This is a genomic window from Kocuria sp. (genome assembly GCF_030530945.1).
GTDB lineage: Bacteria > Actinomycetota > Actinomycetes > Actinomycetales > Micrococcaceae > Kocuria.
The window spans coordinates 10,888-68,558 of the sequence record NZ_JAUMTZ010000010.1; the positions used below are offsets into that span (position 1 = coordinate 10,888).

General features: G+C 71.2%; 51 protein-coding genes and 1 tRNA gene (1 of these 52 running past the window's edge). 22 read left to right on the forward strand and 30 right to left on the reverse strand.

What is annotated here, in order from left to right; all coding sequences use genetic code 11:
- Nucleotides 1-83 precede the first annotated feature (83 nt).
- The 8 genes from Q4A22_RS09190 to fabG all read right to left on the reverse strand — a co-directional run bounded on the left by Q4A22_RS09190 (nt 84) and on the right by fabG (nt 8,064).
- Entirely contained in the window at nt 84-905 is an 822-nt protein-coding gene (locus tag Q4A22_RS09190) for an RNA methyltransferase (RefSeq protein WP_303178814.1), read from the reverse strand.
- Between the two features lie 67 nt (nt 906-972).
- Nucleotides 973-1,887 carry a sulfite exporter TauE/SafE family protein gene (locus tag Q4A22_RS09195; RefSeq protein ID WP_303178930.1) on the reverse strand — a complete coding sequence of 305 codons (915 nt, stop codon included), beginning with the start codon at nt 1,885-1,887 and terminating at the stop codon, nt 973-975.
- Between the two features lie 62 nt (nt 1,888-1,949).
- Nucleotides 1,950-2,732: an ABC transporter ATP-binding protein gene (locus Q4A22_RS09200; protein ID WP_303178815.1), complete on the reverse strand. Its 783-nt coding sequence runs from the start codon at nt 2,730-2,732 to the stop codon at nt 1,950-1,952.
- Between the two features lie 70 nt (nt 2,733-2,802).
- On the reverse strand, nt 2,803-3,732 hold the full coding sequence (serB, locus tag Q4A22_RS09205) for a phosphoserine phosphatase SerB (protein WP_303178817.1): 930 nt from the start codon (nt 3,730-3,732) through the stop codon (nt 2,803-2,805).
- A gap of 55 nt (nt 3,733-3,787) precedes the next feature.
- The gene (locus Q4A22_RS09210) at nt 3,788-6,052 is read right to left on the reverse strand and encodes an MMPL family transporter (protein WP_303178819.1); all 2,265 of its coding nucleotides are present in this window, start codon (nt 6,050-6,052) and stop codon (nt 3,788-3,790) included.
- A 222-nt stretch (nt 6,053-6,274) separates the two neighbouring features.
- Nucleotides 6,275-6,360, reverse strand: a tRNA-Leu gene (locus Q4A22_RS09215).
- A gap of 176 nt (nt 6,361-6,536) precedes the next feature.
- Nucleotides 6,537-7,292 carry an SDR family oxidoreductase gene (locus Q4A22_RS09220; RefSeq protein ID WP_303178821.1) on the reverse strand — a complete coding sequence of 252 codons (756 nt, stop codon included), beginning with the start codon at nt 7,290-7,292 and terminating at the stop codon, nt 6,537-6,539.
- A 46-nt stretch (nt 7,293-7,338) separates the two neighbouring features.
- Nucleotides 7,339-8,064: a 3-oxoacyl-ACP reductase FabG gene (gene fabG, locus Q4A22_RS09225; protein WP_303178823.1), complete on the reverse strand. Its 726-nt coding sequence runs from the start codon at nt 8,062-8,064 to the stop codon at nt 7,339-7,341.
- A gap of 278 nt (nt 8,065-8,342) precedes the next feature.
- Here fabG and Q4A22_RS09230 point away from each other — a divergent pair, with 278 nt between their 5' ends.
- From Q4A22_RS09230 to Q4A22_RS09245, 4 genes are read left to right on the forward strand one after another with little or no spacing between them, the layout of a single operon-like run.
- Nucleotides 8,343-8,717, forward strand: a complete 375-nt coding sequence (locus Q4A22_RS09230; RefSeq protein WP_303178931.1) for a DUF3099 domain-containing protein — start codon at nt 8,343-8,345, stop codon at nt 8,715-8,717.
- 57 nt (nt 8,718-8,774) lie between these two features.
- A complete protein-coding gene (locus Q4A22_RS09235; RefSeq protein ID WP_303178825.1) occupies nt 8,775-9,113 on the forward strand; it encodes a hypothetical protein in 339 nt (112 codons plus the stop codon).
- Nucleotides 9,113-10,087: an SURF1 family protein gene (locus Q4A22_RS09240; protein ID WP_303178827.1), complete on the forward strand. Its 975-nt coding sequence runs from the start codon at nt 9,113-9,115 to the stop codon at nt 10,085-10,087. The genes Q4A22_RS09235 and Q4A22_RS09240 overlap by 1 nt, the downstream gene beginning before the upstream one ends.
- Nucleotides 10,088-10,135: 48 nt before the next feature.
- Nucleotides 10,136-11,245 carry an alcohol dehydrogenase catalytic domain-containing protein gene (locus Q4A22_RS09245; protein ID WP_303178829.1) on the forward strand — a complete coding sequence of 370 codons (1,110 nt, stop codon included), beginning with the start codon at nt 10,136-10,138 and terminating at the stop codon, nt 11,243-11,245.
- A gap of 140 nt (nt 11,246-11,385) precedes the next feature.
- On the opposite strand, the gene abc-f is transcribed toward Q4A22_RS09245, so the two are convergent.
- Nucleotides 11,386-12,984: a ribosomal protection-like ABC-F family protein gene (gene abc-f, locus Q4A22_RS09250; protein ID WP_303178831.1), complete on the reverse strand. Its 1,599-nt coding sequence runs from the start codon at nt 12,982-12,984 to the stop codon at nt 11,386-11,388.
- A 188-nt stretch (nt 12,985-13,172) separates the two neighbouring features.
- Between abc-f and Q4A22_RS09255 the strand changes: the two genes are divergently transcribed.
- From Q4A22_RS09255 to Q4A22_RS09270, 4 genes are read left to right on the forward strand one after another with little or no spacing between them, the layout of a single operon-like run.
- A complete protein-coding gene (locus Q4A22_RS09255) occupies nt 13,173-13,802 on the forward strand; it encodes a biotin transporter BioY (RefSeq protein ID WP_303178833.1) in 630 nt (209 codons plus the stop codon).
- Entirely contained in the window at nt 13,803-14,546 is a 744-nt protein-coding gene (locus Q4A22_RS09260; RefSeq protein ID WP_303178835.1) for an energy-coupling factor ABC transporter ATP-binding protein, read from the forward strand.
- Nucleotides 14,543-15,256: an energy-coupling factor transporter transmembrane protein EcfT gene (locus Q4A22_RS09265; RefSeq protein ID WP_303178837.1), complete on the forward strand. Its 714-nt coding sequence runs from the start codon at nt 14,543-14,545 to the stop codon at nt 15,254-15,256. The genes Q4A22_RS09260 and Q4A22_RS09265 overlap by 4 nt, the downstream gene beginning before the upstream one ends.
- Before the next feature lie 43 nt (nt 15,257-15,299).
- A complete protein-coding gene (locus Q4A22_RS09270; RefSeq protein ID WP_303178840.1) occupies nt 15,300-16,205 on the forward strand; it encodes a neutral zinc metallopeptidase in 906 nt (301 codons plus the stop codon).
- 130 nt (nt 16,206-16,335) lie between these two features.
- Here the strand turns inward: Q4A22_RS09270 and Q4A22_RS09275 are convergent, their stop codons facing one another.
- From Q4A22_RS09275 to Q4A22_RS09295, 5 genes are all read right to left on the reverse strand, one after another.
- A complete protein-coding gene (locus tag Q4A22_RS09275) occupies nt 16,336-16,689 on the reverse strand; it encodes a metal-sulfur cluster assembly factor (protein WP_303178842.1) in 354 nt (117 codons plus the stop codon).
- 35 nt (nt 16,690-16,724) lie between these two features.
- Nucleotides 16,725-17,489 (reverse strand): Fe-S cluster assembly ATPase SufC, encoded by a 765-nt coding sequence (gene sufC, locus Q4A22_RS09280; RefSeq protein WP_303178843.1) that lies wholly within the window; start codon nt 17,487-17,489, stop codon nt 16,725-16,727.
- A gap of 92 nt (nt 17,490-17,581) precedes the next feature.
- On the reverse strand, nt 17,582-18,883 hold the full coding sequence (gene sufD / locus Q4A22_RS09285) for a Fe-S cluster assembly protein SufD (RefSeq protein ID WP_303178845.1): 1,302 nt from the start codon (nt 18,881-18,883) through the stop codon (nt 17,582-17,584).
- A 1-nt stretch (nt 18,884) separates the two neighbouring features.
- A complete protein-coding gene (gene sufB / locus Q4A22_RS09290; RefSeq protein ID WP_303178846.1) occupies nt 18,885-20,360 on the reverse strand; it encodes a Fe-S cluster assembly protein SufB in 1,476 nt (491 codons plus the stop codon).
- Nucleotides 20,357-21,121 carry a metalloregulator ArsR/SmtB family transcription factor gene (locus Q4A22_RS09295; protein WP_303178848.1) on the reverse strand — a complete coding sequence of 255 codons (765 nt, stop codon included), beginning with the start codon at nt 21,119-21,121 and terminating at the stop codon, nt 20,357-20,359. Before Q4A22_RS09295 ends, sufB begins: the two co-directional genes overlap by 4 nt.
- A 296-nt stretch (nt 21,122-21,417) precedes the next feature.
- Between Q4A22_RS09295 and Q4A22_RS09300 the strand changes: the two genes are divergently transcribed.
- From Q4A22_RS09300 to Q4A22_RS09310, 3 genes are all read left to right on the forward strand, one after another.
- A complete protein-coding gene (locus Q4A22_RS09300; protein WP_303178851.1) occupies nt 21,418-22,416 on the forward strand; it encodes an ABC transporter ATP-binding protein in 999 nt (332 codons plus the stop codon).
- On the forward strand, nt 22,413-23,213 hold the full coding sequence (locus tag Q4A22_RS09305) for an ABC transporter permease (protein ID WP_303178853.1): 801 nt from the start codon (nt 22,413-22,415) through the stop codon (nt 23,211-23,213). The genes Q4A22_RS09300 and Q4A22_RS09305 overlap by 4 nt, the downstream gene beginning before the upstream one ends.
- 93 nt (nt 23,214-23,306) lie before the next feature.
- Complete coding sequence (locus Q4A22_RS09310; RefSeq protein ID WP_303178855.1) at nt 23,307-24,326, forward strand: heme A synthase; 1,020 nt, start codon at nt 23,307-23,309, stop codon at nt 24,324-24,326.
- A 31-nt stretch (nt 24,327-24,357) separates the two neighbouring features.
- Here the strand turns inward: Q4A22_RS09310 and Q4A22_RS09315 are convergent, their stop codons facing one another.
- On the reverse strand, nt 24,358-25,278 hold the full coding sequence (locus Q4A22_RS09315) for a dihydrodipicolinate synthase family protein (RefSeq protein WP_303178857.1): 921 nt from the start codon (nt 25,276-25,278) through the stop codon (nt 24,358-24,360).
- 121 nt (nt 25,279-25,399) lie between these two features.
- Nucleotides 25,400-26,296 (reverse strand): heme o synthase, encoded by an 897-nt coding sequence (locus Q4A22_RS09320; RefSeq protein WP_303178932.1) that lies wholly within the window; start codon nt 26,294-26,296, stop codon nt 25,400-25,402.
- 415 nt (nt 26,297-26,711) lie between these two features.
- Here Q4A22_RS09320 and tkt point away from each other — a divergent pair, with 415 nt between their 5' ends.
- From tkt to pgl, 6 genes are all read left to right on the forward strand, one after another.
- Nucleotides 26,712-28,823 (forward strand): transketolase, encoded by a 2,112-nt coding sequence (tkt, locus tag Q4A22_RS09325; RefSeq protein WP_303178860.1) that lies wholly within the window; start codon nt 26,712-26,714, stop codon nt 28,821-28,823.
- A gap of 92 nt (nt 28,824-28,915) precedes the next feature.
- Nucleotides 28,916-30,022 (forward strand): transaldolase, encoded by a 1,107-nt coding sequence (gene tal, locus Q4A22_RS09330; protein ID WP_303178862.1) that lies wholly within the window; start codon nt 28,916-28,918, stop codon nt 30,020-30,022.
- 112 nt (nt 30,023-30,134) lie between these two features.
- Complete coding sequence (locus Q4A22_RS09335; RefSeq protein WP_303178865.1) at nt 30,135-31,739, forward strand: glucose-6-phosphate isomerase; 1,605 nt, start codon at nt 30,135-30,137, stop codon at nt 31,737-31,739.
- A gap of 36 nt (nt 31,740-31,775) precedes the next feature.
- Nucleotides 31,776-33,314: a glucose-6-phosphate dehydrogenase gene (gene zwf, locus Q4A22_RS09340; RefSeq protein WP_303178867.1), complete on the forward strand. Its 1,539-nt coding sequence runs from the start codon at nt 31,776-31,778 to the stop codon at nt 33,312-33,314.
- Entirely contained in the window at nt 33,311-34,324 is a 1,014-nt protein-coding gene (locus Q4A22_RS09345; RefSeq protein WP_303178869.1) for a glucose-6-phosphate dehydrogenase assembly protein OpcA, read from the forward strand. The genes zwf and Q4A22_RS09345 overlap by 4 nt, the downstream gene beginning before the upstream one ends.
- Entirely contained in the window at nt 34,321-35,103 is a 783-nt protein-coding gene (gene pgl, locus Q4A22_RS09350; RefSeq protein WP_303178872.1) for a 6-phosphogluconolactonase, read from the forward strand. Before Q4A22_RS09345 ends, pgl begins: the two co-directional genes overlap by 4 nt.
- Nucleotides 35,104-35,197: 94 nt before the next feature.
- On the opposite strand, the gene secG is transcribed toward pgl, so the two are convergent.
- From secG to uvrA, 11 genes are all read right to left on the reverse strand, one after another.
- Nucleotides 35,198-35,452 (reverse strand): preprotein translocase subunit SecG, encoded by a 255-nt coding sequence (secG, locus tag Q4A22_RS09355; protein ID WP_303178875.1) that lies wholly within the window; start codon nt 35,450-35,452, stop codon nt 35,198-35,200.
- Between the two features lie 174 nt (nt 35,453-35,626).
- The gene (gene tpiA / locus Q4A22_RS09360) at nt 35,627-36,442 is read right to left on the reverse strand and encodes a triose-phosphate isomerase (RefSeq protein WP_303178878.1); all 816 of its coding nucleotides are present in this window, start codon (nt 36,440-36,442) and stop codon (nt 35,627-35,629) included.
- A gap of 42 nt (nt 36,443-36,484) precedes the next feature.
- Nucleotides 36,485-37,717, reverse strand: coding sequence for a phosphoglycerate kinase (gene pgk, locus Q4A22_RS09365; protein WP_303178881.1), 1,233 nt, complete (start codon nt 37,715-37,717; stop codon nt 36,485-36,487).
- 79 nt (nt 37,718-37,796) lie between these two features.
- A complete protein-coding gene (gene gap / locus Q4A22_RS09370; protein WP_303178882.1) occupies nt 37,797-38,804 on the reverse strand; it encodes a type I glyceraldehyde-3-phosphate dehydrogenase in 1,008 nt (335 codons plus the stop codon).
- Between the two features lie 232 nt (nt 38,805-39,036).
- A complete protein-coding gene (gene whiA / locus Q4A22_RS09375) occupies nt 39,037-40,026 on the reverse strand; it encodes a DNA-binding protein WhiA (protein ID WP_303178884.1) in 990 nt (329 codons plus the stop codon).
- Between the two features lie 52 nt (nt 40,027-40,078).
- On the reverse strand, nt 40,079-41,152 hold the full coding sequence (gene yvcK / locus Q4A22_RS09380; protein ID WP_303178885.1) for a uridine diphosphate-N-acetylglucosamine-binding protein YvcK: 1,074 nt from the start codon (nt 41,150-41,152) through the stop codon (nt 40,079-40,081).
- Between the two features lie 27 nt (nt 41,153-41,179).
- Complete coding sequence (gene rapZ, locus Q4A22_RS09385; protein WP_303178886.1) at nt 41,180-42,097, reverse strand: RNase adapter RapZ; 918 nt, start codon at nt 42,095-42,097, stop codon at nt 41,180-41,182.
- 58 nt (nt 42,098-42,155) lie between these two features.
- Complete coding sequence (gene uvrC, locus Q4A22_RS09390) at nt 42,156-44,225, reverse strand: excinuclease ABC subunit UvrC (RefSeq protein WP_303178887.1); 2,070 nt, start codon at nt 44,223-44,225, stop codon at nt 42,156-42,158.
- On the reverse strand, nt 44,218-44,907 hold the full coding sequence (locus tag Q4A22_RS09395; protein WP_303178889.1) for a 1-acyl-sn-glycerol-3-phosphate acyltransferase: 690 nt from the start codon (nt 44,905-44,907) through the stop codon (nt 44,218-44,220). The genes uvrC and Q4A22_RS09395 overlap by 8 nt, the downstream gene beginning before the upstream one ends.
- Nucleotides 44,908-44,920: 13 nt before the next feature.
- Nucleotides 44,921-45,610 carry an HAD hydrolase-like protein gene (locus tag Q4A22_RS09400; RefSeq protein WP_303178890.1) on the reverse strand — a complete coding sequence of 230 codons (690 nt, stop codon included), beginning with the start codon at nt 45,608-45,610 and terminating at the stop codon, nt 44,921-44,923.
- Nucleotides 45,607-48,585 (reverse strand): excinuclease ABC subunit UvrA, encoded by a 2,979-nt coding sequence (gene uvrA, locus Q4A22_RS09405; protein WP_303178933.1) that lies wholly within the window; start codon nt 48,583-48,585, stop codon nt 45,607-45,609. Before uvrA ends, Q4A22_RS09400 begins: the two co-directional genes overlap by 4 nt.
- Nucleotides 48,586-48,857: 272 nt before the next feature.
- On the opposite strand from uvrA, the gene Q4A22_RS09410 reads away from it, so the two are divergent.
- From Q4A22_RS09410 to Q4A22_RS09430, 5 genes are all read left to right on the forward strand, one after another.
- Nucleotides 48,858-49,514, forward strand: a complete 657-nt coding sequence (locus Q4A22_RS09410) for an MBL fold metallo-hydrolase (RefSeq protein ID WP_303178892.1) — start codon at nt 48,858-48,860, stop codon at nt 49,512-49,514.
- Nucleotides 49,511-50,512: a bile acid:sodium symporter family protein gene (locus Q4A22_RS09415; RefSeq protein WP_303178893.1), complete on the forward strand. Its 1,002-nt coding sequence runs from the start codon at nt 49,511-49,513 to the stop codon at nt 50,510-50,512. Before Q4A22_RS09410 ends, Q4A22_RS09415 begins: the two co-directional genes overlap by 4 nt.
- A 42-nt stretch (nt 50,513-50,554) precedes the next feature.
- Nucleotides 50,555-53,167 (forward strand): RNA helicase, encoded by a 2,613-nt coding sequence (locus Q4A22_RS09420; protein ID WP_303178895.1) that lies wholly within the window; start codon nt 50,555-50,557, stop codon nt 53,165-53,167.
- Between the two features lie 77 nt (nt 53,168-53,244).
- Nucleotides 53,245-53,868 (forward strand): winged helix-turn-helix domain-containing protein, encoded by a 624-nt coding sequence (locus tag Q4A22_RS09425; RefSeq protein ID WP_303178897.1) that lies wholly within the window; start codon nt 53,245-53,247, stop codon nt 53,866-53,868.
- Nucleotides 53,865-54,365 (forward strand): hypothetical protein, encoded by a 501-nt coding sequence (locus Q4A22_RS09430; protein WP_303178899.1) that lies wholly within the window; start codon nt 53,865-53,867, stop codon nt 54,363-54,365. The genes Q4A22_RS09425 and Q4A22_RS09430 overlap by 4 nt, the downstream gene beginning before the upstream one ends.
- 162 nt (nt 54,366-54,527) lie before the next feature.
- Here Q4A22_RS09430 and Q4A22_RS09435 read toward each other — a convergent pair whose 3' ends face one another.
- The 3 genes from Q4A22_RS09435 to uvrB form a co-directional block, all read right to left on the reverse strand.
- The gene (locus Q4A22_RS09435; RefSeq protein ID WP_303178901.1) at nt 54,528-55,802 is read right to left on the reverse strand and encodes a TerC family protein; all 1,275 of its coding nucleotides are present in this window, start codon (nt 55,800-55,802) and stop codon (nt 54,528-54,530) included.
- A 287-nt stretch (nt 55,803-56,089) separates the two neighbouring features.
- On the reverse strand, nt 56,090-57,301 hold the full coding sequence (locus Q4A22_RS09440; protein WP_303178903.1) for a TerC family protein: 1,212 nt from the start codon (nt 57,299-57,301) through the stop codon (nt 56,090-56,092).
- 100 nt (nt 57,302-57,401) lie between these two features.
- Nucleotides 57,402-57,671, reverse strand: partial view of an excinuclease ABC subunit UvrB gene (uvrB, locus tag Q4A22_RS09445; protein ID WP_303178905.1) — the 3' end only. Its footprint extends 1,866 nt past the window's final position; 270 of the gene's 2,136 nt are visible here — the last part of the coding sequence; its start codon lies off the right edge, out of view — the gene reads right to left on this strand; its stop codon occupies nt 57,402-57,404.

Here is a 57,671-nt window from a genome sequence, read left to right on the forward strand (position 1 = left end):
CCCCCCCGGCCCCCCCCCAGGGCCGCCCCCCCGGCGGGGGAGCCGCCCTTCGCGCGTCCGCGGCGCACGTGGCGGGGCCGGGCTCAGCGCGGGCGGGTCTCCCAGAACGCGACGGCGCTCGCGGCGGCCACGTTCAGCGAGTCCACCCCGTGGCTCATGGGGATCACCACGTGCCGGTCCGCGTGGTGCAGGGTGGCGGCCCCGAGCCCCTGGCCCTCCGTGCCCAGGATCAGGGCGAGCTTCTCCGGGGCCTCGGCGGCCAGGGCGTCCACGGTCACGGCGTCCTCGCTCAGGGCCAGGGCGGCGGTGAGGAAGCCCGCGTCCTTCACCCGCTGCAGGTCCGCCGTCCAGTGCTCCAGGCGCACCCACGGGACCTGGAACACGGTGCCCATGGACACGCGCACGGCCCGCCGGTAGAGGGGGTCCGCGCAGCGGGGTGTGACCAGGACGGCGTCCACGTCCAGGGCCGCCGCGGAGCGGAAGATCGCGCCCACGTTGGTGTGGTCCACGATGTCCTCCAGGATCGCCACCCGCCGGGAGGCGGCCAGCACCTCGGTCAGCTCCAGCGGCGCGGGCCGGTGCATCGCGGCCATGGCCCCGCGGTGCAGGTGGAAGCCCGTGATCTGCTCCAGCACCTCGTCGGAGCCCACGTACACGGGCACGTCGTGGGCCTCCAGCACGTCCGTGAGCCCGGCCAGCCACTTCTCGGCCATGAAGAAGGAACGGGGCTGGTGCCCGGCCTCCAGCGCCCGGCGCAGCACCTTGGAGGACTCTGCCAGGTACAGCCCGCGCTCCGGCTCCAGCTTCCGCCGCAGGGACACGTCCGTGAGGCTCGTGTAGTCGGCCACGCGGGGGTCCGCGGGGTCGGTGAGGCGGACGATGCGGTCGGACAGCGGCGGGATCACGAAGGTCTCCTGGTTCGGGAAGCGGGGGCGTGCGGGCGGGGGCCGGCAGGTGGGGCGGGCGCGGGGCTCAGAAGAACTTGGTGACCATGTTGGCCAGCGCCACCAGTCCCAGGACCACGATCACCGTGCGCAGCGCCACCGGGGACAGCTTCTTGCCGATCTTCGCGCCCAGCCACGAGCCCACGGTGGAGCTCACGGCGATGAGCAGAACCACCCACCAGTTGATCCGGTCGGAGGCCAGCAGCACGTAGGACAGCGCTGCCACGATGTTCACCGCGGCCACCAGCACGTTCTTCACCGCGTTCGACGACTGCAGCGGAGCCAGCAGGAACACCCCCAGGATCCCCACCAGCAGCACCCCCTGCGCGGCCACGAAGTACCCGCCGTAGATCCCGGCCAGGAACACGAGCACGTACAGCACCACCGGCTGCCGCGCGCCGTCCTCCTGGGCGGCCGGGGCCGACGCCGCCGTCCCCGTCCGGGCGGGCAGGGCGGCGTCGCCCGCGGAACCGGCAGCGCCCGCCGAACCCGAGGCACCCACGGAACCCGCTGCGCTGCCAGGAGCCCCAGCAGCCGTGCTCTGGCGCTCCTTGCGGGCGCGCACCGCGGCCTGCAGCCGGGGCTGGAAGACCACGAACAGCAGCGCCACCACGATCAGCGCGGGGGCCACCACGTCGAAGACCTCTTCGGGCAGGTGCAGCAGCAGCCAGGCGCCGATGACCCCGCCCACCACCGAGCACGGCAGCAGCCTGAGCAGGGTGCGCCGCAGACCGCGCAGCTCGCTGCGGTAGCTCCACGCGCCGGTGAGGTTCCCCGCGATCAGGCCCATCGCGTTGGACATGGACGCCGTGACGGGCGGCACACCCAGGGTCACCAGCACCGGGAACGTCACGAGCGTGCCTGAGCCCACGATGGTGTTGATGGTCCCGGCCCACAGCCCGGCCACCAGGATCAGCAGGACCTGCCACCACTCGAAGCCCACGGTGCCCCCCGCGCCGAGGAACTGGGTGGGCACGGACGCCGTAGTGAGCGCGAACACGGGGTTCAGCGCGCGAACGCCGCGAAGCGCTCGCCCACCCGCACCAGGCGCAGGGGCATGTCGAACGTCTCGGAGAGGTTCTCCTGGGTCATCACCCGTCCCACGGGACCGGCGGCCACGACCCGGCCCTCGCGCAGCAGCAGCGCGTGGGTGAAGCCGTCCGGGACCTCCTCCAGGTGGTGGGTGACCATGACCATCGCCGGGGAGGCCTCGTCCCGGGCGAGCTCGTCCAGGCGCTGCACGAGCTTCTCGCGGCCACCCACGTCCAGGCCCGCGGCTGGCTCGTCCAGCAGCAGCAGCTCCGGGTCGGTCATCAGCGCGCGGGCGATCAGCACCCGCTTGCGCTCCCCCTCGGACAGCGTCCCGTACGTGCGGTCCCGCAGTGCGGCCAGGCCCCACGCGGCGAGCAGCTGCTCGGCGCGGGCGGCGTCGTCCTCGTCGTACTGCTCGCGCCAGCGTCCTGTGACGCCGTAGGCGGCGGTGAGCACCACGTCCGCCACGGACTCCGCGTGCGGGATCTGCGCGGCCAGGGTGGCGGAACTGACCCCGATGCGCGGGCGCAGCTCGAACACGTCCACCGCGCCCAGGATCTCGTCCAGGATGTCCACCATCCCGCGCGTGGGGTGCAGGCGTGCCGCGGCGATCGAGAGCAGGGTGGACTTCCCGGCGCCGTTCGGGCCCAGGATCACCCAGCGCTCACCCTCGCGCACCGTCCAGTCCACGCCGTCGAGCAGGGTCTTCTCCCCGCGAACCACCGTGACGTCCACCAATTCCAGCACTGAGCTCATGACGGCAACTCTAGTGCCCGGTGCCCACGGCCTCCCGCCGCGGCGCACCGTGACCGGGGGGCGGGCGGGGTCACAGCCCCAGCAGGAACCGCAGCGCGTCCAGGTTGGGGATGTTCAGCTGGGTGTCCGCCACCTCGCGCAGCGCGGGCTTCGCGCGGTACGCCACCGACAGTCCCGCGGTGCGTGCCAGGGCGACGTCGTTCGCGCCGTCTCCCACGACCACCACGTCCTCCGGGGCCACCCCCAGCTCACCCGCCCACCGCGCGGCGAGCTCGGCCTTGGCGGCCCCGTCCACCACGCGTCCGGTGACCCTGCCGGTGAGGTGGCCGTCCACGACCTCCAGGGTGTTCGCCGCGGCGCGGGTCAGCTCCAGGGACGCGGCCAGCGGCTCGAGCACCTGGACGAAGCCCCCGGAGACGGCGGCCACCGCGTGGCCCTCGCGCAGCAGGGTGCGCACCAGTGCCTGGGCGCCCGGGGACAGCCGCACGGAGCGGGCGACGTCGCCCACGACCTCCGCGGGAAGCCCCGCCAGCACGGCCACGCGCTCCCGCAGCGACTCCTCGAAGTCGATCTCGCCCCGCATGGCGCGCTCGGTCACGGCGGCCACCTCCGCCTCGCGGCCCGCGTGGGCCGCCAGCAGCTCGATGACCTCCTGGCGGATCAGGGTGGAGTCCACGTCCGTGACCACGAGCTTCTTCCGGGACTGGTCCATCCACCGGGCGTCCACCACGTTGAGGTCCATCCCGGGCAGCAGCTGGGACTGCGGGTCGGGGCGCAGCGTGCGCCGCAGCCCCACCGGGTCGTCGCTGTGCACGTGCACGGTCAGGGCGTTGTAGCCCTCCACGTCCGCGGCGCGGTCGTCGGAGGCGCTGCCGGTGACGCGCACCCAGTTGTGGGACTCCACGGTGGCTCCGGTGCCCTCCACGAGGTCCAGCACGGAGGCCGTGGCCTCCTCGTCCGGGGACACGGCAAAGGCGACGACGGCACAGGGTTGGGACATGGCCGCAGTGTATCGGCCGCCCCGGACCCCGCACAAAGACCCCGGGTGCGCCCGCTCAGCCCCGCGGCGCGGAGCCCACCCGGTGCCTGCCCGGGGTTCCCACGCGCGAGGGCCACCACGAGCGGGGCCCCACGTCCAGGGCCAGGGCCGGCACCAGCAGCGAGCGCACCAGGATGGTGTCCAGGAGCACGCCGATGACCACGATGACCGCCAGCTGCACCAGGAACAGGATGGGCAGCACCGCCAGGGCGGCGAACGTGGCGGCCAGCACGATGCCCGCGGAGGTGATGACCCCTCCGGTGGTGACCAGTCCGGCCAGCACCCCCGGGCGGTGGCCCACCACGGCCACCTCCTCCCGCACACGGCTCATGAGGAAGATGTTGTAGTCGATGCCCAGCGCCACCAGGAACACGAAGCTGAACAGCGGCACCGTGGGGTCCGCCTGGTTGATCCCCGCCGCCTCGAACACCAGGGTGGCCAGGCCCAGGGCGGAGAGGAAGGAGAGCACCGTGGTGGCGATCAGCAGCACGGGCATCAGGATGCTGCGCAGCAGGGCCATGAGGATCACCAGGATGACCAGCAGGATCACGGGGATGATCAGGGCGCGGTCGTGCCCGGAGGCGGCCACGGTGTCCACCTGCACCGCGGTGGTCCCGCCCACGGCGGTCTCCGGGGAGATCCCCGCGAGCTCGTTCCGCAGGCGCTGCACCGTGGCCTGGGCCTCCTCGGAGTCGGAGGCGTGGGTGAGGGTGGCCTGCAGCAGCACGTCGCCGTTGCTCACGGTGGGCTCCACCCCGGCGAACGGTCCGGCCTGCGGTGCGGGGTAGGGCAGCGTGCCGCCCGGGGCGGCCTTGGCCGTGAAGGCGACCGAGGCGACGTCGTGGTCGCCCGCGAGCTCACGGGCCACGTCCTGGGCGTCGTCGCGGGGGGTCAGCACGTAGACGGGGTCGCCGGAGCCGCCGGGGAAGTGCCGTTCGATGACCTCCAGGCCGTCGCGGGCCTGGGACTGCCCGGTGACGAACTCGGACTCGGGCACGCCGCCGGCGTCCAGCTGGGTGGCGCCCACGGCGGCCACGCCCAGCAGCAGGGTGCACACGATCCACACCGCCCGCGAGCGGCGCTCCACGAGGCGGGCGACCGCCGGCCACAGGCCCTTGTGGGTGAAGGGGTCCATGGCCTGGTCGTGGGTCTCGGGGTTCTCGTCCACGCGCGGCATCCGAGGCCACAGGGCGGCCCGCCCGAAGATCGCCAGCAGCGCGGGCAGCAGGGTCAGTCCGGCGAGGACCGCGAAGACCACGCCGATCGCCGTGGCCGGGCCCACCCCGCGGTTGGAGGTCAGCTGGGACAGCAGCAGGCACAGCAGCCCGGCGATCACCGTGGTCCCGGAGGCCAGCACGGCGGGGACGGTGCCCTTCCAGGCCACACGGGTGGCCTCCCAGCGCGACGGCGTGTGGTGCAGGGCCTCGCGGAAGCGGGCGGTGTAGAGCAGGCCGTAGTCGGTGGCGGCGCCGATCACGATGATCGAGAGGATCCCCTGGGTCTGCCCGCTCAGGGCGATCACCCCGTTCTGCGCGAGCACGTAGATGGCGAGGATCGCTCCGCACAGGGCGGCCACGCTGGTGAGCAGCACCAGGAACGGCAGCAGGGGCGAGCGGTAGACCACCACCAGGATCACCAGCACGGCCACCAGGGCCACGAGGAGCAGCAGCCCGTCGATGCCGGAGAACGCCTCGGAGAGGTCCGCCACGAGTCCGGCGGGTCCACTCACGTACGCGGTGAGCCCCTCGGGGGTGTCCTGGGCCAGGCGGTCGTGCAGCTGCTCCACCACGTCCCCGGTCTCGGCGTCGGAGTCCACCACGACCACCAGCTCGGCGGCCTTGCCGTCCTGCGAGGGGATCACCGGGGAGACCTCCAGCACGCCGTCGGTGTTCTCGAAGGAGCGCGCGGTGTCCGCAAGCTTGTCCCGCTGGGCGTCGGTCAGGGCCTGCTGCGACTCCACCACCACGATGGCGGGCACGCCTTCGGAGTCCCGGAACTCCCCCAGTCTGTCCTGCACGCGGGTGGCCTGGGAGTCCACGGGCAGGAAGTCCGCCTGCGAGTTGGAGACCACGTCGGAGACCTTGCCGAACGTCGGTCCGCCCACGCCCATCACGCCCAGCCACGCGAGCACCAGCAGCACGGGCACGAGCCACCGCAGCGCAGTGCGGCCGCTGTCCTCCCTCGACCGTGCGGGCGTGGTCTCCCCCGTACCGGCTGCGGTGCCGCGGACGGCCGCGTCCCGTTCCTGCTCGACGGGACGGGGTGCTGGGCTGCTCGGCATGTCTCACCTTCGGGGGTCTCGGCACGGGGCGGTGCCAGCGCACGGGTGCGCGGACACGAACGACGACGCCGCAGCTCCTGGAGTGCCGCACCTCGCCGCATTCCATGCTACGGGGGCCTGGCCCACGAGCGGGGGCTGCAGGGCCACCGGGAAAATGCCCGCCCAGGACCGGGACATGGAGAGACCCCGTTCGACCTGTGGTCGAACGGGGTCTCTCTGCTGTGCGCGAGGGGGGACTTGAACCCCCACCCTCTAATACGAGGACTAGCACCTCAAGCTAGCGCGTCTGCCTATTCCGCCACCCGCGCAGGTGTCTGTCGGACCCGGTCATCCCCGTGGGAAAACCGTTGCGGCCCTCGGCAACGACAAGAAACCTACCACAGTTCCCGGGGCCGCTCGAACCGGTGGGCTGCGCCGCACGGGGGTGCGGGCGGCGTCGCCCACCGGTGCTGCCGGGGCAGGAAGCGGCGACCGGGGCGGCGGGCTACTTCCCGGACTGCGCCAGGAAGTCCTCGGCACCGCCCACGAGCTCCACGTGCCCGGTGGGGACGTCTGCGGTGACCATCGCGGCGATCTCCTGGGCGAACTCGTTGACCGTGTAGAGCTTCCCGGCGGCCGCGCGGCGCTCGTCCAGGGCACCGGGGCGGGCGCGGTTGAGCAGGGTGGCGGTCACGGTGCCCTCGATCATGTCCGCGGAGACCACCACGAAGCTCACGCCCTTCTCCTGCATCTCGGGCACGCGGGCGGTGAGGGTGTCCTCCCCGGCGCGCTTGGAGTGGGCCACGGCCTCGTACTCGGGCATGGTCTCCACCTCGTTGATGAAGTGCGCCTGGTGGCTGGTGACGAACACCACCCGCCCGCCCTCGGGCAGAACCGTGAGCGCCTCGGTGAGGGTGTCGTTCTGGGCGTCGCGGTTCAGGCGCAGGGCGTAGTCCTCCCCCAGCTCCGTCTCCATGCCGCCGGAGGCGTTGAGCACGAGCACGTCCACGCCGCCGAAGCGCTCCACCGCGGCCCGGAACAGCCCGCTGCGGGACTCGGGGTCCGTGATGTCCGCCTGCACGGCGATCGCGGAGCCGCCGGCCTCGGTGATCTCCTTGACCACCTTGTTCGCGCGCGGGGCCTTCTGGCGGTAGTTGATGACCACGTTGGCGCCCTGCCCGGCGAGGATCTTGGCGGTGTCCGCCCCCACCCCTCGCGAGGACCCCGTGATGACCACGGTCTTGCCGGCAACTGAGCTCATGAGATGTCTCCTTCGAGGATGCGGTGCTGGTGGAAAGGGAGGGGTGTCAGTGGCCCATGCTCAGGCCGCCGTCCACGGGGATCACGGCCCCCGAGACGTACGCGGCGTCAGGGGAGGCCAGGTAGGTCACGGCACCGGCCACCTCGCGCGCGAGCCCGAAGCGGCCCGCGGGGATCATGGACAGGTAGTTGTCCGTGACCTCCTCGGGCAGCTCCTCCGTCATGGCGGTGCTGATGTAGCCGGGGGTGACCACGTTCGCGGTGACCCCCCGGGAGCCGAGCTCGCGGGTGATCGCCCGGGCCATGCCGGTGAGCCCGGCCTTGGAGGCGGCGTAGTTCACCTGGCCGGGGGCGCCGGTGTAGCCCACCACGGAGGAGATGAAGACCACCCGGCCGCGCTTCAGGCGCATGAAGCCCTTGGTGGCCCGCTGGACCACACGGAACGCCCCGGTGAGGTTGGTGTCCACCACGTCCTGGAAGTCCGCCTCCTTCATGCGCAGCAGCAGCGTGTCCTTGGTGATGCCCGCGTTCGCCACCAGGACCTCCACGGGTCCGAAGCGGGACTCGACCTCCTTGAACGCCGCGTCCACCGAGGCGGAGTCGGTGACGTCCGCCGTGACGGTGTGGGTTCCCTCGGGGCCCTCCGCCCCGGAGCGGGAGGTGACCACCACGGTGTCCCCCTGGGCCACGAAGGCCTCCGCGATCGCGCGGCCGATGCCGCGGTTGCCTCCCGTGACGAGCACGGTGCGCGGGTTCGTGGGCTGATGGGTCATGGGACACCTTCCGTGTCGGGTGCGTGCGGCGGGGCCGCCGCACGCGGGATCGGGACGTCACAGCATCCTAACCGGCGCCCGCACGCGGGTCCCCGTCCCCCACCGGGAGCCCGCCCCGCCCACTTGGGGGCCGGCGGGCAACGGTGCCACAATGGTCAGCACGCTCACCTTCACGGTGACGGCGTTGGCTCCGGGCACATCCCGCAGGATTCGTCGAAGGACCGGTTCCCATCACAGCTTCCCAGCACCAGACGCACGGTTCCACCGAGGTCCACTCCATCACCTCGGCCGCGGACCCGCACACCGCGGACATCTCGCACCGCATGAAGGTGTACTCCGCGCAGATGGCCGTGCGCATCGTGTGCATCATCGGCGCCATCCTCATCGACAACATCTGGGTGCGCGTCCTGCTGGTGCTCGGCGCGGCCCTGCTGCCGTGGTTCGCGGTGATGCTCGCGAACAAGGGCGCGGACCGCTCGGAACGCACCGGCTCCGCCTACCGCCCGCCCACGCTCACCGAGCTGCCCACCACCGCGGAGACCCGTGACCGGGCGCCGGAGCCGGAGGCCGTGGTGGTGGACGGGGAGTACACGGTGCACGCCCCCCAGCGCGCGCTGCCCGTGCCACGCCCCACGGCCTCGCGCCGGAACTAGGGTGGGAGCAGGCACCACACGCACCACATGCAAGGCTCTCGGGAGGAACGTCACACGGTGGAATTCGATCTGCTCGGCTCACTGGACCCGCACCACTCCCGGGACACCGCCCCCTCCCCCGAGGCCCACGCCGCCCCGCACGCCACCTGCTCGCGCCGGGGTTGCCGCGCCCCGGCCAGCTGGAGCCTGTCCTGGAACAACCCCCGGGTGCACACCCCCGAGCGCCGCAAGACCTGGCTCGCGTGCGACGCCCACCGCGAGCACCTGGCCGAGTTCCTGGACCAGCGCGGCTTCCTGAAGGCGGTGGAACCCTTCGCGCCGCACGACGACGCCGCCCCCACCCCGGGCGGGGACGGCGGCGTCGTGCGCGGGGAGCGGACGGAGGGCACCCGCTGATGCGCGCCTACTCCTTCCTGCGCACGCCCGCGTGGATCGGCTGGTTCCTGCTCACCTGCGCCGCCGCCGTGATGTGCCTCTACCTGGCCCAGTGGCAGATGTCCCGCAACGACCACCTGGTGGCGGAGAACGCGAAGATCACCGGCAACTACGACGCCCCGGCATACGACGCCGCCCGCGGGCTGCCCCTGTTCGAGGACTACGACGACTCCAAGACCTGGCACCCCGTGCAGCTGCGCGGAACCTACCTCCCGCAGGAGACCGTGCTGGTGCGCAACCGCCCCCACGACGGCCGCGTGGGCTACGACGTCCTGGTGCCGCTGCGCACCGAGCAGGGAACGGTGGTGGCCGTGGACCGCGGCTGGATCCCCACCGACGACTCCGCCAACGGCATGCCCTCCACCGTGCCCGACGCACCGCAGGGAACCGTGACCGTCACCGCCCGGCTGCGCCCCACCGAGGGCACCGTGGACCGCGGTGCGCCCGAGGGCCAGGCGGCGTCCATCGACCTGCCCGCGCTGCGCTCGCAGTGGGGACCGAGGCTCGCCGCCGGCGGGTACGGGGAGCTGGTGTCCGAGGACCCCGCCGCCGCGCAGACCCCCCAGGCCGCCGAACGGCCCGAGGTGGCCTACGGTCCGCACCTGTCCTACTCCATGCAGTGGTACGCGTTCGCGGTGCTCGTGTTCGTGGCCTACGGCTACTCCGCCCGCCAGCACGTGAAGAACGTGGAGTGGGACCGGGCCTACGCCGCCCAGGTGGAGCGTCGGCTCGCGGCGTACTACGACGCCCAGGGCAACTACATCGGGGACGGGGACGAGTCCCTGGTGATCCGCCAGCTGCAGATGGCCGACGACATGCCCGCCCACCTGAAGTCCCTCTACCGACCCAGGCGCGCCCGCAGCGGCAACGGTCCCAACGGTGAGGACGAGGAGGACGCCCTGCTGGACGCCCTCGAGGCCCGCGAGCGCCGCTGATCCGCCGCCCCTCCCGGGGCACCCACCTCTCGTGCCGAAGGAGTCACCGTGAAGATCACCGCCGCCGTCCTGGACGAGATCGGGCTGCCGCGCCCGTATGCCGAGTCCCGGCCGCTCTCCGTGCAGGAGCTGGAGCTCTCGGAACCCGGTCCCGGGGAGCTGCTGATCCGCATCCGCGCGGCCGGGGTGTGCCACTCGGACCTGTCGGTGGTGGACGGCAGCCGCCCGCGGCCCCTGCCCATGGCCCTGGGCCACGAGGCCTCGGGGATCGTGGAGCGCGTGGGCGAGGGCGTCACGGACGTGGGCCCCGGGGACCAGGTCACCACCGTGTTCCTGCCCCGCTGCGGGGAGTGCGCGAACTGCGCCACGGACGGCAGGCTGCCGTGCACGCCCGGCACGGAGACGAACGACGCCGGGCTGCTGCCGGGCTCCGCCCTGCGGTTGCACCGCGGGGAGGAGGAGGTCCACCACCACCTGGGCGTCTCCGGTTTCGCGTCCCACGCCGTGGTGAGCCGCCAGTCCGTGGTTCCCGTGGGCGCGGACGTGCCTCCTGAGATCGCCGCGGTGGTGGGCTGCGCCGTGCTCACCGGCGGCGGAGCGGTGCTCAACGCCGGGCGCCCCGGGGACGGGGACACCGTGGTGGTCGTGGGCCTGGGCGGTGTGGGCATGGCCGCGCTGCTCACCGCGCTGTCCCTGCAGAAGGGCCCCGTGATCGGGGTGGACGCCAACCCCGAGAAGCTCGCGCGCGCCACCGGGCTGGGCGCCACCGCCGTCTACTCCCCCGCCGAGCTCGTGGAGCAGGGCGTGCGCGCCGCCGTGGTGGTCGAGGCCGCCGGTCACCCCCGCGCGTTCGAGACCGCCGTCGCGGCAACCGCCCCGGGCGGCACCACCGTGACGGTGGGCCTGCCCTCACCCGACGCCCGCTCCACCATCGCACCGCTGGGCCTTACGGCGCAGGCCCGCACGATCGTGGGCTCCTACCTGGGCTCGGCCGTGCCCTCCCGGGACATCCCCGTCTACCTGGACCTGTGGCGCCAGGGCAGGCTGCCCATCGAGGAGCTGATCTCGGAGCGGGTGTCCCTGTCCCGGATCAACGAGAGCATGGACCGCCTCGCCGATGGCCTGGCCGTGCGCCAGGTCATCCGCTTCGACGACTGAGCCCCGCCGACGTCGCCGCGGCGCCCCGTCCGCGGGCCGCCGCCCTCGGGACGGGCCGGGCCTGGTCCGCCGTGCGGCGGGCGAGGTGCGAGAACCAGGTGGGGTGCGGCGTGGTCCGCGGTGCGAGGTGGGGCGCGGTGTCAGGCCAGGCTGATGAGGTCCTGGTACTCCTGGCTCCAGAGGTCCTCCACGCCGTCCGGGAGCATGACCACGCGCTCGGGCTCCAGTGCCGCCACGGCGCCCTCGTCGTGGGAGACGAGCACCACTGCGCCCTCGTAGCTGTGCAGGGCGTTGAGGATCTCCCGACGGGAGGCCGGGTCCAGGTTGTTGGTGGGCTCGTCCAGCAGCAGCACGTTCGCGGAGGACGCCACGAGCGTGGCCAGGGCCAGGCGGGTCTTCTCACCGCCGGAGAGCACGGCGGCGGGCTTGTCCACGTCGTCCCCCTGGAACAGGAACGAGCCGAGGATGGTGCGCACCTGGGTGTCCGCGAGCTCCGGGGCCGCGGACTTCATGTTCTCCAGCACGGTCCGGTCCGTGTCCAGGGTGTCGTGCTCCTGCGCGAAGTACCCCAGCTTCAGGCCGTGACCCGGGACCACCTCGCCGGTGTCCGGTTCGGACTGGCCCGCGAGCATGCGCAGCAGCGTGGTCTTGCCCGCACCGTTGAGCCCGAGGACCACCACGCGGGAGCCGCGGTCGATGGCGAGGTCCACGTCCGTGAAGATCTCCAGCGAGCCGTAGGACTTGGACAGCCCCCGGGCGGTGAGCGGGGTCTTGCCGCAGTCCGCGGGCTTAGGGAAGCGGATGGCCGCCACCTTGTCCTGCACCCGCTCGTCCTCGATGCCCGCCATCAGCCGTTCCGCGCGGCGGATCATCTGCTGGGCGGCCGCGGCCTTGGTGGCCTTCGCGCGCATCTTGTTGGCCTGGTCCATGAGCACCCCGGCCTTCTTCTCCGCGTTCGCGCGCTCCCGCTTGCGCCGGGCCTCGTCCTGCTCGCGCTGCTTGATGTAGTTCTTCCACGTCATGTTGTAGACGTCCACCACGCACCGGTTGGCGTCCAGGTAGAGCACCTTGTTGGTGACCATCTCCATGAGCCCCACGTCGTGGGAGATCATCAGCACCCCGCCCTGGTAGGAGCGCAGGAACTCGCGCAGCCACACGATCGAGTCGTGGTCCAGGTGGTTGGTGGGCTCGTCCAGGAGCATGGTGTCCGCGTCCGAGAACAGGATGCGGGCCAGCTCCACGCGGCGGCGCTGACCGCCGGAGAGCGTGTGCAGGGGCTGGTCCAGGACCCGCCCGGGCAGGTTCAGGTTGTTGGTGATGGTGGCCGCCTCGGACTCGGCGGCGTACCCGCCGCCCGCGAGGAACTCGGACTCCAGCCGGTCGTAGCGGCGCATGGCCTTGGCCCGCACGGTCTCGTCCTCCGAGGCCATCTCCTCCTCGGTGCGCCGCAGCCTGCCGATCACACCCGCGAGGTTGCGGGCGGAGAGGATGCGGTCACGGGCCAGCTGGTCCATGTCCTCCACCTTGGGGTCCTGCGGCAGGTAGCCGATGGAGCCCGAGCGGGTGACCTCTCCCCCGGCGGGCAGCGTCTGGCCGGCGAGCACCTTGGTCATGGTGGTCTTCCCGGCGCCGTTGCGCCCCACGAGACCCACCTTGTCGCCCCTGTCCACGCGGAAGTTCACCTCGTCCATGAGCAGTCGCGCGCCGGCGCGCAGTTCGAGGTTCGTGACGGTGATCAAGGGTGCAGGGCCTTTCGGACGGCGGTGACGCCGGCGGGACGCGCGGGATGGCGCGCCGTGCGCGCGGCGGCGGGAGGGGTGCTGCCCGGCGGGTCCCCTGGCACACGGGCACCGGGCGGGCGGACAACCGCCCCAGTCTATCCGGCCGTGCAAGTCCCCGGGCGGGCCCGACCACTAGACTGCCCCCCATGACAGTACCCGCCCGCGCCCAGCGCTCCGTGTCCTCGTTCGACCTGGCGAACATCGCCGTGTTCGCGGCCCTCACCTGCGTCCTCTCGCTGGTCCCCGCCATCCCGGTGGGCCCGTTGGGCGTGCCGATCACCCTGCAGACGCTCGCCGTGTTCCTCACGGGCATGGTCCTGGGCGGCTGGCGGGGCTTCCTGGCGCTCGCGCTCTACGTGGTGGTTGGGCTGCTGGGCGTCCCGGTCTTCGCGGGCTTCTCGGGCGGGCCCGGGGTGCTGGCGGGTCCGAGCGCGGGCTACCTGCTCTCCTTCCCCTTCGCCGCCGCTCTCGTGGGCTGGCTCGCCCACCGCAGCGTGCGGGTGGAGCGCGTGCGACGCCGCGAGGGCTCCACCGCCGCCGCGCCGGACCGCAGCGCGGGACTGACCGGCAAGCTGTTCCTGGCCGGTCTAGCGGGCCTGCTGCTCTCCCACGTGGTGGGCACCGTGGGCATGGTCCTCTTCGGCCTGGGCACCAAGGCCGCCGTGCTGGCGGACCTCATCTACCTGCCCGGTGACCTCCTCAAGGTCCTCGTGGCCGCCCTGATCGCCGTGGCCGTGCACCGCGCGTTCCCCCGCATGGCCGGGGCGGTCCTCTGAGTGCAGGACGTGCGGCGCCCGGGGCAGGATGAGTCCCTGCGGTGCGAGGACGTCACGGTCACCGCGGAGGGCCCCCGCGGTCCCGTCACGGTGCTGGACCGGGTCTCCTGCGAGTTCACCGCCTCCCGCACCGCGGTGATCGGGCTCAACGGCTCGGGCAAGTCCACCCTGCTGCGCCTGTTCAACGCTCTCGTCACCCCCGCCTCCGGCGCGGTGCGCACCCTGGGGGTGGACCCCGTGGCACGGCCCCGTGAGGCACGCTCCCTGGTGGGCTTCGTGTTCACGGACCCCGCCTCGCAGATCCTCATGCCCACCCCCCTCGAGGACATCGAGCTCTCCCTGCGCCGCAGCGTGCGGGACCGCACCGAGCGGGCGGAGCGGGCCATGGCCTGGCTGCGGCGGCTGGGGCTGGCGGAGCGCGCCCACCACAGCGTCTTCGACCTCTCCGGCGGGGAGCGCCAGCTCGTGGCACTGGCCGCGGTGCTCGCCGTGGACCCCCGGGTCCTGGTCCTGGACGAGCCCACCACGCTGCTGGACCTGCGCAACCGGCTGCGGCTGCGGGAGCTGCTCGACGCGCTGCCCCAGCGTCAGCTCGTCAGCACCCACGACCTCGAGCTCGCTGCCACCGCCCAGCACGTGGCCGTGGTCCACCGCTCCCGGCTCCTCGCGCAGGGGCCTCCTGAGGACGTGATCCCCCGGTACCGGGCGTGGTGCGCCCACGGCTTCCCGGACGACGCCGCGTGAGCGGTGCCGCACCCGGCTCGCCCTCCCCGCGCGGTGGAGGGTCCCGGCGCCGGGGACAGCCCAGGCGCGGTGGCGCGGGGCGCACGCGGCGTCGTCGGGCGCCCCGCCACGACGACCTGCTCGGCACCTACGTGCCCGGCACCTCCCCGCTGCACCGCTGCCCGCTGTGGCTCAAGGCGGCGCTGCTGCTGGCGGCGGGTGTCGGCGTGATGGTGGCGCGCGCGTGGCCGGTGTCCCTGGCCGTGCTCGCGCTCACCGCGGTGGCCTCCGTGACGTGCGGGCTGGGGCTGCGGCGCTGGGCTGCGCCCCTGCGGCCGCTGTGGCTGCTGGTGGTCGCCCTGGCGGCCTACCACGGGCTGACGGCGGGACCCGCGCGCGCCGCGGACGTGGTGCTCTCCCTGCTCGCGGTCGTGGCGCTGAGCCGCCTGCTGCTCACCACCACCGAGCTGCCGCGGCTCGTGGACGGACTCGTGGGCCTGTGCGCGCCCCTGCGCCCGCTCGGCATCGACCCGGAGCGCATTGGGCTCGCGGTCTCGCTCATGATCCGCTCGGTCCCCTGGCTCTTCGGGGTCCTCACCACCGTCGCCGACGCCGCCGCGGCCCGCACCGTGCGCCCGCGGGCCGCGCGGCTGGTCACCCCCGCGGTGATCGCCACCGTGGACTACGCCCACCGCACCGGGGAGGCACTCGTGGCACGCGGACTCGAGTGAGCGCCGACGCCCACGGCGACCCCGGGGGCCCTATGCTTCCCCCATGAGCTTCAACGACAACTCACAGCTGGACGCCGGACGGGTGGGCTCCGGGGGCGGCGGACGCGGCATCGCCGTGGGCGGTGGGCTGGGCGGCGTGGTCCTGCTGCTGCTCGCCGGCCTGTTCTTCGGCCAGGACGGGATCGACGCCCTGACCGGCGGAGCCCAGGAGCAGGGCACCGGGACCCAGCAGGTGGACACCGGGCTGGAAGACCGCTGCCGCACGGGCGCGGACGCGAACTCGGACCCCCAGTGCCGCATGGTGGCCACGGTGCAGTCCCTGGACCAGTTCTGGGGCGAGTACCTGCCGGAGGCCACCGGCACGCGGTACACGCAGCCGCGAGTGGTGCTCTTCACGGGCACCGACAGCACCTCGTGCGGGCAGGCGTCCTCCGCAACCGGGCCGTTCTACTGCCCGCCGGACGGCACCGTCTACCTGGACACGGGGTTCTTCGACCAGATGCGTTCGCAGTTCGGCGCGGACGCGGACGCGCTGGCCCAGGAGTACGTGATGGCGCACGAGGTGGGCCACCACATCCAGGACCTGCAGGGCACCCTGGGCCGCGCCCAGCAGGACCCGCACGGCGCCAGCTCCGGGGCCGTGCGCACCGAGCTGCAGGCCGACTGCTACGCCGGGATGTGGGCGCACCACGCCACCGAGTCCGGCGGCGCCGTGCAGCTGCAGCCCATCACCCGCGCGCAGCTCTCGGACGCCATCCAGGCGGCCGGCGCCATCGGCGACGACCGGATCCAGGAGACCACCAGCGGCCGCGCGAACCCCGAGTCCTTCACCCACGGGACCTCCGCGCAGCGCCAGGCGTGGTTCCTCACCGGGTACCAGACCGGTGAGCTGAAGGCCTGCAACACGTTCAGCGCCTCCAACCTGGACCACCCCGACGCACTGAGCTGATCCACTGACCGGTCCGCCCCTGACGGCGGCAGCTCGTCCGGCGGCACCTCTCTCGACATCGCAGAACGGCACGGCGCACGACCACTGTGGTCGTGCGCCGTGCCGTTGCCGTGGGGCGGGGACGAACGCCTCAGATGTTGAAGCCCAGGGCCCGCATCTGGTCGCGGCCGTCCTCCGTGATCCGCTCCGGGCCCCACGGGGGCATCCAGATCCAGTTCACGTGCCACTCGTCCACGGCCGGGGCCAGGTTCTGGGCCACCTGCTCCTCGATGACGTCCTGCAGCGGGCAGGCCGCCGTGGTGAGCGTCATGTCCAGGCGCAGGGAGGCGTCGTCCTGGTACTCCAGGCCGTAGAGCAGGCCCAGGTCCACGATGTTCACGCCCAGCTCGGGGTCGATCACGTTCTTCAGCAGGTCCGTGATCTCCTCCAGCGACGCCTGGCCCTGGGGCCCGGCGGGGGCGGCGGTCTCGGTGGAATCGCTCATGGCGACCTCCTCGGGGTGTGGTGTGGGGTGGACGACTACTTGGCGGTGGCCTGCACGTAGCGGTCGTAGCCCTCGTTCTCCAGGCGCTCGGCCAGCTCGGGCCCGCCCTGGTCCACCACGCGCCCGGCCGAGAACACGTGCACGAACTGCGGCTTGATGTAGCGCAGGATCCGCGTGTAGTGGGTGATGAGCATGATGCCCGTGTTGTCGGTCTCCAGGGCGCGGTTGACACCCTCGGACACGATCTTCAGGGCGTCCACGTCCAGACCGGAGTCGGTCTCGTCCAGCAGGGCGATCTTCGGCTTGAGGATCTCGAGCTGCAGGATCTCGTGACGCTTCTTCTCACCACCGGAGAAGCCCTCGTTCACGTTGCGCTGCAGCATGTCGGTGTCGATCTTCAGCTTCTCCATGGCCGCGCGCAGGTCCTTGGTCCACGTGCGCAGCGAGGGGGCCTCGCCGTCCACCGCGGTCTTCGCGGAGCGCAGGAAGTTGGAGGTGGTCACGCCGGGGATCTCCACGGGGTACTGCATGGCCAGGAACAGCCCGGCACGGGCCCGCTCGTCCACGGACATGGAGAGCACGTCCTGCCCGTCCAGGGTCACCGACCCGGAGTCCACCTGGTACTTGGGGTGGCCCGCGATCGTGGAGGCCAGCGTGGACTTGCCGGAGCCGTTGGGGCCCATGATGGCGTGGACCTCGCCGGAGTTGATGGTCAGGTTCACGCCCTTGAGGATGGGCTTGGTGGACTCGTCGTCCAGGATGACGGACGCGTGGAGGTCCTTGATCTCCAGAGTTGACATGGGGTGATTCTCCTTGTGGTCATGGGCACGGGACCCTTCTCGGGTCCCCGTGCGAGGTGCGTGGGATCGGGCGACGGCGCCGGGCCGGGTGCTCAGTTCTCGGTGCGGGCGAGCTCGTCCTCCAGGGCGGCGCGCAGCTGCTCCTCGAGGGACTCCACACCCACCTGCTGGATGATCTCGAACAGGAAGCCGCGGACCACCAGGCGCCGGGCCTGGTCCTCCGGGATCCCGCGGGACATCAGGTAGTACAGGTGCTCGTCGTCCAGCTGGCCCGTGGTGGAGGCGTGGCCGGCACCGGCGATCAGCCCGGTCTCGATCTCCAGGTTCGGCACGGAGTCCATGCGCGGACCGTCGTTGAGGATGAGGTTCCGGTTGAGCTCGTACGTGTCCGTGCCCTCGGCCTCGGCGCGGATGAGCACGTCCCCGACCCACACGCCGTGCGCGTTCTCGCCCTGCAGCGCGGACTTGTAGGTCACCCGCGAGCGGCAGCGGGGCACGGAGTGGTCCACGAACAGGCGGGACTCCAGGTGCTGGCCGTCGTCCACGAACGTGAGGCCGTACATCTCCACGTCACCACCGGGGGCGGTGAAGCGGGTGGACGGGGTGACCCGCACGAGGTCCCCGCCCAGGGTCACGAGCACGTGCTTGAACGTGGCGTCGCGGCCCAGCTTCGCCTGCTGGGAGGAGGCGTGCACGGAGTCGTCGGTCCACTCCTGCAGGGACACCACCGTGAGGTTGGCACCGTCCGCCACGGCGAACTCCACGTTCTGGGACAGCACAGCCGTGCCCTGGTGGCGAAGCACCACGAGCGCGCGGGAGTTCGTCCCTGCGTCCACCACCACGTGCTGGGCGGCGGGCTCCTCGGACTCCCCCGTGAACGTGACGATCACGGGCTCGGAGACCTGGGCGTCCCGGGGGATGCTGATCACGGTGGCCTCGGAGAACGAGGACCACGCGTTCGCGGCCACCCGGTCCTCCGGGATGCCCGCGGACCCCACGCGGGAGTCGTCACGCGGGACCGAGGTGATCTCCACGGCGTCGTCCCCGGAGACGGTGACGGCGGGCGCGGGACCCTGCAGGGCGGCGTCGTCCAGACCCCGCAGGCGCTTGATGGGCGTGAAGCGCCAGTCCTCCAGCTTGCTGCTCAGCGGCGGGAAGTCCGCCACGTCGTAGGAGGTGGTGCGGCCCGCGCGGGAGGAGTCCGGGACCACGGGGGCGTCCCCGTTCACGGTGCCCTTGAACTCGGGCTCACCGGCCTGGTTGCGGCCCTCCTGCAGGGTCTCGCCCTCCTGGCTCATGCCCGGGATGGCCACGCGGTCCTCACCCGTGGGAACCCCGTTCACCTGCTCGTCGGCGGCCTGTGCGTCAGGGGCGGTCTGATCGGTGGTGGACATATCAGCCAACGGATCCTTCCATTTGCAGTTCGATGAGACGGTTGAGCTCGAGCGCGTACTCCATGGGCAGCTCACGGGCGATCGGCTCCACGAAGCCGCGCACGATCATGGCCATGGCCTCGTCCTCGGGCATGCCGCGCTGCATGAGGTAGAACAGCTGCTCCTCGGACACGCGCGAGACCGTGGCCTCGTGGCCCATGGTGACGTCGTCCTCGCGGATGTCCACGTAGGGGTAGGTGTCCGAGCGGGAGATCGTGTCCACCAGCAGGGCGTCGCACACCACGTTGGACTTGGAGTGCGTGGCGCCCTCGCGCACCTGCACCAGCCCGCGGTACGCGGAGCGGCCGCCGTTGCGGGCCACCGACTTGGAGACGATGGAGGAGGACGTGTTCGGGGCGATGTGCACCATCTTGGACCCGGTGTCCTGGTGCTGCCCCTCGCCGGCGAACGCGATGGAGAGGGTCTCACCACGGGCGTGCTCACCCGTCATGTAGACCGCGGGGTACTTCTGGGTGACCTTGGAGCCGATGTTGCCGTCCACCCACTCCATGGTGGCGCCCTCGTGGGCGATGGCCCGCTTGGTCACCAGGTTGTACACGTTGTTGGACCAGTTCTGGATGGTCGTGTACCGCACCCGGGCGTTCTTCTTGCAGATGATCTCCACCACGGCGGAGTGCAGCGAGTCGGTCTTGTAGATCGGCGCGGTGCAGCCCTCGATGTAGTGGACGTAGGAGTCCTCGTCCGCGATGATCAGCGTGCGCTCGAACTGGCCCATGTTCTCCGTGTTGATGCGGAAGTAGGCCTGCAGCGGGATGTCCACGTGCACGCCCTTGGGGACGTACACGAACGAGCCGCCGGACCACACGGCCGTGTTCAGCGCGGCGAACTTGTTGTCGCCCACGGGGATCACGGTGCCGAAGTACTCCTCGAAGAACTCGGGGTGCTCCTTCAGGGCGGTGTCCGTGTCCATGAAGATCACGCCCTGCTTCTCCAGGTCCTCGCGGATCTGGTGGTACACGACCTCGGACTCGTACTGCGCGGCCACGCCGGCCACCAGACGGCTGCGCTCGGCCTCCGGGATGCCCAGCTTCTCGTAGGTGTTGCGGATGTCCTCCGGCAGCTCCTCCCAGGAGCCCGCCTGCTGCTCGGTGGAGCGCACGAAGTACTTGATGTTGTCGAAGTCGATCCCGGAGAGGTCCGCGCCCCAGGTGGGCATGGGCTTGCGGTCGAAGAACTTCAGGCCCTTCAGACGCAGCTGCGTCATCCAGTCCGGCTCGCTCTTCTTGGCCGAGATGTCCCGGACCACTTCCTCGTTCACGCCACGGCGCGCGGACGCGCCGGCGTCGTTCTTGTCGGACCAGCCGTACTGGTACTGCCCGATTCCCTCGAGCTCCGGGTTCATCTCCAGGATCTCGGAAATCGTGGTGTCGCCTGCCATGCTGCCCGCGGTCTCCGCGGGCACGATGCGCTCGGTCATGACAACCCTCCCTGTCGTGCGGTTGTGTGGTTGGTGGAGTTCGTGTGGCCCGCCGCACGCAGCTGCAGCGGGACGTGTGTGGTGCAGACGTGGGCGCCGGCGGCCATGGTGGACAGCCGGCGGACGTCCACGTCCAGCAGTTCCGAGATCAGCTCGGTCTCCTGCTCGCAGAACTGGGGGTACTCGCTCGCGATGTCCTGGATGGGGCAGTGGCCCTGGCACAGCTGCGCCGAGCGCAGCGCGACTCCCCTGGGTCCACGGGGTGTGACCGTGGTGTGGGAGGCCACGAAGCCGTCCCGGCTCATGGCCGCGGTGAGGGCATCCAGCCTGTCCTCCACGTCCGCGCCGGCCGCCTCCACCTGGGGGCGGTAGCGCTCGCGCATGCGGCCGATCTCCTCCCCCACGAAGGTGTGGACGAGGTCTTCCCCGCCCACCCGCTGCATGGTGGCGATGGCGCGCTGGGCGAGCCCGCTGTAGTCGTGGCCGAGCTGCTCGTGGCCCCCTGGCGCCACCACGTACCGCCGGGCCGGGCGACCGGCCCCAGACGGGGCGTTGCGCACCAGGGAGACCTCCACGAACTGGTCGGACTCCAGGGCGTCCAGGTGACGGCGCACCGCAGCCGGCGTGAGCCCGAGGTCCTTCGCGACCTGCGCCGCGGAGATGGGACCGTGGGCGAGCACCATCGAGAGCACCCGGGAGCGGGTGGTGTCATCCTGGTCCGTGCGGGCCGCGCTCGGGCGGCCCTCGGCAGGTGAACTCATGCTCAGTGCTACATCCTTCGCAGAGAGAGTGTGGGTGCGGGCCGTGGATCTGCCGCCCGCTGCCCCCCACCCGGAACGTGACCGGTTCGGGGGCACGCAATACACAACGAGGGTATGGGGTAATCCATTCCCGGCAAAAACACCGCGGGCTGCACCCCCGGAACCTCCCCCGCGGGTTTCCCCGCGGGCCACCGGGGTGCCACTGCCGCGACCACGGGTCCCGCTCGCCGGGAAACCCCTGGGAGGCCGCACCCACCTCCACCGGACCGGGGCGGGGGGCGTTCTAGACTGTCCGGGTGCAGAACCAGCCCGAACCCACCGCGTCCCACGCCGTTCACGCCGAACCGAGCACGGCGGCGCTGCACATCAGCGACCTCGTGAAGACCTTCGAGGGACGCGGCGAGCCCGTCCACGCCGTCCGCGGGCTGAGCATGGCCGCCCACGCCGGGCGGATCACGGCCCTGCTGGGCGCCAACGGCGCGGGCAAGACCACCACCCTGCAGTGCGCCCAGGGGCTGCAGCGGCCCACGTCGGGCGCCGTGCGGCTGCTGGGCGAGGACCCCTGGACGGCCAGTCCCGACCTGCGCGCCCGGGTGGGGGTGATGCTCCAGGACGGCGGACTTCCCCAGTCGGTGCGTCCCGGTGAGCTGCTGCGCCACGTGAGCCGTCTCTACGCGGACCCCGTGCCCGTGGCCGAGCTGGTGGACGCCCTGGGCATCGGCTCCTTCCTCCGCACCCCCATCCGCAGGCTGTCCGGCGGGCAGCGCCAGCGCGTGGCCCTCGCCGCCGCCCTCGTGGGACGCCCGGACGTCCTCTTCCTGGACGAGCCCTCCGCGGGTCTGGACCCGCGCTCGCGCCAGATCGTCTTCGACCTGGTGCAGCGGCTGCGCGAGCGCGGCACCTGCATCATCCTCACCACACACCTCATGGACGACGCCGCCCGGTTGGCCGACTACGTCTACATCGTGGACAACGGTGCCGTGGCCGCGCAGGGCACCGTGAGCGAGCTCGTCAGCGCCGAGCGGGACGCGCCCCTGGTCATGAGCGTCACGCTGGCGCCGCAGAACACGGCCGCGTTCCGGGACGACCCGCCGTGGCGAGGTCCCCGGTTCGCGGACGTCGAGTGGACCGTCAAGGACCGCACCGTGACCCTCACCGGCCCCCTCGACGCCGCACGCGTGCGCGAGATGACACAGTGGGCCACCCGCAACGACACCCTTCCGGAGGCGATGAGCGTGCAACCCCGATCGTTGGAGGACGTCTTCCTGGAGGTCGCAGGCGGTGGGAACCGGTGAGCGCCCCCGTGCAGACCGCGAGCCGCGGCTCCGAGCCGGCCGAGCGGCGTCGTGCGGCGTCCCTGCCCCGGCGCGTGCTGGCCCAGGCAGGGTTCGAGACCATGACCATGGTCCGCAACGGCGAGCAGCTGCTGCTGCTGGTGATCCTCCCTGTCCTGGCCCTGGTGGCGCTGGCCATGACGGACCTGCTGGACCCCTACCGTGTGGGCGGGGCCTCGCGCGTGGACGTGGCGGTTCCCGGGATCCTGGTGCTCTGCGTGCTGTCCAACGCGTTCTCGGGCCAGGGGATCCAGACCGGCTTCGACCGGCGCTACGGGGTGCTGCGCTACCTCTCCACCACTCCCCTGGGCCGGACCGGCCTGATTGCGGGCAAGCTGCTGGCCATCCTGGCGGTGCTCGCCGTGCAGTACGTGATCGTGGCGGCCGTGGGACTCTGGCTGGGCTGGCGCCCCCCGCTGCACGCCGTGGTGGAGTCCGTGCCGCTGCTGGTGCTCGTGGCCCTGACCTTCACCGGGCTCGGGATGCTCATCGCCGGCACGCTGCGCGCCGAGGCCACGCTGGCCGTGCTCAACGTGGTGTGGGTGGCGCTGGCCGCGGGCGGCGGTGTGGTGTTCCCTGCCGCGTCCCTGCCCGGGTGGCTCTCCGCGCTCGTGTCGTGGCTGCCCTCTGCGGCCGCCGGCGAGGTGCTGCGGGGCTGCTTCCTGCAGGGCTCCGTGCGCATGCTCCCCCTCGTGGTGCTGGCGGTGTGGGCCCTGGTGAGCTGGGCCGCCACCGTCAAGTGGTTCAAGTGGGTGTGAGCCACCTCGGCGAGGCTTCCCTCCCGGCGGGCTCCCACCCTGGTCTCGCTACACTGGAGGGGTCCCGTACCGACTGCCCCTGGATGCTCCGACATGTCTGACACCGCACCCCGTACCGCCGCCGACTCCTTCTGGTGGCCCCGCACCGTCACCCCGTGGGTGCGCGGGCTCGCGATCGCGTCCCTGCTGGCCAACACGCTGCTGGTCTTCACGGGCGGTCTGGTGCGGCTCACGGGCTCGGGGCTGGGGTGCCCCACGTGGCCCCGGTGCACCGCGGACTCCTGGACCAACACGGACGAGATGGGTGTGCACGGGATCATCGAGTTCGGCAACCGGCTGCTGACCTTCGTGCTCGCGGTGGTCGCGGTGCTCACGTTCCTCTCCGTGCTGCGGCTGCGGCGGAACCACCCCAAGCTCTTCTGGACCGCCCTGCTCCTGCTGCTGGGCATCCCGGTGCAGGCCGTGGTGGGTGGCATCCTGGTGCACCTGGACCTGCACCCGTTGCTCGTGGGCATGCACTACTACCTCTCGGCCGTCATGATCGCCCTGTCCACCCTGCTGGTGCTGAACTCGCGCCGGGAGGGCCTCTCCGCGGTGGCCCACGACCAGCGCCCCGGGCAGCTGCACGGCCACGAGAAGCTCGTGCGCACGCTCGGGGTGCTCACTGGCGTCCTCTCGGCCGTGATCCTCTACCTGGGGACCCTGGTCACCGGAACGGGCCCCCACGCGGGGGACCAGGACAGTGCCCGCCTGGCCCTCGGGTCGGTGGAGATCGCCCGGGCGCACGCGGTGCCGGTGTACCTGCTGACGTTCACGGTGCTCGCGGGCATCCTGGTGTGCACGCGGCTGTCGCTGCCCCGCGTGCTGCGCAACGCGTACGCCCTCATGCTCGTTGTCATCGTGGCCCAGGGCGCGGTGGGCTACTACCAGTACTTCCACCAGGTGCCCGTGCCGGCCGTGTCCCTGCACATGGTGCTCTCGGCCGTGCTCATCTGGGCCGCCACCCGCGTGGTGTCCTTCAGCTTCCACCTCGCGAACGACTCCCGCGAGCACGCCGCCCCCGTGGACCTGGGCGCCACCACGCCGCACGCGGACGTCCGGCCCGTGCGCTGAGGCTCCACCGTCTCTGCTCTGCGCGGTGGGCTCAGTTCCCCCCGGGGCTGCCCGGCACCGTGTTCCGCAGCCGCTCCACCGCCTCCGCGAGTGCCCGCCTGCCCCGGGAGGAGATGGGCAGCAGAGGCCGGCGCGGAGCGCTGGTGCGCACGCCGCAGACCTCCGCCAGCGCGTACAGAACGGACAGGGGCCGTTCGTGGCCCATGAGCTGCACCAGGGGGTCCAGGGCCGCGCTCCAGGCGGCCACCTCCTCCGCCCGGTCGTGGAGAACGGCGTCGTGGAAGGCCACGAACTCCGGGGCGAGCAGGGCCGCCATGCCGCTGTGCCACGCGGCCGCCGGGTGCTCGCCCACGATGAGCTGGTCACGGCTCACCCCGTGGGCGGTCCCGGGCTCGGCCTGCTGCGCGAACAGCAGCTGGCGGGAGTGGAAGAGCCGCCCGGAGGACGCGGTGTCCTTGAACGCCACCACGTTGTCCAGCCAGGACAGCTCGGCGGCCAGCTCCACGGGGTAGGTGAAACCCGTGGTGGACGGATTGTTGTAGAGGCACAGCGGCAGGGACACCGCGGAGGCGACCGTCTCCACCTGGTCCGCGATCTCCTGCGAGACCAGCGGGATGTAGCTCACCGGGCTCAGGACCAGACCGTCCGCGCCGTTGTTCTCGGCGGAGTACGCCAGCTGCAGGACCTCACGCGTGGTCACGGCGGAGATCCCCGCGCCCACGGGTGTCCCCGAGCCCGACGCCGCCCGCACGGCCGTGCGCACCACCTCCGCCCGCTCGTTCGCGTCCAGGTAGGCGAACAGCCCGGAGGTCCCGAGCACCACGATTCCCGCCACCCCGCTACGGGCCAGCGTGGCCACAGTGCGCTCCAGGGAGTCGAGGTCCAGGCCGCCACCGGGGCGCAGGGGCGTCACTGGATAGGCGATCACGCCGGAGAAGGTCATGGAAAGCATTCCACCAGTTTAGGTGACCCTCACCCGCGGACCGGCAGGGCGGCGTCGCCCGGGGACACACCTGGTGCCGCGGGCGAGCCGCAGGGAGACCGCACGCCAGGGGCGGCGCCGGCGGGACGGGTCAGAAGACGGGACCACCCAGGAACGGGTCCAGTGCCACGCCCACGAACACGAACGTGATGTAGGCGATCGAGCCGTGGAACACGTACATGGCCTGCTTCAGCGTGGGCCTGCCCGCGCGTGCCAGACCGTAGAGCTTGTGGCAGTGGTAGGTGAACCAGGCGCCGGAGGCCAGCGCGATGAGGGCGTAGACCCAGCCGGCACCGCCCACGGGGACCAGCAGGAGCGAGCAGATGACGGTGGCCCAGGCGTAGAGGACCACCTGGGCGCCCACGGTGCGGGCGGAGTCGGTGGCGCCGAGCATGGGGACTCCGGCGCGGGAGTAGTCCTCGGCGTACTTCATGGACAAAGGCCAGTAGTGCGGCGGGGTCCACAGGAAGATGAACGCGAACAGCACCAGTGCGGGCCACTCCAGCGTGCCGCGCACGGCCGCCCACCCGATGAGCACGGGCATGCACCCGGCGATCCCGCCCCACACGATGTTCTGGGCGGTGCGGCGCTTGAGGATGATGGAGTAGAAGACGGCGTAGAGCGCGATGGCCAGAACACCCAGGACCCCGCACAGCACGCTGATGCCCAGGGTCAGCCAGGCCACCGCCACGGCGGAGAGGACCCATGCGAACACCAGGGCCTCGCGGTCGCTGACCTCTCCCGTGACCAGCGGGCGCTTGGCCGTGCGCCGCATGAGACGGTCCTCGTTGCGGTCGATGTAGCAGTTGAAAGCCCCGGCGGCACCGGCCGCGAGGGTTCCGCCCACCAGCGTGTTGAGCACGAGCAACAGGTTCGGCACGCCCTGCTGGGCGAAGAACATGGTGGGAATGGTGGCCACCAGCAGCAGCTCGATGATCCGGGGCTTCGTCAGCGCCACGTAGGCCCGGATCTTGCGACCGGGGGTCATGGGGCCCTCGTACCCGACCGGTGCGACCTCCGCGATCCGCGTCCCGGTCACCCCGTGTCCGTGCGACGCGGGAGACCCGGAGGGATCCGGGTGCGTGGCGGTGTCGAGGGGGTTCACGGAATCGGTGCTCCAAACGAGGTGGGTGGCCCGCCGCTGCGGCGGGAGTGTCCGGGTGGGGCGGGTCCTGCCCGCACCCGGTCACCAGTATAGCCGCCGGGTGCCTGCCCCGCCGTGGTGAGCGCGCCCACGACGCACGGCGGCGCTGTTCGCCCTCGGCACCGCTGACGGGTGAGGTGAGGGCGGACTAAGGTGGGTCGAGGAACCGCGCCCCGCGCCGCTCGCCCGCTCCCCCGGGAGCCCGCGGCCGGGAACCGACGGAAACGCCGACAACCTCCCACGAAAGGGGCTCGCCACCGTGCCGAACCTTGACCAACCGCTGAACTGGACCGAGAAGGACGCCCGGGCCGTGGACACCGCCCGTGTCCTGGCCGCGGACGCCGTGCAGAAGGTGGGCAACGGCCACCCCGGCACCGCCATGTCCCTGGCGCCCGTGGCGTACCTGCTGTTCCAGAAGATCATGCGCCACGACCCCTCGGACGACCGCTGGACGGGCCGCGACCGCTTCATCCTCTCCCCCGGCCACACCTCCCTGACGCTGTACATGCAGCTCTTCTACGCGGGCTACGGCCTGGAGATGGCGGACCTCGAGTCCCTGCGCACCTGGGGCTCCAAGGTCCCGGGCCACCCCGAGTACCGCCACACCACGGGCGTGGAGATCACCACCGGCCCCCTGGGCCAGGGCCTCGCGTCCTCGGTGGGCTTCGCGTACGCCCAGCGCTACACGCGCGGGATGTTCGACGCCGACGCCCCCCGGGGCGAGTCCCCGTTCGACCACAACGTCTTCGTGATCGCCTCCGACGGGGACCTCCAGGAGGGCATCACCTCCGAGGCGTCCTCGCTCGCGGGCACCCAGGAGCTCGGCAACCTGGTGGTCATCTACGACGACAACAAGATCTCCATCGAGGACGACACCAACGTGGCGTTCAACGAGGACGTCCTGGAGCGCTACCGCGCCTACGGGTGGGACACCGCCCGTGTGGACTGGCGCAACGGCGGGGAGTACAAGGAGGACGTCCAGGCCCTGTACGACGCGATCGTGGCGGCCACCAAGGTCACGGACAAGCCCTCGATCATCGCGCTGAGCACCATCATCGGCTGGCCCGCCCCCACCAAGCAGAACACGGGCGCCGCCCACGGCTCCGCCCTGGGTGCCGAGGAGATCGCCGAGACCAAGAAGGTCCTGGGCTTCGACCCGGAGAAGTCGTTCCAGATCGAGCCCGAGATCATGGCGCACGTGCGCGAGGTGGCCGAGCGCGGCAAGCAGGAGCGAGCCGAGTGGGAGAAGACCTTCCAGGCGTGGCGCGAGGCCAACCCGCAGAAGGCGGAGCTCTACGACCGCATCAAGAACCAGGAGCTGCCCGAGAACTACGCCGAGGCGTTCCCCACGTTCCCCGCGGGCAAGGCCGTGGCCACCCGCAAGGCCTCCGGCCAGGTCATCAACGCGATCGCGGACACCTTCCCCGAGCTGTGGGGCGGTTCGTGCGACCTCGCCGGCTCCAACAACACCACGATCGACTCCGCGGACTCGTTCATCCCCGCCAGCCGCTCCACCAGCAAGTGGAACGGCTCGCCGTACGGCCGTGTGCTGCACTTCGGGATCCGCGAGCACGCCGCGGCGTCGATCGTCAACGGCATCGTGATGAGCAGCCAGACGCGCGCCTTCTCCGGCACGTTCCTGATCTTCTCGGACTACCAGCGCCCCGCCGTGCGCCTCGGTGCGCTCATGAAGGTGCCCTCCATCTACATCTGGACCCACGACTCCATCGGTCTGGGCGAGGACGGCCCCACCCACCAGCCCGTGGAGCAGCTGTCCTCGCTGCGCGCGCTGCCGGGTCTCGACGTCGTGCGCCCGGCGGACGCCAACGAGACGTCCGTGGCGTGGCGGACCATCATGGAGAACCACGAGCACCCGGCGGGTCTCGCGCTCACGCGCCAGGACCTGCCCACGATCGCCCGTGAGGACCTGCACCCGGACGCCGAGGGCGAGAAGTTCGCCTCGGCCGAGGGCGTGGCACGCGGCGGCTACGTGCTGGCCGACACCGAGGGCACCCCGGACGTGATCCTGATCGGCACCGGCTCCGAGGTCCAGCTGGCGCTGACCGCCCGCGAGCAGCTCGCGTCCCAGGGGGTGGCCGCCCGCGTGGTGTCCATGCCGTGCCGCGAGTGGTTCGACGCCCAGGACCGCGACTACCGAGAGTCCGTGCTCCCCTCCGCCGTGAAGGCGCGCGTGAGCGTGGAGGCCGGTGTGCGGATGTCCTGGAACGACCTGCTCGGGGACGCCGGCCGCGCCGTCTCCCTCGAGCACTTCGGCGAGTCCGCGGACTACCAGACCCTCTACCGCGAGTTCGGCATCACGGCGGAGGCCGTGACCGAGGCCGCCCAGGAGTCCATCGCCGCCGCGCGCTGACCCCTCGCACCACACCACGCCCGTCGGGCGGGACGCCGACCGCCTCTCCGCCCGACGGGCCCGCAGACCTCACAAGACCACGGAGGACACACATGACCACCCCCACGCAGAAGCTCTCCGACGCCGGCGTCTCCATCTGGCTGGACGACCTCTCCCGCCAGCGACTGACCAGCGGCAACCTGCAGGAACTGATCGACACCAAGAACGTGGTGGGCGTGACCACCAACCCCACGATCTTCGCGGCGGCGCTGGCCGACGGCGAGTCCTACCGCGAGCAGGTGGCCGAGCTCGCCGCGGCAGGGAGCTCGGTGGACGACGCCGTGTTCCAGATCACCACCGACGACGTCCGTGACGCCTGCGACCTGTTCGCCCCGATCGCGGAGGCCACCCAGGGCGTGGACGGACGGGTGTCCATCGAGGTGGACCCGCGGCTCGCGCAGGACGCGGACGCCACCTCGTCGATGGCCCAGAAGCTGTCCCAGACCATCAACCGGCCCAACGCCCTGATCAAGATCCCCGCCACGGAGAAGGGCCTGCCCTCCATCGCGGCCACGATCGCGGAGGGCATCTCGGTCAACGTGACCCTGATCTTCTCCCTGGAGCGCTACCGCGGCGTGATCAACGCCTACATGGAGGGCCTGGAGCAGGCGCTGGAGAACGGCAAGGACCTCTCCACCATCCACTCCGTGGCCTCCTTCTTCGTGTCCCGCGTGGACTCCGAGGTGGACAAGCGCCTCGACGCCGTGGGAACGGACGAGGCCGCGGCCCTCAAGGGCAAGGCGGGGCTTGCCAACGCCCGGCTCGCGTACCAGGTCTACGAGCAGCAGCTGGACACCGAGCGCTGGAAGCGGCTCGCCGCCGCCGGCGCCAACCCGCAGCGCCCCCTGTGGGCCTCCACCGGCGTGAAGGACCCGAACCTGCCGGACACCCTCTACGTGACCGGGCTGGTGGCGCCCAACACCGTCAACACCATGCCGGAGAAGACCCTCGACGCCACCTTCGACCACGGCGAGGTCACCGGGGACACCATCACGGGCACCTACGAGGACTCCGAGAAGGTCCTCGACGCGGTCGCCGAGCAGGGCGTGTCCTACCAGGAGGTCGTGGCGCAGCTCGAGACCGAGGGTCTGGACAAGTTCGAGGCGTCCTGGGACGAGCTGCTCAGCACCGTGCGCACCGCGCTCCACCAGGCCCGCTGAGACCACCCCGCACCGCACCACCGCGCCGGGACCCGTCCGCCCTCCCGCAGCCGGGTCCCGGCGCCGCCCATCTCGCACCACCGTCCACACCGTCAGTTCGAGGAGGCTCCCCGTGAGCTCACTGTCATTGCAGGCATCCGGTTCCGCCCGAGAGGCGATCGACACGCACGTGCCGCACCTGGTCGCCGAGAGGTTCGCGTCCAGGCTGTTCCAGCAGGACCCCTCCCTGTGGGGCCCCGCCGCGGAGGAGGAGGCCGCCGTTCGTCTCGGGTGGACAGCGGCCGCGGAGATCTCCCGCCCGCTGGTTCCCGAGATCATGGAGCTGCGCGACGACTTCGCCCGTGAGGGGGTCACGCGCTTCGTGCTGGCCGGCATGGGCGGGTCCTCCCTGGCCCCCGAGGTCATCACCCGCAGCGCCGGGGTGGAGCTGTTCGTGCTGGACTCCACGGACCCCGAGATGGTCTCCCAGGCCCTGACGGACCTCGAGCACACTGCACTGGTCGTCTCGTCCAAATCCGGCTCCACCGTGGAGACCGACTCGGCGCGGCGTGTGTTCCTGGACGCCTTCGAGCGCGCGGGGATCGACGCGCCGTCGCGCATCGTGGTGGTCACCGATCCCGGGTCCCCCATGGACAGCGCCTCGCGCGAGGCCGGCTACCGCAAGACCTTCAACGCGGACCCGAACGTGGGCGGACGGTTCTCCGCCCTCACCGCGTTCGGCCTGGTCCCCTCCGGTCTGGCGGGGGTGGACATCGCGGCGCTGCTCGACGACGCCGAGGAGGCCGCCGAGATGCTGCGCGAGGACGACGAGGACAACATGGGCCTGCAGCTCGGGGCGGTGCTGGGTGGCACCTCTCCCCTGCGGGACAAGATCGTGCTCGTGGACCGGGGCGCGCCCTTCGCGGGGTTCCCCGACTGGGCCGAGCAGCTGATCGCCGAGTCCACCGGCAAGTCCGGCACGGGCGTGCTGCCCGTGGTGGTGGACGACGCCGCCCCGGAGCTCAGCTCTGACGCCCCGGACGTGCTGGTGGTCTCCCTCGTGGCCGAGGACGACACGGACGTCGTCTCCGGCGACGGCGTGCGCGTGGCGGGCTCGCTGAGCGGTCTGATGCTCGCCTTCGAGGTGGCGATCGCGGTGGCCGGGAAGCTGCTGGGGATCGATCCGTACAACCAGCCGGACGTGGAGTCCGCGAAGGCCGCCACGCGCGAGCTGCTCGCCTCCAAGCCCGAGCCCTCCCCCGCCGCGGCCACGGACGGGGCCATCGAGATCCGCGGCAGCGAGTCGCTGCTCGGCGGGGCCACAACGGTGCGCGAGGCGCTCACGGCGCTGCTCTCCCAGCTCCCCGAGGACGGCTACGTGAGCGTCCAGGCGTACTTCGACCGCCTGGGGTGGACCGAGCTGGAGTCCGTGCGGGACACTCTCGCGCGGCGCACAGGCCGCCCCGTGACCTTCGGCTGGGGCCCGCGCTTCCTGCACTCCACCGGCCAGTACCACAAGGGCGGTCCCGCGCAGGGCGTGTACCTGCAGATCACCGCGGCCACCGACACCGACGTGGACATCCCCGGCATCCCCTTCACGTTCGGCGAGCTCATCGGGGCCCAGGCGGACGGCGACGCCGCGGTGCTGGGCGAGCACGACCGTCCCGTGCTGCGCCTGCGCCTCACGGACCGCGCGGCCGGGGTGGCCCAGCTGCTCGAGGTCGCGGACGCGCTGTGAGCACCCATCATCGACCAGCAACCGGACAGGAACCCCGTGCCTGACACGACACCACAGAATCCCCTGCGGGACCCGCGTGACCGGCGGCTCACGCGCGTGGCCGCGCCGTCGGCCCTCGTGCTCTTCGGCGTGACCGGCGACCTCGCCAAGAAGAAGCTGCTGCCGGCCATGTACGACCTCGCGAACCGCAGCCTGCTGCCCCCCGCGTTCTCTCTGGTGGGCTTCGGGCGCCGGGACTGGGACGACGCCCAGTTCGCGGAGTACGTCAAGGAGAACGTCACCCAGCACGCCCGCACGCCCTACAACGAGGACCTGTGGAACCAGTTCGCCTCGGGGCTGCGGTTCGTGCGCGGCGAGTTCGACGACGACGACGCCTACGACCGGCTCGCGCAGACCCTCGAGGAGCTGGACCGGGACCGGGGCACGCGGGGCAACCACGCCTTCTACCTCTCGATCCCGCCCAAGGCGTTCGAGGTGGTGTGCCAGCGGCTGGCCGACCACGACCTGGCGGACAGCGAGAACTGCACCGGGTGGCGTCGCGTGGTCATCGAGAAGCCCTTCGGCCACGACCTGGAGTCCGCACGGGAGCTCAACTCGATCGTGGAGCGCGTGTTCCGCCCGGACAGCGTGTTCCGCATCGACCACTACCTGGGCAAGGAGACGGTGCAGAACATCCTGGCGCTGCGCTTCGCGAACCAGATGTTCGAGCCGCTGTGGGACACCCGCTACGTGGACCACGTGCAGATCACCATGGCCGAGGAGATCGGCATCGGCTCCCGCGCCGGGTACTACGACGGCGTGGGCGCGGCTCGGGACGTGATCCAGAACCATCTGCTGCAGCTGCTGGCACTGACCGCCATGGAGGAGCCGGCCTCCTTCTCCGCGCACCACCTGCGGCGCGAGAAGGCGAAGGTGCTGGAGTCCGTGGTGCTGCCGGAGAACCTCGGGGAGCACTCCGCCCTGGGCCAGTACACCTCCGGGCTGCAGGGCGGGGAGTTCGTGAAGGGTTTCCACGAGGAGAGCGACATCCCCGCGGACTCCCGAACCGAGACGTTCGCCGCGCTGCGGGTGAACATCAACAACCGCCGCTGGGCCGGGGTGCCGTTCTACCTGCGCGCGGGCAAGCGGCTGGGGCGGCGGGTCACGGAGATCGCCGTGGCGTTCAAGAAGTCGCCGAACCTGCTCTTCCGCGACACCGACAACGACGAGTTCGGCCAGAACGCGATCGTGATCCGCATCCAGCCGGACGAGGGCGTGACCATCCGCTTCGGGTCCAAGGTCCCGGGCACGCAGTCCGAGATCCGTGACGTCACCATGGACTTCGGCTACGGCCACGCGTTCACGGAGAGCAGCCCGGAGGCGTACGAGCGGCTGATCTTCGACGTCCTGCTGGGTGAGCCGCCGCTGTTCCCGGACCACTCCGAGGTGGAGCTGTCCTGGAAGATCCTGGACCCCTTCGAGAACTACTGGGCTGAGCACCGGGTGATGCCCGAACCCTACGAGCCCGGGTCCTGGGGACCCGCGGCGGCGCACGAGCTGATGGCTCGTGACGGACGTGTCTGGAGGCGACCGTGATAGTCGACATGGAGAACACCACCGCGGCGAAGATCGAGAAGAAGCTCAACCAGCTGCGGGACGAGAACGGCGTGGTGACACTGGGCCGTGTGCTGACCCTGGTGATCCTCGCCCAGGCCGGGCACTCGGAGATGGCCGTGGAGGCCGCGAACTACGCGAGCCACGAGCACCCGTGCCGGATCATCGTGCACGTGGCGCACTCCCGCTCGGACGAGACCCGTCTGGACGCGCAGCTGCGCATGGGCGGGGACGCCGGCGCGTCCGAGGTCATCCTCATGCACGGCTACGGCGATCTCGCGGAGCCCACCGAGACCCTCGTCTCGGCGCTGCTGCTGCCGGACGCGCCCATCGTGGCGTGGTGGCCGCACGACTTCCCGGACAACCCCAGCCGCACGTCGATCGGCAGGATCGCCCACCGGCGCATCACGGACTCGTCCCGCGCGGACGACCCCTTCGCGGCCCTGGCCCAGCTGTCCCGGCAGTACACCCCCGGGGACACTGACCTCGCGTGGACGCGCATCACCAACTGGCGCATCCAGCTGGCCGCGGTGCTGGACCAGGTGGGTCCCGTGACGGTCAGCGAGATCGTCCTGGAGGGCTCCGGTCTGGCGCCGTCCATGGTTCTGCTCGGGGTGTGGCTGTCCAGCAAGCTCCACGCCCCCGCCACCATCGTGGCGGACTCCTCGCGCCGGGCGCTGGACCGGGTGGCGCTGCTCACGGACGACGGCGCGGTGGAGCTGGACCGGCCCGGGCGCAGCGTGGCGGTGCTCACCCAGCCCGGTCAGCCGGAGCAGCAGATCGCCATGCCGGTGCGCGACCTCAAGGCGTGCCTCGCGGAGGAGCTGCGCCGCCTGGACGCGGACGAGGTCTACGGGGAGGTCATCGGCACGGGTCTCGCGCAGGCGCAGATCACCACACGCACCGCGGACGACCCGGACTCGGAGACCCCCCTCCCCCGGTCGGTGGCCGCCGACGTCGCCGGTGAAGACTCTGCGCGGGAGGATGCGTGAGTGCGCGGCCCGAGCCCCGACTGGTGCCCCACGACGGCGCGGACCGGCTGGCCCGCGAGACCGCCCGCAGGGTCCTGGAGGTCCTGGAGGCCGCGCAGGACGAGCGCGGTGAGGCCACCATCCTGCTGACGGGAGGGAGCATGGGCACCCGCGTGATCCAGGAGCTCTCCCGGCAGGCGGATGCCCAGGCCGTGGACTGGTCCCGCGTGAACGTGTGGTGGTCCGACGAGCGCTACCTTCCCGGCGCGGACCCGGAGCGCAACGGCGTGCAGGCCGCGGACGCGTGGGACGCCTCCCTGGAGATGGACTGGGACCGAGTGCACCCGGTTGCCGGCTCCGACGAGATCCCCACCGCAGAGGAGGCCGCGGCGGACTACCGCCGGGAGCTGGCCACCGCGGCGGAGCTGGAGGGTTCTGACACCGGACTGCCGGTGTTCGACGTGGCGCTGCTGAGTCTGGGGCCGGACACGCACGTGGCCTCGCTGTTCCCCGGGCGGGAGGACGTGCTGCGCGCGGACGAGACGGTGTTCCACGTGACGGACTCGCCCAAGCCGCCCCCCACGCGGATCACCCTGTCACTCCCGGCGATCAACTCCGCGCAGCGCGTGTGGCTGCTGGTGTCCGGTGAGGGGAAGGCGGACGCCCTCGCGGCCATCCGCAGCCCCGATGTGGGGGCCGTCGACGCCCCCGGCAGCGCGGTGCGCGGCCTCCAGGAGACGCTGTGGCTCGTCACCGAGGACGCCCTGCCCGGCGTTCCGGAGGATCCCGAGGCCTCCTAGCCCACGCGCTTCCTGGCCCAGGCACGGCGCCCCGACGCACGAGAAAGGCCCGGACCTCACGGTCCGGGCCTTTCTCGTGCCTCACGTGGATGGATCAGGCCACCGCAGGGCTGAAGCGCATGAGCAGTCCGTAGCTGAGGATGGCCAGCGCCCACACGATCGCCAGCACGGTGGTGATGCGCACCACGTTCTTCTGCGCCGCCCCGGAGGTGTTCAGCGACTGGGTCATGCCCCCGCCGAACATGTCCGAGAGACCGCCGCCCTTGCCCTTGTTGAGCAGCACGAACATGACGCACAGGATGCTGGTGACCACGATGATCACCTGCAGGACGATCTGGAGGATCTCCACGAACTGCCTCGTTTCAGGGGTTCTCGTCAGGGGTGTGGGCGGGGTCGGTGGGGCCCGCCTCAGGACTCGCGGGCCAGTGTACCGCCGTGACCCGCGGGCACCCGAACCGGCTCACTGACCCGCTGGGCCAGAGATCCACGGGGTGCCCGCCTCACCGTGGTCGGTGCACGGTGGTCAGTCGGTGACCAGGTGCTGCTCGAAGCGGACGATCTTGGCGAACTCCTCCGCATCCAGGCTCGCACCGCCCACCAGGGCGCCGTCCACGTCCGCGCCACCGAGGATGGAGGCCACGTTGGAGGACTTCACGGAACCGCCGTACAGGATGCGGGTCCCCCGGGCGAAGTCGGCGCCGTAGAGGGACTCGAGCTCCTGGCGGATCGCGTGGGCCATCTCCTGCGCGTCCTCCGGGCCGGCCACCTCTCCGGTGCCGATGGCCCACACGGGCTCGTAGGCCACCACGAGGCCGTCCAGCTCACCAGCGGTCAGCTCCGCGAGGCTGCCGCGCAGCTGCTCGAGGGTGTAGTCCACGTGGTTGCCGGCCTGGCGCACCTCGAGACCCTCCCCCACGCACAGCATGGGGGTGAGGTCGTGGCGGATGGCCGCACGGACCTTGTCCCGGCAGATCTCGTCCGACTCGCCGTGGATGCTGCGGCGCTCCGAGTGCCCCACGAGGGCGTAGGTGCAGCCGAGTTTGGCGAGGAACTGGCCCGAGATGTCCCCGGTGTACGCGCCGGAGTCCTGGTCGGAGAGGTCCTGCGCCCCGTAGCGGACCTGCAGCCCGTCACCCTCCACGAGCGTCTGCACCGAGCGCAGGTCCGTGAACGGCGGGAACACGGCCACCTCCACGCGGGAGAAGTCGTGCTTGGTGTCCTTCAGCGTCCAGTCGAGCTTCTGGAGCAGGGCCAGACCCTGCGTGTGGTCCATGTTCATCTTCCAGTTGCCCGCGATCAGGGGCGTGCGGTCGAAAGCACCGTTGGTCTGCGTGGTCATGCTGGTTCTCCTTCGTGTCGGGCCATGGGACGGAACGGGGGCTCAGGCGCCCAGGGCCACCACGCCGGGCAGCTCCTTGCCCTCGATGAACTCGAGGGAGGCGCCGCCGCCGGTGGAGATGTGGCCGAACTGGTCGTCGCGGTACCCCAGGTTGCGCACCGCCGAGGCGGAGTCGCCGCCGCCGATCACGGACATGGCGTCCGAGTCCACGAGCGCCTGCGCCACGGCCTTGGTGCCGTTGGCGAAGGCAGCCATCTCGAACACGCCCACGGGGCCGTTCCAGAACACGGTCCGGGCGGAGGCGATCTTCTGCGCGAACAGCTCGGCGGACTCGGGCCCGATGTCCAGGCCCAGCCCGGATTCGCCGATCTTCCCGCCCTCGATGTCCGCCACGGGGCGCACCTCGTGCTCGGCGTCCTCGGCGAACCGGGCCGCGTAGACGACGTCCACCGGCAGCACGATCTCGGTGCCCGCGCTCTCGGCGCGGTCGAGGTAGCCCTTGACCGTCTCGATCTGGTCCTGCTCCAGCAGGGACGAGCCCACGGCGTGGCCCTGGACGGCGAGGAAGGTGAAGACCATGCCGCCGCCGATCAGCAGCGAGTCCGCCTTCCCGATCAGGTTCTCGATCACGGCGAGCTTGTCGGAGACCTTGGAACCGCCCATGACCACCACGAAGGGGCGCTCGGGGTCCGAGATCACCTTGGTGAGCACGTCCACCTCGGTCTTCACCAGGTCACCCAGGTAGCCGGGCAGCACGTGGGCGATGTCGTAGACGGAGGCGTGCTTGCGGTGCACCGCACCGAAGGCGTCGTCCACGTAGGCACCGTTCTCTCCGGTCAGCGCGGCGAGCTCCTCGGCGAACGCCATGCGCTCGGCGTCGTCCTTGGAGGTCTCACGCGGGTCGTAGCGCACGTTCTCCAGCACGAGGATCTGGCCGTCCTGCAGCGCCTCGGCCTTGGCCTTGGCGTCCTCGCCCACCACGTCGGTGGCGACGACGACCGGAGCCTTGGAGAGCTCGGCGAGCCGGTCCGCGGCGGGCTTGATGGAGTACTTGGGGTCCACCGTGCCCTTGGGGCGTCCGAGGTGGGCCATCACGATGACCCGCGCTCCGGCGTCGACGAGCTTCTCCAGGACCGGCAGGGACGCGCGCACGCGCCCGTCGTCGGTCACCGTGGAGCCGTCCAGCGGCACGTTGAGGTCCGAGCGCACGAGCACGCGGCGACCCGCGACCCCCTCGGCAATGAGATCGTCCAGCGACTTGGCCATTTCCGTCATCCCTTCCCAGATGTGAACACGCAGTGACGACAGTGGCGCCGGTACCCGCTGGGCACCGGCGCCACTGAGCGGACTCAACTCAGAGCTTATCCGCAACGTAGGAGACGAAGTCCACCAGGCGGATGGTGTAGCCCCACTCGTTGTCGTACCAGGCGACGACCTTGACCTGGTTGTCGATCACCTTGGTGAGCGGCGCGTCGAAGACCGTGGAGACGTCGTAGCCCTCGATGTCCTTGGAGACCAGGGCCTCCTCCGAGTACTCCACGATGCCCTTGTAGGGGCCCTCCGCGGCCTTCTTCACGGCGGCGTTCACGGACTCGACCGTGACGTCCTTCTCCACGTCCACCGTGAGGTCCACCAGGGAACCGGTGGGCACGGGCACGCGGACAGCGTAGCCGTCCAGCTTCCCCTTGAGCTCGGGGAGCACCAGGCCCACGGCCGCGGCGGCGCCGGTGGTGGTGGGGATGATGTTCAGGGCGGCGGCGCGGGCACGGCGCAGGTCGCTGTGCGGGGCGTCGTGCAGGCGCTGGTCACCGGTGTAGGCGTGGATGGTGGTCATCAGGCCACGCTCGACGCCGAACTCGTCGTTCAGGATCTTGGCCAGCGGCGCGAGGCAGTTGGTGGTGCAGGACGCCGCGGAGACCAGGTTCATGGTGGCGGAGTCGTACGTCTCGTGGTTCACGCCGTACACGAAGGTGCCGTCCACCTCCTTGCCCGGGGCGGAGAGCACGACCTTCTTGGCGCCGGCGTCCAGGTGCGCCTGCATCTGGGGGCCCTTGGTGAAACGGCCGGTGGACTCGATGACGATGTCCACGCCCAGCTCGCCCCACGGCAGCTTGGAGGGGTCCGGCTCGGCGAGGAACTTCACCTCGTGCCCGTCCACGGTCATGACGTCGCCGTCGAGCGAGACGTCCGCGTTGAGACGGCCCATCACGGAGTCGAACTCGAAGAGGTGCTTCAGGGTCTTGGGATCGGTGAGGTCGTTCACGGCCACCAGCTCGATGTTGTGGCCGTGGTGGGTGTACAGCGCCCGCGCGAAGTTGCGGCCGATGCGCCCGAAACCGTTGATGCCAACCTTGACTGTCACTGCGATCTCCTCTGTATGTCGGGGTGGGTGGTCCGCGCCTGCCTCGATGTGGATTCGAAACCAATCGGTATCAAAACCACATCGGATCGTGCGGGGCGGGTGCTGGCCACCGGGTCTTTCGGTCCCATTCTATCGAGAACACCGCCCGGATGACAGTGCTGGGAGGCACGATTCGGATGAACATCCGGTTTTCCCACACGAACCCACATGGGCGCATGCACCCGGGGCCCTCTCAGGCCCGGTGGCCGCCCTGCCCAGCCCGCGCGGCGAACTCCGAGGTGGAGGCCACGCCCAGCTCCTCAGCACGGCGGTCGGCCATGGCCAGCAGCCGGCGGATCCGCCCGGCGATCGCGTCCTTGGTCAGGGGCGGGTCCGAGAGCCGCCCCAGCTCGTCCAAGCTCGCCTGCTTGTTCGCCACCCGCAGCCGCCCGGCTGCACGCAGGTGCTCGGGTGCGTCCTCGCCGAGGATGTCGAGGGCGCGCTCCACCTTGGCGCCGGCGGTGACCGCGGCCTGGGCGGAGCGGCGCAGGTTGGCGTCGTCGAAGTTCGCCAGCCGGTTCGCCGTGGCGCGCACCTCCTTGCGCATCCTGCGGTCCTCCCACTGCAGGAGGGCGCGGTGGGCGCCCAGCCGGGTGAGCAGGGCGGCAATGGTGTCCCCGTCCCGCACCACCACCCGGTCCGCGCCCCGCACCTGCCGGGCCTTGGCGAGCACGTCCAGCCTGCGGGCCGAGCCCACGAGTGCGAGGGCGGCCTCCGGGCCGGGGCAGGTGAACTCCATGGCCGCGGCGCGCCCGGGCTCCGTGAGGGACCCGTGCGCGAGGAACGCCCCACGGATCACGGCCGCGGACTCCTCCACGCTGCCGTTGACCACCGTGGGAGGCAGGCCCCGCACGGGACGGCCGTGTGCGTCCAGCAACCCGGTCCGGCGCGCCAGCGCCTCGCCGTCCCGTGCCACCCGCACCACCCAGGTGCGGTCGCGGCGCAGCCCACCGCCGCTGATGACCCCGAGCTCGCACGCGTGGCCGAAGACCTCTCCGACCGTGCGGGCGGCCCGACGCGCGACCGACTCGGTGTCGAGCTCCGCCTCCACCACGATGCGCCCGCCCACGATGTGCAGCCCGCCGGCGAAGCGCAGCAGCGCTGACAGCTCCGCCGCGCGGACCGCGGACTTGCGGACCTGCAGGTGCGCGAGTTCTTCCTTGACCGAGGCGGTCAATGCCATGGGTGTCGATCTCCTTGCCGAGTCCGGGGGGAGTGCTCGCGGGCGAGCCCGCTCAGCGCTCTGCGTTCATGATCTGCTGGTAGGCGGCCGCCAGCTTGAAGGGGTTGTGCACCGGGCTGCCGTCGGTGTCGCGCAGCGAGTCCCAGTGCACCACCGCACCCAGCTGCGCGGCGGCGGCCTCCACGTCCTTGGGGGACTCGGTGGCGGAGGGGTCCGCGAGGACCACGTCCAGGCGCAGCTGCGGGGCGTAGCGCTGCAGCACCCGCAGCTGGTCCCCCGAGCCCATGCTGAGGGTCTCCGAGTCCCGGGAGAGGTTCAGGGTGACCAGTCGTTTGGCGGGGGACGCGCAGATGGCGTCGCGCAGCTCGGGCAGCAGCAGGTGCGGGAGCACGGAGGTGTGCCACGAGCCCGGCCCCAGCACCACCCACGCCGCCTCCTCGACGGCGGTCAGGGCCTCCGGGCACGCCGGGGCGTCCGCCGGGCAGAGCCGCACGTTGCACACGTCCGCCTCCTTGGCCAGGCGGGACTGGCCGGTGACGGTGCGCGTGACGGACTCCGGCGGGCACGCCGCCGTGGGGTCGCTGCCCGGTGAGACGTCACCCTCGATCACCAGGGGGACGCGGCTCATGGGCAGCACCTGCCCCCGGGCGCCGAGCAGCGCCCCGGCCCAGCGCAGCCCCTCCACGGGGTCGCCCAGCAGCTCCCACAGGGTGACGATCAGCAGGTTGCCCAGGGCGTGGTTGTCCAGCCCCTCGTCCGGGTGGGCCTTGACGCTGAAGCGGTGCTGCATCACGTCGCTCCACGTGCGCCCCCACTGGGAGTCGTCGCACAGGGCTGCCAGCGCCATGCGCAGGTCCCCTGGCGGCAGCACGCCCAGGTCCGTGCGCAGCCGACCGGAGGAGCCGCCGTCGTCGGCAACAGTGACGACCGCGGTCAGCGCCGGCGCCAGCAGCCGCAGGGCGGAGAGGCTCGCGGAAAGCCCGTGGCCGCCGCCCAGGGCCACCACGGAGTCCGCGTCGGTCAGGGAGTCACGGGCCGAGGGGTCCAGGGAGTGGTAGGGGTCCACGTCGCGGCGGCTGCTCAGCGGCAGCCGGGGCAGCGCGCCCGTGGTGGGGAAGTTGCTCATGAGATCCGTAACGTATGGGGGCGGGGACTACTCTCGGCCCATGTCCCGGTGCTGGATGTTGACGGTCACGCGCGGGGACTTGCCGAGCCTGCGGGCCACGTCCTCGGTGATCGCCACTGAACGGTGCTTGCCTCCTGTGCATCCGATGGCAATGGTCGCGTAGTGCTTGCTCTCGTTGCGGTACCCCGCGAAGACCGGTTCGAGCATGCCCACGAAGCGGTCCACGAACGTCTTGGCGCCGTCCGTGGCGAACACGTAGTCGCGCACCTCCGGGTCCTTGCCCGTGCGGGGCCGCAGGGCGGGCACCCAGTGGGGGTTCGGGATGAAGCGGACGTCCGCCACGAAGTTCGCGTCCGCGGGCACGCCGTACTTGAAGCCGAAGCTCATGACGGTCAGGCGGAGCACCACGGGACCGCTCGTGGAGAACATGTCCGCCACGGCCTTGGTGAGGGCGTGGACGTTGAAGGACGTGGTGTCCAGGACGGAGTCCGCGGCCTCCCGCAGGTCACGCAGCAGCTCGCGCTCGGCCTTGATGCCGTCCAGGATCCGCCCCCCGGCCTGCAGGGGGTGGGGGCGGCGCTGGAGCTCGTAGCGTGAGACCAGCACCTCGTCCGAGGCCTCCAGGAACAGCACCGAGAACTCCACTCCGGAGGTCTCCAGGGCCGCCAGCGTCTCGCGCATGTCGTTGAACAGCGCCTTGCCGCGCACGTCGATCACCACGGCGAGCTTGGGCAGTGTCTGCGGGGCGCGCGAGGCGAGGTCCGCCAGGGTCCCCAGCATCTGCGGCGGGAGGTTGTCCACCACGTACCAGCCGAGGTCCTCCAGTGCGTTGGCCGCCGTGGAGCGCCCGGCGCCGGACATCCCCGTGACGATCAGCAGCTCCGTGGTGGGAGGCTTCAGGGGTTCCAGCGGGACGCTGCCGGCATCCGGTGGTGGGGTGCTCATGGGGTGACGGACCGCCTGATCTGCCGAGTGCAAGGTTCCCCTTCAGGGTAGACCAGTTTCACTCGAGCAGCTCGCCCGTGGCGGTGTCGACCGCGGGCGCGGACGACGCCGCGGCGCGCCCGCCCAGCGCCTCGGCCACCTTCACGGCCAGGGCCGGGCCGAAGCCCTTGACCTCCAGGATCTCCTCGGCGGAGGCCGCGCGCAGCTTCTTCACCGATCCGAAGTGGGCGAGCAGCAGCTTCTGCTTGGCGGGGCCCAGACCGGGGATCTCGTCCAGCGCGGAGACCGTCATGGCCTTGGAGCGCTTCTGGCGGTGGAAGGTGATCGCGAAGCGGTGGGCCTCGTCGCGCACGCGCTGCATGAGGAACAGCCCCTCGGAGGCGCGCGGGAGGATCACGGGGAACTCGTCGTCCGGGACCCACACCTCCTCCAGGCGCTTGGCGAGTCCCACCACGTGCACGTCCGTGACGCCCAGGTCGTCCAGGGCGCGCTGCGCGGCCGCCACCTGGGGCGGGCCGCCGTCCACGATCACGAGGTTGGGCGGGTAGGCGAAGGCCCGCGAGCTCGGCTCCTCGGCGTCCGCCGCGACCTCTCCGGAGCTCACGCCCTTCTCGGCTGCGCGGCGCTGCTGCTCCAGGTGGCGGGCGAAGCGGCGGTGGATCACGTCGTACATCGAGGCGGTGTCGTCCCGGGCGGCGTCGCCGGTCACCGAGAACTTGCGGTACTCGGACTTGCGCGGCAGCCCGTCCTCGAAGACCACCATGGAGGCCACCACGTTGGTGCCCTGGACGTGGGAGATGTCGTAGCACTCGATGCGCATCAGGGCGTCCGGCAGCCCGAGCGCCTCCTGCAGCTGCTGCAGGGACGCGGAACGGGTGGTCAGGTCCCCCGCGCGCCGGGACTTGTGCAGGGCCAGGGCCTGGCGGGCGTTCTCGGCCACGGTCTCGAGCAGCTGCGCCTTGTCCCCGCGCTGGGGTCGCTGGATGCTCACCTGGGACCCGCGCAGCTCCCCCAGCCAGCCGCGGATCCCGTCCGCCTCGGCGGGCATGTCGGAGACGTAGACGGTGCGCGGGACCGTGTCCTGGCGGTAGGCCAGTTCGGAGGTGCGCCGGTGCTGGCCCACCACGTCCTCGCTGCCCTGGCGGGCACCCTTCTTCCGGGGGGACGACGCCGCCGGGTCCAGCCCCGACTGCACCTCGCCGTAGGCCTGCTGGAGCAGGTTGGTCATGAGCTCCGCGGTGGTGACGTCCTCGACCTTCTCGGTCACCCAGCCGCGCTGACCGCGGATGCGCCCGCCGCGCACGTAGAACACCTGCACGGCGGCCTCGAGCTCGTCCTCGGCGATCGCGAAGAAGTCGGCGTCCGTGGTGTCCGCGAGCACCACCGTGTTGCGCTCGAAGGCGCGCTCCAGCGCCCCCACGTCGTCCCGGCGCGCCGCGGCCGTCTCGAAGTCCATGCGCTCGGCGGCCTCGTTCATCTGCCGGGTCAGCTCGCGGATGTAGGGCTTGGCGTGGCCCGCCATGAACCGGCAGAGGTCGTCCGCGAGCCGGCGGTGGTCCTCCTGGGAGATGGCGCCCACGCACGGGGCGGAGCACTTGTCGATGTAGCCGAGCAGGCACGGCCGGCCGCTGCGCTCCGCGCGCTGGTACACCCCCTTGGTGCACGTGCGCACGGGGAAGACCCGCAGCAGCGCGTCCAGGGTGTCCCGGATGGCCCACGCCTGCGAGTAGGGGCCGAAGTACCGGTTCCCCGGCTTCTTCTCGCCCCGCGTGACCATGGCCCGCGGGACCTCCTCGGCCATGGTCACCGCGAGGTACGGGTAGGACTTGTCGTCCCGGTACGCGATGTTGAACCGGGGCGCGAACTCCTTGATCCAGGTGTACTCCAGCTGCAGGGACTCGAACTCCGAGCCCACCACGGTCCACTGCACCGCCGCGGCGGTGGTGACCATGGCGCGGGTCTTGGGGGCCAGCTGGTGCAGGGGCGCGAAGTACGAGGACAGCCGGTTGCGCAGGTTCTTGGCCTTGCCCACGTAGATGACGCGGCCGTGCTCGTCCCGGAAGCGGTAGACCCCCGGGTTCGTGGGGATGTCCTGACGAGCCGGCCGGTAGCTCGCCGGATCAGCCACGCCCCAGGTCCTTCTCCGCGGACGGGGACACGTTGTAGACGTCCTTGCGCGGCTGCCCCGAGAGCCCCGCGATGGTGGTCATGACCTCTTCCACGAGCTCTTTGCGCATCCTTCCCGTCTGGCGCTCGCCGGAGCGGGCCACGGTGATGGGCTCCCCCACGTGCATCTCGAACTTCGCCGGCCGGATCATGGTGGCCCCCGGGGGCTGCAGCCGCTGGGTTCCGATCATCCCCACGGGCAGCACGGGAGCGCCCGTGAGGTGGGCCAGGTACGCCACCCCGGAGTGGCCCCGGTAGAGGTAGCCGTCACGGGAGCGCGTGCCCTCGGGGTAGATGCCGAACACGCACCCGCGCTCGAGGTGCTCCACGGCGGGGGCCAGCGCGGCCACGGACTCGCTCTGCTGGCCGCGGGCCACCGGGATGATGTCGATGAACTCGAAGGCCTCCCGCATGAGACGGCCCTTCAGCCCCGGGCTGTTCACGTACTCGGCCTTGGCGATGAACTTCACACGCCGGGGCAGGAACGCGGAGATGATGACGGAGTCCAGGAACGAGAGGTGGTTGGACGCGACGATCACCGGTCCCGTCTCGGGCAGCCGGTCCAGCCCCGTGACCACGGGACGGCACAGCAGCTTCAGTGCCCGGGCCACCGTGGCCTTGGTCAGGTCGTACTGGGTGAACATCGCCCGGGCCCCCCTACTGGTCGGTGTATTGGTGGAGCAAGTCTGCCAAATCCCCGGGGGTCGCGGCGACGGCCGCGCAGCCCGCGGCGAGCTCGCCATCGCCCCCGAACCCCCAGCCTGCACCCAGACAGTCGATGCCGTGGCTGCGCGCGCCCTCGGCGTCGTAGCTGCGGTCCCCCACCATGACGGTCCGCGCGGGATCCGGCGGCAGCGCGCCGAGCCGGCGCAGGGCCTCCCCGATGATGGCGGGCTTGTCGTGGACCGCCCCGGTGCTCCCAGTGGGCGGGGCGAGGTCGTCGGCGGCACCGCTGACCGTCTCGAAGTACTGCTCCAGGTCGAAGCGCGCCACGACCTGCGTGGCGATGTGCTCGGGCTTCTGGGTGGCCACGGCCTGGCGCACGCCGGCCTCGCGCAGCTGCTGCAGGACGGGAAGGATCCCCGGGTAGACGCGCGTGCGCTCGAGACCCTCGGTGAGGTAGCCCGCCCGGTACACGGAGACCACCTGCGGGATGTTCTCCTCGGGGACCTCCGTCCAGCGGCGCAGGGACTCGCCGATGGGCGGGCCCACGAAGCGCTCGAGGTTCTCGGGGGCCTCGAAGCCGCACGTCCACAGCGCCTCCGCGATCCCCTCGGTGATGGCACCGGCGGGGTCCAGCACCGTGCCGTCCAGGTCCCACAGCACCACGGGGCGCTGGCCCGTCACGAGCGCGCTCCCGCGGTCTCCGCGCGCCCGACGGCGCCGTCCCCGGCCGGTGTGCCCGCACGGTGGGCCGCCTCGCGGGCCGCGGAGTTCTCCAGGACTTCGCGCAGGAACTGGCCCGTGAAGCTCTCCTCGTTGCGGGCCACCTGCTCGGGGGTTCCCTGGGCCACGACCGTGCCACCGCCCGAGCCGCCGTTGGGCCCGAGGTCCACGATCCAGTCCGCGGACTTCACCACGTCCAGGTTGTGCTCGATGGTCATCACCGAGTTGCCCTTGTCCACGAGGCTCTGCAGCACCATGAGCAGCTTGCGGATGTCCTCGAAGTGCAGACCCGTGGTGGGCTCGTCGAGGACGTAGATGGTGCGCCCGTTCGCGCGCTTCTGCAGCTCCGCCGCGAGCTTCACGCGCTGCGCCTCACCGCCCGAGAGCGTGGTGGCGGGCTGGCCCAGGCGCACGTACCCCAGGCCCACCTCCACGAGGGTGGTGAGGTAGCGGGCGATCGCCGTGAACGGGGCGAAGAACTCCGCCGCCTCCTCGATGGGCATGTCCAGGACCTCGGCGATGTTCTTGCCCTTGTAGTGCACCTCCAGGGTCTCCCGGTTGTAGCGGGCGCCCTTGCACACCTCGCACGGGACGTAGACGTCCGGCAGGAAGTTCATCTCGATCTTCAGGGTGCCGTCCCCGGAGCACGCCTCGCAGCGCCCGCCCTTGACGTTGAAGGAGAACCGGCCCTGCTGGTACCCGCGGACCTTCGCCTCCTGGGTCTCCGCGAACAGCTTGCGGATGCGGTCGAAGACTCCCGTGTACGTGGCCGGGTTGGAGCGGGGCGTGCGGCCGATGGGGCTCTGGTCCACGTGGACCACCTTGTCCAGGTGCTCCAGCCCGTCGATGCGCTTGTGGCGGCCCGGCACCTGCTTGGCCCCGTTGAGCTGGTTGGCGAGGCTCGTGTAGAGGATGTCGTTCACCAGGGTGGACTTGCCGGAGCCTGAGACGCCCGTGACCGCCACGAACACGCCCAGGGGGAAGTCCACGGTGAGGTTCTGCAGGTTGTTCTCCCGGGCGCCCACCACCGTGAGCTTGCGCTTCTTGTCGATGGGCCGCCGCTCGGAGGGCACCTCGATGAGCCGGCGGCCGGTGAGGTAGTCCGCCGTGATCGACTCGCGGTTCTCGAGCAGCTCCTCGTAGGTGCCCGAGTGCACCACGTCCCCGCCGTGCACACCGGCACCGGGGCCCACGTCCACGATCCAGTCGGCCTCGCGCATGGTGTCCTCGTCGTGCTCGACCACGATCAGGGTGTTGCCCATGTCCCGCAGGCGCAGCAGGGTGTCGATGAGTCGGCGGTTGTCCCGCTGGTGCAGCCCGATGGAGGGCTCGTCCAGGACGTAGAGCACCCCCACCAGTCCGGCGCCGATCTGCGTGGCCAGGCGGATCCGCTGGGCCTCACCGCCGGAAAGGGTGGCCGCGGCGCGCTCCAGGTTGAGGTAGTCCAGGCCGACGTCGATGAGGAAGCTCAGGCGCGCGACGATCTCCTTGAGCACCTGGTCGCCGATCTTCGTCTCGCGGGCGTCCAGGTCCAGGTCCTCGAAGAACGCCAGGGAGTCCCGCATGGGCAGCCGGGTGGCCTCGGCGATGTTCTTCCCGCCCACGGTGACCCCGAGGATGGTGGGGTTGAGCCGCGCGCCGCCGCACTCGGGGCAGGCCACCTGACGCATGTACTGCTCGTAGCGGTCCTTGGCGTGGTCGGACTCGGTCTCCTCGTGCTTGCGCTTGATGTAGCCGTACACGCCCTCGAAGCCCTGGGTGTATCGCCGCTCCCGCCCCCATCGGTTGCGGTAGGCCACGGTGACCTCGTAGTCCTTGCCCTCCAGCACGGCCTTGCGGGCCTTGGCAGGCAGGTCCTTCCAGGGGGTGACCATGTCGAAGCCCACCTCCTTGCCGAGGCCCGCGAGCAGCCGGTTCCAGTACTCGCTCGTGGCCTTGCCGAGGGACCAGGGGGCGATGGCGCCCTCCACGAGGGAGAGGTCCGGGTTGGGCACCACGAGGTCCTCATCCACCTCGAGGCGCGAGCCGATGCCGTCGCACGTGGGGCACGCGCCGAAGGGGGCGTTGAAGGAGAAGGAGCGGGGCTCGATCTCGTCCGTCTGCAGCTCGTGCTCGTTGGGGCACGCGAGGTTCTCGGAGAAGGTCCGGCGGGAATCCTGCCACGGGGACTCCTCCCCCTCGCGGACCACCAGCTCCACCACCACCCGGCCGTCCGCCAGGTTCAGCGCGGTCTCCACGGAGTCGGTGAGGCGCTGGCGGGCGTCCGGCTTGGCGGTGAGGCGGTCCACCACCACGTCGATGGTGTGCTTGTACTGCTTCTTCAGCTTGGGGGCGTCCTCGAGCTGCACGGTCTCGCCGTCCACCACGGCGCGCGCGTACCCCTGCTGGGTCAGCTGCTGGAAGAGGTCCTGGAACTCCCCCTTGCGGCCCTTGACCACGGGGGCGAGGACCATGAAGCGGGTGCGCTCGGGCAGCTCCAGGAGCTGGTCCACGATCTGCTGGGGGGTCTGGCGGGTAATGGGCTCCCCGCACACCGGGCAGTGCGGGTGGCCGATGCGCGCCCAGAGCAGGCGCATGTAGTCGTAGATCTCGGTGATGGTCCCCACCGTGGAACGGGGGTTGCGGGAGGTGGACTTCTGGTCGATGGACACCGCCGGGGACAGTCCCTCGATGAAGTCCACGTCCGGCTTGTCCACGCGTCCCAGGAACATGCGGGCGTAGGAGGACAGGGACTCGACGTAGCGCCGCTGGCCCTCCGCGAAGATGGTGTCGAAGGCCAGGGAGGACTTCCCCGACCCGGACAGGCCCGTGAACACCACCATGGAGTCCCGGGGGATGGTGAGGTCCACGTTCTTCAGGTTGTGCTCCCGAGCACCCTGGACCACGATCTCCGTGAGGTCCGAGACCCCGGAGGCGCGGGTGGCCGGCGTGTGCACGCTGCGGTGGCCTGACGTGGACTGGCGGTCGCTGGGGGATTCCTGGGTTCGCTCTGACACGGTCGCAACTCTAGTACGGGGCACGGACACGCCCACCGGCGCGGGGACCGGGTGGCACAGACCCTGGGCGCGCACGCGGCGTCGTCGTGCTCCGGGCGCACGGACCGGTTGACGGGCCGGCGGGGGCCACCAGCAGGAGGCATCCGCGAGGGAGGTTCCCGGGTCTGCGCGCTGTTGGCCCGCGCCCGGGCTGGCGTCCTACACTCGTGGGCATGTTCGCCACGCAGACAGAGGTCACGGAACTCAGCCAGATCACCATCCGCCGGATTTCGGTGGGCGACATGGACAACAACGTCTACCTGCTCACCTCCAAGTCCGAGGGCACCCAGGTGCTCATCGACGCCGCGGACGACGCCCGCGCGATCGCCGGTCTGGTGGCGGCGGGTTCCGGCGACTGCTCCGACTGGGGCAACCTGCAGCTGATCATCACCACCCACTCGCACTGGGACCACGTGCGCGCACTGGAGACCGTGGCCACCCACTCCGAGGCCATGACCGCGTGCGGCGCCGCGGACGAGGGCGACATCCCCGTCCCCATGGACCTGACCTTCGACAACGGTGACACCGCCGAGCTGGACGGCTTCGAGCTGGAGATCATCGAGCTGCGCGGGCACACCCCCGGCTCCATCGCCGTGGTGTACCGGGACCCGGACGGGCCCGCCCACATCTTCACGGGGGACTCGCTGTTCCCGGGCGGGCTCGGCAAGACCTCCTCCCCCGCGGACTTCCGCCAGCTCTTCCAGGACGTCACCGAGCGCGTCTTCGACCGCTTCGACGACGACACCGTGATCCACCCGGGCCACGGCGCCCCCACCACGCTGGGTGCCGAGCGCCCGCACCTGCGGGAGTGGGAAGAGCGCGGCTGGTGAGCTCCTCCCCCGCCCGCACCCGGCAGGACGACGCCGCCGCGGTCCGCTCCTCGGACGACCGCGCCGCCTACGTGGCGGTCCTGGTCTTCCCCCTCCTCGTGCTGGCCGGCGGCGCGGCGGGATACCTCTTCGCGCCGACCGTGCACCAGGCGGCCTCCTGGACGAATCCCCTGCTGGGGCTCGTGATGTTCGGGATGGGGCTGACGCTGCGGCCCTCCGACTTCGCGCTCGTGGCCAGGCGGCCCGTGCCCGTTCTGGTGGGTGTGGCCGCCCAGTACGTGCTCATGCCCGGGATCGCCGTCCTCGTCTGCTGGGCGCTGCGGCTCCCCCCGGAGATCGCGGCCGGCGTGGTCCTCGTGGGCTGCGCGCCCGGAGGCACCGCCTCGAACGTGGTCTCCTACCTGTCACGCGGGGACGTGGCGGTCTCCGTGACCATGACCTCCATCTCCACCCTGCTGGCGCCGCTGCTGACGCCTCTGCTCACCCTGTGGCTCGCCGGTTCCTACATGCCGCTGAACGGCGGGTCCATGGCGCGCTCCATCGCCCTGGTGGTGCTGCTGCCCGTCCTGCTCGGGCTCGTGGCGCGGCTGGCCCTGCCCCGGGTGGTGGAACGGCTGCTGCCCGTCCTGCCCTGGCTGTCCGTCCTGACGATCGCGGTGATCGTGGCCATCGTGGTCTCCGGCTCCGCGGACAGGATCCTGCAGGCCGGTCTGCTGGTGCTCGTGGCCGTGGCGGTGCACAACGCGCTGGGGATGGCCCTGGGCTGGCTCGTGGGCCGTGTGACCGGGCAGCCCGCCCCGGTGCGGCGCACCACCGCCATCGAGGTGGGAATGCAGAACTCCGGGCTGGCGGCCGGTCTCGCCGCCCAGTACATGTCCCCTCTCGCGGCCCTGCCCGGTGCGGTGTTCTCCGTGTGGCACAACCTCTCGGGTGCGGTGTTCGCGCTGCTGTGCCGCCGCGCGGACGCGAAGGCCGCGCGCGGCGTCGTCGGCCGCTGAGGTCCTGTGTGGGTGTCCCCGGGGGCCGATAGGCTGGCGGGGATGAAACTCCTCGACTCCCTGGCACCAGACCTCTCCGCCCCCGGCCACCAGTACCTGCGCGGTGACTTCGCCTCGAACCCGCTGAACGAGGACGAGATCTACGAGGGGTTCCTGGGGTGGATCGCCTCCCGGGATATGGAGCTGTACCCCGCCCAGGACGAGGCCGTGCTGGAGGTGGCGAACGGCTCCAACGTGATCCTGGCGACCCCCACCGGCTCCGGGAAGTCCACCGTGGCGGTGGCTGCGCACTTCGCCGGCCTGGCCCGCGGGCAGCGCTCCTACTACACCGCGCCCATCAAGGCGCTCGTGTCCGAGAAGTTCTTCGACCTCTGCGAGATCTTCGGCGCGGAGAACGTGGGCATGGTCACCGGTGACTCCGCGGTGAACGCGGACGCGCCCATCGTGTGCTGCACCGCGGAGATCCTCGCGAACGTGGCGCTGCGCGAAGGCCCGGACGCGGACCTCGGCGTGGTGGTCATGGACGAGTTCCACTTCTACGCCGACCCCCAGCGCGGCTGGGCGTGGCAGGTGCCCCTCATCGAGCTGCCCCAGGCGCAGTTCCTGCTCATGAGCGCCACCCTGGGGGACGTCACCCGGATCGAGCGCCGGCTGGAGGAGACCACCGGGCGCAGCACCTCCCTTGTGTCCTCGGTGGAGCGGCCCATCCCCCTGCACCACTACTACTCCGAGCGGCCCATCCACGAGGAGCTGGAGGAGCTGCTGAGCACCCACCAGGCGCCCGTCTACGTGGTGCACTTCTCGCAGCTGCAGGCGTCCGAGCAGGCGCAGAACCTGATGTCCGTGGACGTGCTGAGCCGGGAGGAGAAGGATCGCGTCGCGGAGCTCATCAAGGACTTCCGGTTCTCCGCGGGCTTCGGCAAGACCCTCAACCGGCTCGTGCGCCACGGGATCGGCGTGCACCACGCGGGCATGCTCCCCAAGTACCGCCGGCTCGTGGAGCAGCTGGCGCAGACCGGGCTGCTGAAGGTCATCTGCGGCACGGACACCCTCGGGGTGGGCATCAACGTGCCCATCCGCACCGTGCTCATCACGGCGCTGTCCAAGTACGACGGCCGCCGCACACGGCGGCTCAGCGCACGGGAGTTCCACCAGATCGCGGGCCGCGCGGGACGCGCCGGGTACGACACCGCGGGGACGGTGGTGGTCCAGGCACCGGAGCACGTGATCGAGAACGAGCGCGCCCTGGCCAAGGCCCGGGCCAAGCACGGGGACGACCAGAAGAAGCTGCGCCAGGTGCCCAAGAAGAAGGCCCCGGAGGGCTTCGTGTCCTGGAGCCGCAAGACCTTCGAGGGCCTGGTGGACGCGCAGCCCGAGCAGCTGAGCTCGTCCTTCGAGATCACCCACGCCATGGTGCTGAACATGCTCCAGCGTCCCGGGGACAACATCGGCGCCGGGTACCGCCTGCTGCTGGCGGTGGACGAGCCCCGGGCACGGCAGCGGGCCCTCGTCCGGCACGCCCTGGCCATCCTCAAGGAGCTGCTGCGCGCGGGCGTGGTGGTGCGCCTGGACGAGCCGGACGAGACCGGGCGCCGCTACCGGCTCACGGTGGAGCTGCAGGAGAACTTCGCCCTGAACCAGCCGCTCTCCCCGTTCGCCCTGGCCGCGCTGGGACTGCTGGACCCGGAGTCGGAGACCTACGCCCTGGACGTGGTCTCCGTCATCGAGGCCACGCTGGAGAAGCCCCGGCAGGTGCTGAACCTGCAGGAGAAGAAGGTCAAGGGCGAGGCCCTGGCGGCCATGAAGGCCGAGGGCCTGGAGTACATGGAGCGCATGCGGGAGCTGGACGAGATCACCTACCCGCAGCCCCTCAAGGAGCTGCTGGACCAGGCGTTCGAGACGTACCGCGGCGGTTCCCCGTGGGTGTCCCAGTTCGAGCTCTCCCCCAAGTCGATCGTGCGGGACATGTACGAGCGCGCCATGACCTTCGGGGACTACGTGCAGTTCTACGGACTCGCCCGCTCCGAGGGCGTGCTGCTGCGCTACCTCTCCGACGCCTACAAGGCCCTGCGCCAGACCGTGCCGGTGGACGCCACCACCGAGGCGCTCACGGACCTCGTGGAGTGGCTCGGGGAGAGCATCCGGCAGACGGACAACTCGCTGCTGGACGAGTGGGAGAAGCTCGCCTCCGGTGCGGAGTCCCCCATGGGCACCGGCGCGGACTCGCTCGAGGAGCTCGTGGCGGAGCAGCCGGAGGGTGTCACCTCCAACCCCCGCGCGTTCCGGGTGATGGTCCGCAACGCCCTGTTCCAGCGCGTGGAGCTGTTCGCGCAGGAGAAGGACAAGGTGCTCGGCGCGCTGGACGAGAAGACCGGGTGGGACCGCGACCGCTGGGCGGACGCGATGGACGCCTACTTCGACGAGCACGAGGACATCTACACCGATGCCCAGTCCCGCGGCCCCTCCCTGATCCGCATCGACGAGCACCCCGAGGGCATGGCCGGGTTCTGGACCGTGGCGCAGGTCTTCGACGACCCCGACGGACACCACGACTGGGGCATCAACGCCCGGATCGACCTCGCCGCCTCGAACGAGGACGGCTTCCCCGTGGTTCTCGTGGACAACGTGGGATCGATCACCGAGACCGGCCGCTGACACCACCCACGTGATGCATTCCGTGGTGCATGCCAGTATATTATGCATCTGTGAACGCATGAACTGAGAGGAGTCCAGTGTTCGCCCTCACCATCGACCGCCGCGGCTCGCAGCGCCACGCCCGGGACCTCGACATGCGCGCCGAGCGCGAGAACCTCCGGCGCACCCTCCCCCGCCCGGTCCTCGACTGGGACATCAGCGCCGGGGACGAGCTGCAGGCCCTCTACGACGACCCCGCCTCCGCCTGCCGGGCCCTGTTCGCCCTCGCCGACTCGGGCGAGTGGCACGTGGGCATGGGCATCGGGGACGTGGACCGACCCCTGGCGCAGGCCGTCCGCGAGTCCACCGGCCCGGCGTTCGTGGCCGCACGGCAGGCCGTGGAGGCCGCGAAGGAGCGTGAGACCCCCGCCCTGTGCGGCACCGCGTGGGCCCAGCGCGCGGAGGCCGTCCTCACCCTGGTGTGCGCCGTGCGCTCCCGCCGCTCCGGACCCGGCCGCGAGGCCGCGGCGCTCGCGGACGCGGGCCTCACCCAGCGGGAGATGGCCGAGCACCTGGGCATCACCCAGTCCTCGGTCTCCCGCCGCCTGGGTGCCGCACTGTGGCAGCAGGAGCAGGCGGCCCGCGCCTCGGTCACCGCGCTCCTGGCCCTGGCGGACGCAGCCGTCCCATACCCCGCACCCTCGAACACGGAGGAGCCGTGAGCGTTCTGCGTCCCCTGACCACCGTGGTCCTGCCCACCGCCCTCGTGCTCGTGACCGCCGTGCTGACCTGGGTGACCGGCGCCGCACCTCGGCCGTGGGCGTACCCCGCCCTGCTCGTGGCCGGGGCGCTGTCCGGTGATCCCGTGGTGCGGGCCGTGTTCTCCTTCGCCGATGTCTCCCACGAGCGCCCGGGCCCCGCGACCGACCCCTGGAGCGAGTCGGAGGCCACGGCGGACCCCGTGGATCCCCCGCTGCGGGGCGGTCTCGTGATCGGTGCCCTGGAGCGTGCCGCGGCCATCGTCTCCCTGCTCACGGGCATGGTTGCCGGCATCGGCGTGGTCGTGGCCGTCAAGGGACTCGCGCGCTACGGGGAGTTCACCAACGCGCAGCAGCGGGAGCAGTTCATCATCGGCACACTCGCCTCACTCCTGTGGGCCGCGCTCTTCGCCGGTGCCGCCCTGTGGTGCACCACACCGCCGGGGCCGTTCGCGGCGTAGGCGCCCACCGGCTGCGGGGCCGGCCACGCGGCGTCGTCGTCGGCAGTGTCCCCGGGCACGGCCCCCGGGGGACGGACGACGACGCCCGGTCCCCGACTCGGCGCAGACTCTTCCCGTCTGCGTGACGGCGCCTTCTCCGCGCGGCTCGGCGGCGCCGTCTCGTCAGCGCCGGGGCTCCGCGGCATCCACCGGGGTGTCCTGCGAGGACGGTGTGGGATCGGGCGAGGGGGTGCTGACCCGGCCCGTCTCCTGGAACTCGCGGTGCTCGCCGCGCGCCGTGTCCAGCATGCGGCGGAAGCGCGCGCGGGAGGCGATGAGCTCGTCCTTGTGCTTCTCCGAGATCCGTGGGAAGTGCGCCTCCAAGTCCCGCAGCTGCCCGGCGATCTCGTTGCGCTGCCCCGCCGGGGCGTCCGCGGGCAGGGCGAGGTAGCGCTCCGTGAGGTCCTGGGTCCGCTGGATGGTGCGCAGCGCACGGCCCTTGGGGCTGAAGAGGGACGCCAGCACCGTGACCACCAGGACGCCCACGATCACCGCGAGCGAGACGCCGATGCCGATCTCCAGCACGGCCACGTGCTCGCCGCCGTTGATGAACGGGAGGGTGTTCTCGTGCAGGGCGTGCAGGATGAGCTTTACCCCGATGAACGCGAGGATCACGGAGAGACCCCAGGAGAGGTAGATCAGCCGGTCCAGCAGACCGTCGATCAGGAAGTACAGCTGCCGCAGGCCCATGAGCGAGAACGCCGTGGCGGTGAACACGATGTACGGCTCCTGCGTGAGGCCGAAGATCGCGGGGATGGAGTCCAAGGCGAACAGGACGTCCGTTCCGCCGATCGCCACCATCACGAGCAGCATGGGGGTCAGGGCGCGCCTGCCGTTGTGCACGGTGAAGAGCTTGTCACCGTCGTAGTGGTCCGTGGTGTGGAAGACCTTCCGGGCCAGGCGCACCACGATGTTGTCCGCCTGATCCTCCGCACCTCCGCCGATCTCGCCCCGGATGAGGTTCCCGGCCGTGAGCACGAGGACCAGTCCGAAGAGGTAGAAGACCCACGCGAAGGTGTTGATGGCCGCGGCACCCACGAAGATGAACACCGTGCGGGCGATCAGGGCGAAGACGATGCCGAAGAGCAGCACCTTCTGCTGGTCCGCCCGCGGCACCGCGAATGAACCCATGATGATGAGGAACACGAACAGGTTGTCCACGGAGAGCGCCTTCTCCGTGATGTAGCCGCCGTAGTACTCGGCCATCATGGTGGGCCCGTCCAGCCACAGGATCACGAGGCCGAAGAGGAGGGCGAGACCCACGTACACGGCGGACCACACGGCCGCCTCGCGGATGGAGGGCTCGTGCGCCCGGCGCACGTGGAAGACGAAGTCGTAGGCCAGCAGGGCCAGGATCAGGGCCAGGGTGAGGCCCCACTGCAGGGTGGTGATCTCCACGGGGAGACTCCTTGTGGGTCGGCGGAACCGCACAAGTCTCTCCCCCGCGCCCCGGGTCCTGCGCCTCGCGGCGGGTCCCTCCGGGGGAGCGCGGTCCGTGCCCGGCCCGGCGATGGCGCCGGACGTACTGACGTGCACGGAAGCAACGGGATACTCCCTTGTCCGGGACACACTCTACCGGAGACGCGGCGGGGCGGCGCAGCAGCGGGCCACGGTGCTCAGCAGTCGGCGGGGACGCGAGAGGCCCCCGGTCTGCGACCGGGGGCCTCTCGGAGGGACGGAGCGGGTCAGTTGTTGTCCATGGCCGCGAGCCGCCGCTCCCGCAGACCGTGGGCGCGCTCGAGCAGGTCGTGGTAGCGGGCCTCGGACTCGATGAGCTCGTCCTTGTACTTGGCCTTCACACCCGGCAGCTGGTCCCGGTACTTCTTCATCTTTTCTGCCGCTTTGGTCCGCTCCTCGAGGGGTGCGGACTCGGGAAGGCTGAGGTAGCGCTCGGACCAGTCCCGCGCGCCGTTGATGACGCGCACCGCACGCCCCTTGGGGCTGTACAGCGATGCCAGGACGGTGAGCACCAGGACACCGAGGATGACGGCGAGGGAGAACCCGGTGGTCACCTCCACCACGTGCACGGGCTGACCGTCGTTGACGAACGGCAGGGTGTTCTCGTGCAGGGCGTGCAGGATGAGCTTCACCCCGATGAAGCCCAGGATGATGGCCAGGCCCCACGAGAGGTAGATGAGCCGGTCCAGCAGACCGTCGATCAGGAAGTACAGCTGGCGCAGCCCCATCAGGGAGAACGCCGTGGCGGTGAAGACGATGTACGTCTCCTGGGTCAGCCCGAAGATCGCGGGGATGGAGTCCAGGGCGAACATGATGTCCGTGAGCCCGATGGCCACCATGACCAGCAGCATGGGGGTCATCACCCGCTTGCCGTCGATCTCCGTGAACAGCTTGTCCCCGTCGTACTCGTCCGTGGTCTTCAGGAAGCGCTTGGCCAGACGCACCATGACGTTGTTGGCCTCGTCGTCCTCGTCCTTGTCCGTGATCTCACCCTTCACCAGGTTGCCCGCGGTGTAGATGAGGAAGAGGCCGAACACGTAGAACAGCGCCGCCCACCGGTTGATGGCCGCGGCGCCCACGAAGATGAACAGGGTGCGGGCGAACAGCGCCACCACGATGCCGAAGAGCAGCACCTTCTGCTGGTCCGCGCGGGGAACCTTGAAGGAGGCCATGATGATGAGGAACACGAACAGGTTGTCCACGGAGAGCGCCTGCTCGGTCACGAAGCCGGCGTAGTACTCGGCGGCGAACCCGGGCCCGTCCCAGAAGAGGATGAGCAGCCCGAACAGCAGGGCCAGCGTCACGTACAGACCCGTCCACAGCGCAGCCTCCTTGACGCTGGGCTCGTGGGGCTTGCGGGCATGGAAGATGAAGTCGTAGAGCAGCAGGCCCACGATCACCGCAATGGTCAGTCCCCATTGCAGTCCGGATATTTCCACGGGTACCCCTTCGGCGTGAGTGTGGCAGGGAACAACCCGGGACCGGGCCGCACGAGAGTGTCATTCTACCCGGAGCGGGCCACCCGCCCGGAGCGGTTCCTCACGCGTGACCGGCATCCTTCATGCGTCGCAGCTCCTTCTTCAGGTCCGCGATCTCGTCGCGCAGCCGCCCGGCCAGCTCGAACTTCAGCTCCGCGGCGGCGTTGCGCATCTGCTCGCTGAGGTCCCCGATCAGCTGCACCAGGTCCTCGGCGGGCGCCGCCGCCACACCGTCCCGCAGCAGCTTGGCCTCGGCCGCCGCGGCGTCGCCGTCCTTCGCGGCACCCTTGGCCTTGCCGGGGGCCACCGGGGCGGTGTGGTTGTTGGCGGC

Excerpts from the sequence above, each read along its gene's own strand:
- Q4A22_RS09200 (WP_303178815.1), bottom strand. The coding sequence starts at position 2,732 with ATGAGCTCAGTGCTGGAATTGGTGGACGTCACGGTGGTTCGCGGGGAG.
- serB (WP_303178817.1), bottom strand. The coding sequence starts at position 3,732 with ATGTCCCAACCCTGTGCCGTCGTCGCCTTTGCCGTGTCCCCGGACGAG.
- Q4A22_RS09210 (WP_303178819.1), bottom strand. The coding sequence starts at position 6,052 with ATGCCGAGCAGCCCAGCACCCCGTCCCGTCGAGCAGGAACGGGACGCG.
- Q4A22_RS09220 (WP_303178821.1), bottom strand. The coding sequence starts at position 7,292 with ATGAGCTCAGTTGCCGGCAAGACCGTGGTCATCACGGGGTCCTCGCGA.
- fabG (WP_303178823.1), bottom strand. The coding sequence starts at position 8,064 with ATGACCCATCAGCCCACGAACCCGCGCACCGTGCTCGTCACGGGAGGC.
- Q4A22_RS09240 (WP_303178827.1), top strand. The coding sequence starts at position 9,113 with ATGCGCGCCTACTCCTTCCTGCGCACGCCCGCGTGGATCGGCTGGTTC.
- Q4A22_RS09255 (WP_303178833.1), top strand. The coding sequence starts at position 13,173 with ATGACAGTACCCGCCCGCGCCCAGCGCTCCGTGTCCTCGTTCGACCTG.
- Q4A22_RS09270 (WP_303178840.1), top strand. The coding sequence starts at position 15,300 with ATGAGCTTCAACGACAACTCACAGCTGGACGCCGGACGGGTGGGCTCC.
- Q4A22_RS09275 (WP_303178842.1), bottom strand. The coding sequence starts at position 16,689 with ATGAGCGATTCCACCGAGACCGCCGCCCCCGCCGGGCCCCAGGGCCAG.
- sufC (WP_303178843.1), bottom strand. The coding sequence starts at position 17,489 with ATGTCAACTCTGGAGATCAAGGACCTCCACGCGTCCGTCATCCTGGAC.
- sufD (WP_303178845.1), bottom strand. The coding sequence starts at position 18,883 with ATGTCCACCACCGATCAGACCGCCCCTGACGCACAGGCCGCCGACGAG.
- sufB (WP_303178846.1), bottom strand. The coding sequence starts at position 20,360 with ATGACCGAGCGCATCGTGCCCGCGGAGACCGCGGGCAGCATGGCAGGC.
- Q4A22_RS09295 (WP_303178848.1), bottom strand. The coding sequence starts at position 21,121 with ATGAGTTCACCTGCCGAGGGCCGCCCGAGCGCGGCCCGCACGGACCAG.
- Q4A22_RS09310 (WP_303178855.1), top strand. The coding sequence starts at position 23,307 with ATGTCTGACACCGCACCCCGTACCGCCGCCGACTCCTTCTGGTGGCCC.
- Q4A22_RS09315 (WP_303178857.1), bottom strand. The coding sequence starts at position 25,278 with ATGCTTTCCATGACCTTCTCCGGCGTGATCGCCTATCCAGTGACGCCC.
- Q4A22_RS09320 (WP_303178932.1), bottom strand. The coding sequence starts at position 26,296 with ATGACCCCCGGTCGCAAGATCCGGGCCTACGTGGCGCTGACGAAGCCC.
- tal (WP_303178862.1), top strand. The coding sequence starts at position 28,916 with ATGACCACCCCCACGCAGAAGCTCTCCGACGCCGGCGTCTCCATCTGG.
- tpiA (WP_303178878.1), bottom strand. The coding sequence starts at position 36,442 with ATGACCACGCAGACCAACGGTGCTTTCGACCGCACGCCCCTGATCGCG.
- pgk (WP_303178881.1), bottom strand. The coding sequence starts at position 37,717 with ATGACGGAAATGGCCAAGTCGCTGGACGATCTCATTGCCGAGGGGGTC.
- whiA (WP_303178884.1), bottom strand. The coding sequence starts at position 40,026 with ATGGCATTGACCGCCTCGGTCAAGGAAGAACTCGCGCACCTGCAGGTC.
- yvcK (WP_303178885.1), bottom strand. The coding sequence starts at position 41,152 with ATGAGCAACTTCCCCACCACGGGCGCGCTGCCCCGGCTGCCGCTGAGC.
- rapZ (WP_303178886.1), bottom strand. The coding sequence starts at position 42,097 with ATGAGCACCCCACCACCGGATGCCGGCAGCGTCCCGCTGGAACCCCTG.
- Q4A22_RS09395 (WP_303178889.1), bottom strand. The coding sequence starts at position 44,907 with ATGTTCACCCAGTACGACCTGACCAAGGCCACGGTGGCCCGGGCACTG.
- Q4A22_RS09410 (WP_303178892.1), top strand. The coding sequence starts at position 48,858 with ATGTTCGCCACGCAGACAGAGGTCACGGAACTCAGCCAGATCACCATC.
- Q4A22_RS09420 (WP_303178895.1), top strand. The coding sequence starts at position 50,555 with ATGAAACTCCTCGACTCCCTGGCACCAGACCTCTCCGCCCCCGGCCAC.